The 47,137-nt window shown below is 27.3% G+C and carries 52 protein-coding genes, 1 tRNA gene and 1 pseudogene; 1 reads left to right on the top strand and 53 read right to left on the bottom strand.

The annotated features are described in order from the left end of the window. The 52 genes and pseudogenes from AB668_RS05150 to AB668_RS04905 all read right to left on the bottom strand — a co-directional run. A pseudogene (locus tag AB668_RS05150) lies at positions 1 to 399 on the bottom strand (IS1634 family transposase); the annotation flags it as partial. A 182-nt stretch (positions 400 to 581) separates the two neighbouring features. After that, positions 582 to 658, bottom strand: a tRNA-Ile gene (locus tag AB668_RS05145). 78 nt (positions 659 to 736) lie between these two features. Next, positions 737 to 3,778, bottom strand: coding sequence for a BspA family leucine-rich repeat surface protein (locus AB668_RS05140; RefSeq protein WP_050517910.1), 3,042 nt, complete (start codon positions 3,776 to 3,778; stop codon positions 737 to 739). Positions 3,779 to 3,803: 25 nt separating this feature from the next. Then, a complete protein-coding gene (locus AB668_RS05135; RefSeq protein WP_050517909.1) occupies positions 3,804 to 7,124 on the bottom strand; it encodes a BspA family leucine-rich repeat surface protein in 3,321 nt (1,106 codons plus the stop codon). A 193-nt stretch (positions 7,125 to 7,317) separates the two neighbouring features. Further along, positions 7,318 to 7,716, bottom strand: a complete 399-nt coding sequence (gene rpsI, locus AB668_RS05130; protein WP_442412968.1) for a 30S ribosomal protein S9 — start codon at positions 7,714 to 7,716, stop codon at positions 7,318 to 7,320. Beyond that, positions 7,713 to 8,168 (bottom strand): 50S ribosomal protein L13, encoded by a 456-nt coding sequence (gene rplM, locus AB668_RS05125; RefSeq protein WP_050517908.1) that lies wholly within the window; start codon positions 8,166 to 8,168, stop codon positions 7,713 to 7,715. Before rplM ends, rpsI begins: the two co-directional genes overlap by 4 nt. Before the next feature lie 235 nt (positions 8,169 to 8,403). Next, positions 8,404 to 9,348, bottom strand: coding sequence for a hypothetical protein (locus AB668_RS05120; protein WP_050517614.1), 945 nt, complete (start codon positions 9,346 to 9,348; stop codon positions 8,404 to 8,406). After that, the gene (locus AB668_RS05115) at positions 9,341 to 10,108 is read right to left on the bottom strand and encodes a hypothetical protein (RefSeq protein ID WP_050517907.1); all 768 of its coding nucleotides are present in this window, start codon (positions 10,106 to 10,108) and stop codon (positions 9,341 to 9,343) included. Before AB668_RS05115 ends, AB668_RS05120 begins: the two co-directional genes overlap by 8 nt. Before the next feature lie 781 nt (positions 10,109 to 10,889). After that, the gene (locus AB668_RS05385) at positions 10,890 to 12,719 is read right to left on the bottom strand and encodes a BspA family leucine-rich repeat surface protein (RefSeq protein WP_235443359.1); all 1,830 of its coding nucleotides are present in this window, start codon (positions 12,717 to 12,719) and stop codon (positions 10,890 to 10,892) included. Positions 12,720 to 12,901: 182 nt separating this feature from the next. Beyond that, positions 12,902 to 13,030: a hypothetical protein gene (locus AB668_RS06045; protein WP_268777951.1), complete on the bottom strand. Its 129-nt coding sequence runs from the start codon at positions 13,028 to 13,030 to the stop codon at positions 12,902 to 12,904. Between the two features lie 466 nt (positions 13,031 to 13,496). Beyond that, positions 13,497 to 13,622, bottom strand: a complete 126-nt coding sequence (locus AB668_RS06040; RefSeq protein ID WP_268777953.1) for a hypothetical protein — start codon at positions 13,620 to 13,622, stop codon at positions 13,497 to 13,499. Positions 13,623 to 13,754: 132 nt separating this feature from the next. Beyond that, positions 13,755 to 17,963 carry an ABC transporter permease gene (locus tag AB668_RS05105; protein WP_050517906.1) on the bottom strand — a complete coding sequence of 1,403 codons (4,209 nt, stop codon included), beginning with the start codon at positions 17,961 to 17,963 and terminating at the stop codon, positions 13,755 to 13,757. A gap of 23 nt (positions 17,964 to 17,986) precedes the next feature. After that, the gene (locus tag AB668_RS05100) at positions 17,987 to 18,706 is read right to left on the bottom strand and encodes a hypothetical protein (protein ID WP_050517905.1); all 720 of its coding nucleotides are present in this window, start codon (positions 18,704 to 18,706) and stop codon (positions 17,987 to 17,989) included. A gap of 216 nt (positions 18,707 to 18,922) precedes the next feature. Further along, positions 18,923 to 19,675 (bottom strand): tRNA pseudouridine synthase A, encoded by a 753-nt coding sequence (locus AB668_RS05095; RefSeq protein ID WP_050517904.1) that lies wholly within the window; start codon positions 19,673 to 19,675, stop codon positions 18,923 to 18,925. Between the two features lie 4 nt (positions 19,676 to 19,679). Further along, complete coding sequence (locus tag AB668_RS05090; protein ID WP_050517903.1) at positions 19,680 to 20,687, bottom strand: energy-coupling factor transporter transmembrane component T family protein; 1,008 nt, start codon at positions 20,685 to 20,687, stop codon at positions 19,680 to 19,682. A 5-nt stretch (positions 20,688 to 20,692) separates the two neighbouring features. Then, a complete protein-coding gene (locus AB668_RS05085) occupies positions 20,693 to 21,613 on the bottom strand; it encodes an energy-coupling factor transporter ATPase (RefSeq protein WP_050517902.1) in 921 nt (306 codons plus the stop codon). Further along, on the bottom strand, positions 21,601 to 22,818 hold the full coding sequence (locus tag AB668_RS05080) for an energy-coupling factor transporter ATPase (protein WP_050517901.1): 1,218 nt from the start codon (positions 22,816 to 22,818) through the stop codon (positions 21,601 to 21,603). The genes AB668_RS05085 and AB668_RS05080 overlap by 13 nt, the downstream gene beginning before the upstream one ends. Positions 22,819 to 22,994: 176 nt before the next feature. Continuing rightward, positions 22,995 to 23,213, bottom strand: coding sequence for a DUF2188 domain-containing protein (locus AB668_RS05075; RefSeq protein WP_050517900.1), 219 nt, complete (start codon positions 23,211 to 23,213; stop codon positions 22,995 to 22,997). Positions 23,214 to 23,302: 89 nt separating this feature from the next. Then, positions 23,303 to 23,662, bottom strand: coding sequence for a 50S ribosomal protein L17 (gene rplQ, locus AB668_RS05070; RefSeq protein ID WP_004429085.1), 360 nt, complete (start codon positions 23,660 to 23,662; stop codon positions 23,303 to 23,305). Between the two features lie 24 nt (positions 23,663 to 23,686). Further along, positions 23,687 to 24,637, bottom strand: a complete 951-nt coding sequence (locus tag AB668_RS05065) for a DNA-directed RNA polymerase subunit alpha (protein WP_050517899.1) — start codon at positions 24,635 to 24,637, stop codon at positions 23,687 to 23,689. Positions 24,638 to 24,641: 4 nt separating this feature from the next. Then, positions 24,642 to 25,031 carry a 30S ribosomal protein S11 gene (rpsK, locus tag AB668_RS05060; protein WP_004429083.1) on the bottom strand — a complete coding sequence of 130 codons (390 nt, stop codon included), beginning with the start codon at positions 25,029 to 25,031 and terminating at the stop codon, positions 24,642 to 24,644. A gap of 24 nt (positions 25,032 to 25,055) precedes the next feature. Beyond that, positions 25,056 to 25,421, bottom strand: coding sequence for a 30S ribosomal protein S13 (gene rpsM, locus AB668_RS05055; RefSeq protein ID WP_004429080.1), 366 nt, complete (start codon positions 25,419 to 25,421; stop codon positions 25,056 to 25,058). Positions 25,422 to 25,456: 35 nt separating this feature from the next. Continuing rightward, complete coding sequence (gene rpmJ, locus AB668_RS05380) at positions 25,457 to 25,570, bottom strand: 50S ribosomal protein L36 (RefSeq protein WP_004429078.1); 114 nt, start codon at positions 25,568 to 25,570, stop codon at positions 25,457 to 25,459. Between the two features lie 89 nt (positions 25,571 to 25,659). Continuing rightward, entirely contained in the window at positions 25,660 to 25,884 is a 225-nt protein-coding gene (infA, locus tag AB668_RS05050; RefSeq protein ID WP_004429060.1) for a translation initiation factor IF-1, read from the bottom strand. A 13-nt stretch (positions 25,885 to 25,897) separates the two neighbouring features. After that, a complete protein-coding gene (gene map, locus AB668_RS05045) occupies positions 25,898 to 26,647 on the bottom strand; it encodes a type I methionyl aminopeptidase (protein WP_050517898.1) in 750 nt (249 codons plus the stop codon). Position 26,648: 1 nt separating this feature from the next. Beyond that, a complete protein-coding gene (locus AB668_RS05040; RefSeq protein WP_050517897.1) occupies positions 26,649 to 27,287 on the bottom strand; it encodes an adenylate kinase in 639 nt (212 codons plus the stop codon). Positions 27,288 to 27,390: 103 nt separating this feature from the next. After that, positions 27,391 to 27,801: a cytidine deaminase gene (gene cdd, locus AB668_RS05035; RefSeq protein ID WP_050517896.1), complete on the bottom strand. Its 411-nt coding sequence runs from the start codon at positions 27,799 to 27,801 to the stop codon at positions 27,391 to 27,393. Positions 27,802 to 27,877: 76 nt separating this feature from the next. Next, positions 27,878 to 29,335, bottom strand: a complete 1,458-nt coding sequence (gene secY / locus AB668_RS05030; RefSeq protein ID WP_050517895.1) for a preprotein translocase subunit SecY — start codon at positions 29,333 to 29,335, stop codon at positions 27,878 to 27,880. A 2-nt stretch (positions 29,336 to 29,337) separates the two neighbouring features. Next, positions 29,338 to 29,775 (bottom strand): 50S ribosomal protein L15, encoded by a 438-nt coding sequence (gene rplO, locus AB668_RS05025; protein WP_050517894.1) that lies wholly within the window; start codon positions 29,773 to 29,775, stop codon positions 29,338 to 29,340. Between the two features lie 19 nt (positions 29,776 to 29,794). After that, positions 29,795 to 30,490, bottom strand: a complete 696-nt coding sequence (rpsE, locus tag AB668_RS06000; RefSeq protein WP_050517893.1) for a 30S ribosomal protein S5 — start codon at positions 30,488 to 30,490, stop codon at positions 29,795 to 29,797. A gap of 18 nt (positions 30,491 to 30,508) precedes the next feature. After that, positions 30,509 to 30,859: a 50S ribosomal protein L18 gene (gene rplR / locus AB668_RS05015; RefSeq protein WP_050517892.1), complete on the bottom strand. Its 351-nt coding sequence runs from the start codon at positions 30,857 to 30,859 to the stop codon at positions 30,509 to 30,511. A gap of 24 nt (positions 30,860 to 30,883) precedes the next feature. Continuing rightward, positions 30,884 to 31,426, bottom strand: a complete 543-nt coding sequence (gene rplF, locus AB668_RS05010; protein ID WP_050517891.1) for a 50S ribosomal protein L6 — start codon at positions 31,424 to 31,426, stop codon at positions 30,884 to 30,886. A gap of 16 nt (positions 31,427 to 31,442) precedes the next feature. After that, a complete protein-coding gene (gene rpsH, locus AB668_RS05005) occupies positions 31,443 to 31,832 on the bottom strand; it encodes a 30S ribosomal protein S8 (RefSeq protein ID WP_004429038.1) in 390 nt (129 codons plus the stop codon). Between the two features lie 25 nt (positions 31,833 to 31,857). Continuing rightward, complete coding sequence (locus AB668_RS05000; RefSeq protein WP_050517890.1) at positions 31,858 to 32,043, bottom strand: type Z 30S ribosomal protein S14; 186 nt, start codon at positions 32,041 to 32,043, stop codon at positions 31,858 to 31,860. A gap of 18 nt (positions 32,044 to 32,061) precedes the next feature. Continuing rightward, entirely contained in the window at positions 32,062 to 32,604 is a 543-nt protein-coding gene (rplE, locus tag AB668_RS04995) for a 50S ribosomal protein L5 (protein WP_004429036.1), read from the bottom strand. 21 nt (positions 32,605 to 32,625) lie between these two features. After that, positions 32,626 to 32,952, bottom strand: coding sequence for a 50S ribosomal protein L24 (gene rplX, locus AB668_RS04990; RefSeq protein ID WP_050517889.1), 327 nt, complete (start codon positions 32,950 to 32,952; stop codon positions 32,626 to 32,628). A 13-nt stretch (positions 32,953 to 32,965) separates the two neighbouring features. Further along, positions 32,966 to 33,334 carry a 50S ribosomal protein L14 gene (gene rplN, locus AB668_RS04985; RefSeq protein ID WP_004429034.1) on the bottom strand — a complete coding sequence of 123 codons (369 nt, stop codon included), beginning with the start codon at positions 33,332 to 33,334 and terminating at the stop codon, positions 32,966 to 32,968. Positions 33,335 to 33,350: 16 nt separating this feature from the next. Then, positions 33,351 to 33,608 (bottom strand): 30S ribosomal protein S17, encoded by a 258-nt coding sequence (gene rpsQ / locus AB668_RS04980; protein WP_050517888.1) that lies wholly within the window; start codon positions 33,606 to 33,608, stop codon positions 33,351 to 33,353. After that, positions 33,595 to 34,083, bottom strand: coding sequence for a 50S ribosomal protein L29 (rpmC, locus tag AB668_RS04975; protein WP_050517887.1), 489 nt, complete (start codon positions 34,081 to 34,083; stop codon positions 33,595 to 33,597). The genes rpsQ and rpmC overlap by 14 nt, the downstream gene beginning before the upstream one ends. Continuing rightward, positions 34,083 to 34,496 (bottom strand): 50S ribosomal protein L16, encoded by a 414-nt coding sequence (gene rplP / locus AB668_RS04970; RefSeq protein ID WP_050517886.1) that lies wholly within the window; start codon positions 34,494 to 34,496, stop codon positions 34,083 to 34,085. The genes rpmC and rplP overlap by 1 nt, the downstream gene beginning before the upstream one ends. Positions 34,497 to 34,498: 2 nt before the next feature. Further along, positions 34,499 to 35,206 (bottom strand): 30S ribosomal protein S3, encoded by a 708-nt coding sequence (gene rpsC, locus AB668_RS04965; protein WP_050517885.1) that lies wholly within the window; start codon positions 35,204 to 35,206, stop codon positions 34,499 to 34,501. Between the two features lie 16 nt (positions 35,207 to 35,222). Next, positions 35,223 to 35,558: a 50S ribosomal protein L22 gene (gene rplV, locus AB668_RS04960; protein WP_050517884.1), complete on the bottom strand. Its 336-nt coding sequence runs from the start codon at positions 35,556 to 35,558 to the stop codon at positions 35,223 to 35,225. Positions 35,559 to 35,579: 21 nt separating this feature from the next. Then, on the bottom strand, positions 35,580 to 35,852 hold the full coding sequence (gene rpsS / locus AB668_RS04955) for a 30S ribosomal protein S19 (RefSeq protein WP_050517883.1): 273 nt from the start codon (positions 35,850 to 35,852) through the stop codon (positions 35,580 to 35,582). Positions 35,853 to 35,874: 22 nt separating this feature from the next. After that, positions 35,875 to 36,717 (bottom strand): 50S ribosomal protein L2, encoded by an 843-nt coding sequence (gene rplB, locus AB668_RS04950; protein ID WP_004429021.1) that lies wholly within the window; start codon positions 36,715 to 36,717, stop codon positions 35,875 to 35,877. A gap of 64 nt (positions 36,718 to 36,781) precedes the next feature. Then, complete coding sequence (gene rplW / locus AB668_RS04945; protein ID WP_050517882.1) at positions 36,782 to 37,072, bottom strand: 50S ribosomal protein L23; 291 nt, start codon at positions 37,070 to 37,072, stop codon at positions 36,782 to 36,784. After that, on the bottom strand, positions 37,072 to 37,698 hold the full coding sequence (gene rplD / locus AB668_RS04940) for a 50S ribosomal protein L4 (RefSeq protein WP_050517881.1): 627 nt from the start codon (positions 37,696 to 37,698) through the stop codon (positions 37,072 to 37,074). Before rplD ends, rplW begins: the two co-directional genes overlap by 1 nt. A gap of 15 nt (positions 37,699 to 37,713) precedes the next feature. After that, positions 37,714 to 38,400, bottom strand: a complete 687-nt coding sequence (gene rplC / locus AB668_RS04935; protein WP_050517880.1) for a 50S ribosomal protein L3 — start codon at positions 38,398 to 38,400, stop codon at positions 37,714 to 37,716. Between the two features lie 80 nt (positions 38,401 to 38,480). Next, a complete protein-coding gene (gene rpsJ / locus AB668_RS04930) occupies positions 38,481 to 38,789 on the bottom strand; it encodes a 30S ribosomal protein S10 (protein ID WP_042733529.1) in 309 nt (102 codons plus the stop codon). A gap of 193 nt (positions 38,790 to 38,982) precedes the next feature. Beyond that, on the bottom strand, positions 38,983 to 42,063 hold the full coding sequence (gene potCD, locus AB668_RS04925; protein ID WP_050517879.1) for a spermidine/putrescine ABC transporter permease/substrate-binding protein: 3,081 nt from the start codon (positions 42,061 to 42,063) through the stop codon (positions 38,983 to 38,985). Continuing rightward, on the bottom strand, positions 42,041 to 43,036 hold the full coding sequence (gene potB / locus AB668_RS04920; RefSeq protein WP_050517878.1) for a spermidine/putrescine ABC transporter permease: 996 nt from the start codon (positions 43,034 to 43,036) through the stop codon (positions 42,041 to 42,043). The genes potCD and potB overlap by 23 nt, the downstream gene beginning before the upstream one ends. Positions 43,037 to 43,039: 3 nt before the next feature. Next, the gene (gene potA / locus AB668_RS04915; RefSeq protein WP_050517877.1) at positions 43,040 to 44,092 is read right to left on the bottom strand and encodes a spermidine/putrescine ABC transporter ATP-binding protein; all 1,053 of its coding nucleotides are present in this window, start codon (positions 44,090 to 44,092) and stop codon (positions 43,040 to 43,042) included. A 294-nt stretch (positions 44,093 to 44,386) separates the two neighbouring features. Then, on the bottom strand, positions 44,387 to 45,235 hold the full coding sequence (locus AB668_RS04905) for a Cof-type HAD-IIB family hydrolase (protein WP_050517875.1): 849 nt from the start codon (positions 45,233 to 45,235) through the stop codon (positions 44,387 to 44,389). A gap of 157 nt (positions 45,236 to 45,392) precedes the next feature. Here AB668_RS04905 and AB668_RS04900 point away from each other — a divergent pair, with 157 nt between their 5' ends. Next, a complete protein-coding gene (locus AB668_RS04900) occupies positions 45,393 to 46,544 on the top strand; it encodes an aminotransferase class I/II-fold pyridoxal phosphate-dependent enzyme (protein WP_235443358.1) in 1,152 nt (383 codons plus the stop codon). Here AB668_RS04900 and AB668_RS05780 read toward each other — a convergent pair. Then, positions 46,525 to 47,137 (bottom strand): IS1634 family transposase (locus AB668_RS05780; RefSeq protein WP_201342702.1); only part of this gene is annotated, 613 nt, incomplete at its 5' end. The genes AB668_RS04900 and AB668_RS05780 overlap by 20 nt on opposite strands.

The following is a 47,137-nucleotide window of genomic DNA, read 5'->3' as shown; positions in this document are numbered from 1 at the left end:
AATTAATTGCATAATAACATCTTTTAGTGTTGTTGATCTTGTAGTTGAACAATTATCAAAAATATCGAAATAATCAAAGAGTTTTTCAATAATCTCGTAACCTTTATACCTTTCTATAACCTCTTTTTTCAATGATTTTTTCTCTTTGAAAATTTCATCTAATTTTGTTTTAGCTTGTTCTTTTGTTCAAGATAGTGGGAAGTTTGCAATAATTGCTTTAATCACAGTTAGCGGATCATCGTGATATTCTTTCAATTCATGTAAATAACCATAACCGAATCTGAATTCAAACCCCTTGTTATCTCTTCTCGGCACCCCAATTGATAAATATTCACCCTTCTTAACTCTTGCTATTGATGTTCTTCATTGTCTTTTTGTATCTTTTCTTGACTTTTTCATATTTCTATTATATCATATTTAAGCATAAAAGTATAGATATTTATATTTTTTTATAAAAAATATAGCTACTAAAAACGTGCTGTTTTTGTAACTAAGTGGGAAACGTAGGATATTTTATTTCTTGTGGTAGTTAAAATATAGATAAAATAAAAAACACCTTGCGGTGTTACTTATTTTCTTAATGGTCGGAATAATTGGACTTGAACCAACGACCTCTCCGTTATCAGCAGAGTGCTCTAACCAGCTGAGCTATATTCCGAGAATAACAACATAATGATATATCTTTTTATTTTTAAAATCAATATGTTTTATGTTGTTTTTTTTCAAAAGTTGAGTTTTATTTTTTTCTTCTAAATCTAAATAAATATTTCACTTTATCTAAATGTTTAATACCAACATAAGCAGCAGCTCCACCAATTCCAGCTGATGTAGTAATTCCACCTACTACTCCACCAACTACTTTACCAGTATTACTTGTAGGTTTTTCAACTTCATAAGAAATAGTAATTGAACCTTGGTATTTATCAGAATCAGTTTTTGCTGAAATTGTGATTTGATTGTTTTGATTATTAATTGAAATTTCGACATGATTAATTAAGTCTGGATTGTTTTTAAATACATTGTGAGTTGATAAATGATTTGTAATAGTTGCTGAGTCAACATTTGTATTAGCTTGGAAATTAATTGTTTGAATTGAATTTAATAAGTCTTGAATGTTTGTTTTTTGATCTTCTTCTACAGTATAAGAAATAACTATTGAACCTTGGTATTTATCAGAATCGGTTTTTGCTGAAATTATGATTTGTTTGTTTTGATTATTAATTGAAATTTGAATATCATTAATTAAATCTGAATTATTTTTAAATACATCCAACTTTTCTAATTTCTTTTTAATGTTTGTTTCGTTCACTTCTTGTGCGTTTTTAAAAGTAATTTTAATTTCATCTTTTATGGTATCTTTAATACTTTCTTGAATAAGCCTTACACCTTCTTCTCTTACTAAATTAGTTACAGTAGTTGGTGGTGTTCCTGGAATTTCTTCTTTATATTTAATTAATTCATGATATTTCTTCTCTGGTTTTTCATATCAATTAGATTGTTCACTTTTAAAAACATCTTTATTTCCTATTGGGTGATATTCATCTCTTCAGTCGTTATCAATTCTTATCTCAAAATTTTTAGTTATTATTCCAACTCCAACGTTAAAATATTGTCTTTGTGATTGAACAATTCTTCTAAGATCTCATTTAGATAAATCTTGATCATAATGTTGGATTTGTAAAAACATATAACTTATTTTTTCAACACCGTTAATATCTCATTTTGAAATATTGCTATTAAAATGACTACATCTAGCGAACATTCCAGTTAAATCTTTAGCACTTTTTATTTGTCAATTACTAATGTCACCTTCAAAACGTGATCCATAAAACATTTCACTAAAGTTTATAACATTACTTACGTCTCAATTTAATAATGAAAAATCTTTATCAATTCCAGTAAATGCTTTAGTATTTTTAAACATACCACTCATATTTCTAACTTTACTTACGTTTCATTTTGAAAGTTTAGTATTAAAGTTATTATTAAAATTATTACTACTATCTGAACCGAACATTCCTTGCATATTAACTACATTAGAAACATTTCAATCAGAAATATTAGCATTAAAATGTTTAGTATTTCAAAATAGAAAACTCATATCAACAATATTTGAAACATCTCAATTATTTAATGAATTATTTACAGATTTACCATTTTCTAAATCAAGTACAGCTCCAAAATTAGTAGCACCCATAAACATTCTATTGATATTTCTAACATTAGACATATTTCAAGCTATATAAGATCCAATTTCATTTTGAATATTTTTAGTATCAATATTTTGATTGAAGCTATTGGCTTCAAAAAACATTTCTTTTGCACTTAAAAGTGAATCTGTATTTCATTTTGAAATATCTGAATTAAAATTAGAAGCATTTTTAAACATGTAATCCATTACTTTAATATTTTTAGTATTTCATTTACTAATTTGTTCACTAACTTTAACTCCGGTTACTTTTTCAAACATAGATTCAGTTGAAGTAATTTGATCTGATATATTGTCGCAAACTTTTTTGATTTGATTATTTAGTTTATGAGCTTTTATAACTGGTATTAATTCCATTCGTTTACTGATACCATCATAATGTTTAAATAAGTGACCACCAGAATATCCAATTTCTTTAATTTCTTCAAATACAAATTTTTTTTCTAACTCGATTTTCTCTTTATGTTGTCTCTCTAGATTAGGTTTTTCTCCTCTTGCTCTTGCTTCACTATTTTCTTGATCATGTTTTTCTCTTAAATCTTTTGATGCATTTGATGAGATTTTATTTATATAATCTTGAATATTTTCATCATTTACTTCAACTTCTGATCGATCAAATTTTCTAATGATTTTACTTGCTTTTTTATTAAATAAATCTTTTGTTGGTAATTCAACAATAGTCTTATTAATTTTTAATTTTAAATTTTGAGAATTTTTAATAAAATCTTCTTCATTTAAATTATTTAAAATTTTAAATTCGACAGTTCTATGTTTATGAACTTCTTTGAAATTATCTCTAAACAATGAAAATACATTTTTAATTTTTGTTTCATGATTTAAATGTTCTCTAATTTTATATCAAACTTTATAAGTTGAATCTAAAATTTCATTTCTAGATAATGTTCATTTTTTTAAAACACTAATTGGTCATTTTTTTACATCGTTGGCAATGTGTGTATTTAAAGATCAATTAGAATTGAAATTATTTTCTAATTTTTTTAAATTTCATCTACTTAGATCTTGATTAAAGTCTATAGCACCATTTAAAAAGTCATCCATTTGTTCAACATTAGAAACATCTCAATCTGAGATATCTCTATTAAATCAAGCGGCATTTTTAAACATATTAGTCATATCTTTGACGTTAGACGTGTCTCAGTTTTTAATATTCTCATGGTTAAATCTATAAGCATCTTCAAACATTGATCTAGTTGAAGTAATTTCTGATGGTATTTTATTTGGAACATCAACAACATCTTTTGGTAATCTTACAGCTCTATTTTCACCGAATTCATCCCTATAATATCCAATTTCTAGTACTATGAAATCTTTATCAGTAAAATGACTTAAATCAATTAAATCAGTATAGTGTTCTTGTCCATCGATACCTCTAAATTTAGTAGGTTTAATAGCTTTGACATTTTGTTTATTTAAATTAATTTCATTTAAAGTATTAGACAAATTATTGTTAAATGTTTTTTTATTTAACATATATTTATTATTTACAATAACAAAAGTCGAAACACTTAACATAGTAATTAAACTTAAAGTATTTAATAATTTTTTCATATGTATTTTCTTTCTAACTATTATTTTATTTTTTTCTTCTAAACATAGATTTAAATAAATATTTAACTTTATCTAAATGGTTAAGACCAACATAAACAGCAGCTCCACCAATTCCAGCTGTTGTAGCAATTCCACCTACTACTCCACCAACTACTTTGCCAGTATTACTTGTAGGTTTTTCAACTTCATATGAAATAGCAACTGATCCTTGGTATTTATTTGAATGTGGTATTGGTGAAATTATAAATTGATTGTTTTTTCTATCTATTTTTACATTTAATAAATTTGCATCTAAATTAGCTGATTGGTTTTTACTATTAATTAAATCTATTATTTTTTCTTTAGTTAAATTATTATCTTTAATTTTTCCTAAATCACGTACTGTGATAACTTGATCTAAATTAATACTATTTTGATTTTTTAACCTAAACTCAACAGAATTATAATAAGTATTCATATCTTTAGAACTAATAGTAAATTTATTATTTTGTCTATCAATATCAATCTTTAATTTAAAAATATTTAATTGTTGTGGATTAACAAGATAATTCAATACTTCTAGTATTTTTGATTCACTAGTATCTAAGTATAGTTCATTAAGATTTATATTTAAATTATTAAAAATGTTTTGTAAGTCTTTTCTAGGTGAGTTATTAATAGATGGTTTTTCACCACCAGGATGATTTGGAATGTTTTTAGGTCTTGGTAGCGTTCAAGAAATTGCACCTTTATCAATTTCAACTTTATAATTGTTTACTGTGTGATATAGATTTCAACTAGATAGATCTTGGTTGAATTTTTTAGCGTTTTTAAACATCTTTGAAAAAACATAATTTGGTCCTTGAGTTTGATCTAAATTGTGAGGCGTTATTATATTTCATTGTCCTATATTTTGATTAAATTCGTCTGTATTTGCAAACATACCAGTAAAATCAACACCTTTTGAAACGTTTCAATTTGAAATATCAGCATTAAATACTTTTGCTCCAGAAAAAGTTAATTCAAAATGTTTTACATTACTTACATCTCAAGATACATATCATGATCCATTCTTTTTATTTTGAACAAGTTTAGTTCTTAAGTTTTGATTAAATTTATATGCATTTTTAAACATATGACTCATATCAGTTACGTTTGAAGTGTTTCATGAAGAAATGTCTTGATTGAATTCGTGTGCACCATCAAAAACTCCAGCCATATTAGTAACATTTGAAGTATCTCAAGTTCCAATCTTACCATTAAATGAAGTTGCAGTTCTAAATAATCCATCCATTTTAACTAAACTTTGAGTATTTCATTTTTCTAGATCTTGATTAAATTGGTACGCTTTGTTAAACATATGACCTATGTTAGTTACTTTTGACATATCTCATTGTGAAATATTTTGGTTAAATTGATGAGCTTCTAAAAACATATACTCAGTTGAAATTAAACCTCTTGTATCTCATTGTGAAATGTCTTGATTAAATTTATGTGCATTTTTAAACATAGATTTAAATATTTTAATATTTGAAGTATTTCATTGTTTTATACTTTCATCATTAAAATTAGTTGCTTCAGCAAACATTTCTTCCAATGAAGTAATTTCTTGTGGTAAAGTAGGTGTAATTTTTTTAATTGTTTTAGGCATTTTATTTGCTCGAATAACAGTAATTGTTGTTGGGCTAAATGTTGGATCAACAAATTGAGTTTCTTTATAACCGATTTGTTTAACTTCAGTAATTCCACCATCAGGAATTTGTTGTAAAATAGCACTTTGTAATTCTTTTTCTCATCTATCTTTATTTTCTCTTCTAATTTTATTTTTTGTATTTTCTAAAAGTGTTACAGGTTTATTTTGCATTGCTTCATTTACAAGATTAATAAATTCATCTTCTTGAGCAGATCTAATTTCTTCAGTAACTTTATTTTTTATTCTTTGATTAACAACTTCTAAATTAGTTTCTGAAGTTTTTACTTCTATTTTAGTTATTGGGTCAATATAAATACTTTCAGTTTGAATTAAAATTTTTTCTATATCTAATTCAACACTTGTTAAGGTGTTTCTATCAGTAATAATAAATTCAATTTTAGAATTTGGAAGTATTTTAGTATTGATATTTTTTGGACTAACTTCAACTTTTCTAAATTTAGATTCTCCTCTAAAACGTTCTTGAAGTCTATTTGCTAATGTTTGAGCAGTATCTAATTGTGAAATATCATTTTTAATTAGTAATCATAAATTATTTGCATGTTTTTTTAACTCACTTGGGTTTAATTCTTCAAAAGGTTGTAATGAAATAGGTCATGCTTTTGGGTTATTTTCAATTTTAGTACCTAAATTTCAATTTTTAATAGCTAGATTTTGAGTATCTGTTTCAGAAGAAATAGAATTTAGATTTCAACGTTGTAAACTTTTATCAAATTCACTAGCCCCTTCTAACATAGATTGCATGTTAACTATATTTTTAACATTTCAGTCCGAAATATCAGCTTTAAATACTTTTGCACCTTTAAACATTTCTTTTACATTTCTTAAATTAGAAGTATTTCAACTACCAATATTTGGATGACCAAACTTTATACAATCTTTAAACATAGCTTCAGTTGAAGTGATTTCTCTTGGTAATACCATTGGAACTACTGTAGTTTTTTTAGGAAGTCTAATTGCTCTGATTTCTTCTCCATCATCATAATATCCAATTTCATATACTTCAAAATTATCATCTTCAAAATGAGACATATCTTTTGTATCTTTATCAGTAGTGTATTTGTTACCATCTGTTCCTTTAAAAGCAACTCCTTTTCACGCTGTTTCAACATTACCAAATTCAAATTTTTTATTAATTGAAATTGCTAGTTCTTTATCATCTTTGTTTTTTAAATGACTAATAACTACTACAAATTCAATTTCTTTATTATCTTGATCATTACCTTTTAAAAATTGATTAGCTGTTGGTCTTAGTTTTGCAAATATTTCAGAAGTTAAAGAAATTGCCATATTTTGCTTTTGTGTACGCCCATCTTTTGAAATATCGTTTTCTATAAGAAATGCTTTATTTATTTGTTGTGAAAAAATTTCTCTAATAACTTCATAAGTTTGAGCACTATTTAGTTTGTTTTTAAATTTTTCATTTCAAATTTTATCTAGTTCTTTTTCTTTTTGATCAACTTGAGCCATAATTACAGGATCTTTTCTTGGATCATATTTATCATCTGTTTTTTGTTTGATAACATTTGTTGATTTAAGGTTATTGTTTTGTTTTTGGATATTAAAATTAATTGTTTTATTATTGATTAATGTTGGTGTTAATAAAGTTGTACTTAACAATGTAATACTACTTATATAACCTAACAACTTCTTCATACTTATCATTCCTTTCAACATTTATTACATCAAATAATAAAAATAAAGTCGACTCTAAAATAAAAGGTTAATCTTAAAAGCACTATATAAAAATAAAAAGCACCTATAGTACTAGAACTGATCAATTGTTTAATAAAATAAAATTACTTTTACAAAATAAAAAAACAACAATAATGTTGTTTTTTGATACATATTAACGTTTTGAGAATTGAGGTGCTCTACGTGCTCCACGTAATCCATATTTTTTGCGTTCTTTAATACGTGCATCACGAGTTAATAATCCTTCATTTCTTAAAGCTTTTCTGTAATCTTCACTAGCTTGTAATAAAGCTCTAGCGATTCCTAATCTAGTTGCTCCAGCTTGACCAGTGAAGCCTCCACCGATAACTTTAACAGTAATGTCAAAGTCTTTTAAAGTTCCAGTAGCTACTAATGGTTGTTCTAAATCTTGCACTAATGTTGCGTAAGGGAAGAATTCTAAAGCAGGTTTCCCATTAACAATAACATTACCTGTTCCTGGAGTTAAGATAACTTGAGCGATTGAAGATTTTCTTCTTCCAGTTCCTCTATAAATAACTTTGTTGTTCATTATTTAATTTCTCCTTTTTTAGTTTGAATATTTAAAACTTCAGGTTTTTGTGCAACGTATGGGTGTTCTGATCCTTCAAATACATGTAATGCTCTGTACTGGTTAGCACCTTGAACATTTTTAGGTAACATTAGTCTGATAGCTCTTTCAAGAATTTTAGTTGCATTTAATTCTCTTTGAACTGCTACTGTTCTTCTTCTTAATCCACCTGGATGCATTGAGTGGTGGTAGTAAACTTTGTTAGATTCTTTTTTACCAGAAAAAATTGCTTTTTCAGCGTTAATAATAATAACGTGATCTCCGTTATTGATATGTGGAGTAAAGTCAACTTTGTGTTTTCCTCTTAAAACAAGAGCTACTTGAGTTGCTAATCTACCCACTGTTTGTCCTTCTGCATCAACGATATATCATTTTTTGTTAATATCTTTTGCAGAGATTAATGTAGTTTGTTTCATATTCGCTATTTTCCTTTACTTGACTTGTCCGGGGTCTATAAAGTGTTGTAAGCAAATAATATTATAATAAAACTTTTTATATTTATCAATTAAATATTTCAACATTCTGGAATAAGCGAATTGTAAGCAAATATTATTGATAAAAATTTTACAAGATTTAGGAAAATTTGTTTACCAGATTACGGAGAAAAACTTTACAATATTTAGGAAAATTTAATATTCATCATTATTTAATTTAGTTAAAATTGGTGGATGATTTATCATTTAAAAACTCATCTTTTAAAATTGATAACAAAATACAATTAAATTTTGTTTGTTTATATTCTTCAATTAAATCTGTTAATGAAAAACCAGGGGTTGAAGTATTTTTAAAAGACAATTTGTTTCAATCTAATTCTTTGAAATATATTTTAGCTTCAGGGTTTTTAATTTTGATAAAAATATATTGTCTATTTTTGGATAGTTTTTTAGGATCATAAATAATCTCATTATAGTCATAATAACCTTGTCTATGAACAGCAAAATCTCAATTATAAAGTTTTTTGTTGAAGTATTTTTCAGTTTTTACTGTGTTATTATGTAAAAAGACTTCAAAATCATCATGTTTTGTTTGTTTTCTTTTAATAATTCTCTTATTATTAACTACTGTTTCAATTCCTTTATTAATTCATATTTGAAAAACTGAATTAACATCATATTCTCTATTGTTAACTAAAAAAGAATTTGATTTTAACTCTAGTTCATAAACCAACTTTGCTGTTGGTTTTACTTTACTTTGTAAACTATATCTTTGAAAACATTTGGGCAAAATAAAAGCAACTATACCACTTTCATCCAATGATTTGTTTAAAAATTCTAAAGCTAAGTTTCCTTTTTTTCCAAAAGGTGGATTACCTATGGTTATTGTTTCTTTATCAAATGGTATTTTATATTGTAAATAGTTTGTTTCTATAATCTTTTCTTTATCAGAAAAATTAGAACCATCTATATCTATTGTGATTATATTTTGTTTATCAATTCCTTTTTTAACTAGTGAATTGTAGAAATTACCACTTCCAACAGATGGTTCAATGAATTTTTTGTTTTTTGAAGATGGAAATAATGAAAAAAGTTTATCTACTAGAAAGTCAGTTATTTTTGGATTTGTAAAAAATTGGTCTAACTGTTTTGTTTTATTCATCAGAATCATCTCCTTTTATTAATTTTATGACATTATTATGTCATTTTTTGTTCAATTCTTTTTCAAAAATATTAATATTTACATCTAGCGTACAAAATTCTTTTGAATATTGAAAAGCTTTTCTAACATAAGGATACAATCCAAAAATGTTGTTTTCTTCTTGTGTTTTAATTTTTTCTTTTAAAGATTTATAATCTAATTTCTTAGTTAAATCATCAAAAAAATTGTTTAAAGCAATTCTTACATCATTACTTAAAAAGTCCTCTCCCTTAAAGAAAGTTAGTCCTTCATTAGCAATGGCAAATATATAAATACACAAACTTTTTGGTAAGTTTGAATTTCAAGTTGGACGAGAATTTTTTGTTTTAGAGAATTTAATTTCAATAGGAAAAACCACTGACCCACAAAAAACAAGAATATCAGGAAAATTTTGAGAACCATAAGGTTCTACAATAAAATGATTTTTTAAGGTTTTGAAAGGATTTTTAATGATTTCAATATTATTTTTTGAGAGAACTTCTTGTTTCAAATCATCTCATTTTTTGTTTATAAGATTTTTATCTTGTTTTGATATGTTTTTTTGATTTGGAAATTCATATATTCGAATATCATTAATTGTTTCTTTTTTATTAATAGAATTTAGTTTTACAAAACTAGAAATATTTAGTAATTTTACAATTCTATCTTCAAATTCAGAACCTTTTTGAGCTTGTATAAAATTTGTGTAATTTTTATCTAAATATTCAAAAACATCTGCCAAGCTCTCTCTCTACAAGAGCATTATTTTTATTTGAACTATTACTCATTTTTTTATTCTTTCCTTTTTCTAAAATAATTATATCAATACATCTATTTTTATTTAAAATAATATTTTGTTGAAATAATATTTTATAACAAATATAGAGTTCGATTGTTATGGTAGATTTATGAACAATTTAGTCGGATTTCCGACCTTTTTGTCTTTATGATTAAACTAGTAATTTCCAGAAATAACGCTATATGAGAACAAAAATATAAAAAAGAAACACTAAAGAGTTTTAATGTTTGCATAATACCCCCTGTCCGGACATATGCAATTAGCAACATTTTTTAAGTTTTTGTCAGAAAAACAAATAAAAAAATGTCTACATTGTTCAAAATTCAACATTTTGTATAGTATTATGGGGTATAACTTTTATAATTTATTCCCATACAATCTTATCTCGGTTTTTTAACTTGCTTTATAAAGTCTGGAATCAATCCCATAGCGTTCTTCTTTCATATAGCGGTTAGATATAAATTATACTTTTTTAGGGTGTTTTTTCAAGCAAAAATTCCAAAAAAAAATATAAAAAAATGCTCAAATTTCTTCTGTTATTTATAGGAATATTGAACATTTTTTAAATAAATAAGATATTTTGGGGAGAAATCATTATTTCTTAATAAAAACCTATAGCGTTATTTCTGGAAATTACTATTAAACAAAACTTTACAAGATTTAGGTTGGGGTTGGTTGAGATTAAAAAAGAGAACTTGGTTCTCTTGCAATAAAAAGTGAAAGATTAGTTGAATTTTGGTTTGTGTTCAGTTTTTCAGTTAGAGTTTGAGTCTGATGAAAAGAAATCAGAATTTATGACTTGTGAAACATCTCATTTTGATATGTCTTGATTAAATTCTTCAGCACGACTGAACATAAAACTCATATCAGTTACATTTTCAGTATTTCAATTTGATAAAGGTTGGTTGAAGGGTTTTGCACGTTGGAACATTTCTTTCATGTCAGTCACATTTGAGGTATTTCAGGTGTTTAAAGGTTGGTTGAAGGATTTAGCATCAGCAAACATTCTTCACATACGAGTTACATTTGAAGTATCTCATTTGTTTAAAGGTTGGTTGAATTTTCTGGCGTTTTTAAACATAGAATTCATATTAGTTACATTTGAAGTGTTTCAGTTGTTTAAAGGTCGATTAAAAGCTAATGCCGCAAAAAACATACCACTCATATCAGTTACGTTAGATACATTCCAATTAGATATGTCTTGATTGAAAGATTTTGCTTCATAAAACATACCACTCATATCAACTACATTTGAAGTGTTTCAAGCAATATAAGTTGATCCGTCTTCTCTTGTGACTTTTTTTGTGTTGATGTTTTGGTTGAAGTTTTTTGACATTTCAAACATCTCACTCATATCAGTTACATTTGATGTGTTTCATTTAGAAATATCTTGGTTGAAATTGTAGGAATAAATAAACATTTTACTCATATTAGTTACATTTGATGTGTTTCACTTTTCTATTCCTTTGATTTCAGAATTTTTATTAGCTCGAAAAGCACCTTCTAGACTTGTGATGAATTTTGGTAGGTGAGTTGGAACAAATTTAGTTTCTGTATTAAATTGTTTTATTTTTCCATTTTCATCATAACCTATTTCAATACATTCATCATTTCTGTACTGAGCATTTTGTTTTTCTGGTCAAACTTTTTTAAATTTAAGTTCTAATTTAAATTGATTATTATTTTTGTATTTGATGTCAAAGGTTTTGTTGTTGTTTGTACCAACTATTGGTTTTGACTGTGAGTTACTTAAAGTTGAAGTCAGGTGGTTAAAGAAAGTATATTGTTTTCCTTTTTCTTTCAGCCTATTAAAGATGTCTTGATAAGTTCAACCCGCTCAAGTGTCACTAGCAATTTCATCATCTCAAACTTTGTTTACATATTTTGCAAACACTTCTTTTGCTTGAGAGATTTTTGTATTGATTTGTTGTTGGATTTGTTGAAGTTGTTGTATTTTTGCTTGTAGTTCTTGTTGAACACGTTGGATTTGTAGGTTTAAATTGCTTAATTCATCTACTAAATGATTAATATCTTGATTTAACTGATTGATTTGGTTAACAAGTTCTTCATTTTCTAGATAAGGTTCAAGATTGTCTAGTAATTCTTTTAGTTGACGTTCAGCTAGAACTAGTTTAATATATTTGTCTCCACCATTATCATTTTGTTGTTTAAGTTGAGTTATGTTAGTTAATAACATTCTAAGTTCATTGTTTTTTTGATTAGTGTCAACTTCGGTTGGTTTTGAAGTTGATAACAATGAAAAAGTTGTTGTTGGGTTGTTTTGATTGATTTCAGTATTGATTTCATCTAACAATTTTTGATTAAACTCAAGTTCTTTTTGAAGTTCTTGTAATTGTTTTGTAAGAGATTTCAGCTTGTTTTGTTGTTCAGCATGTGGATTTACAGGTGTAGTTGAATCAGGGTTAACATTATTTGGGTTTTCATCATTATTTGGGTTTTTAGGTTTGTTTTGAGTTGTTTTGCAAGATACGACACCAAAAGTCGCTGTTGATGATAATGTTAGTATTGAAAGTGTAGATAATAATTTTTTCATTTATAAGTATGCCCTTCTGTTTATTTTGTAAACAAGTTGTATAAGGTGTATAACTTTTTAAATTGTTTTAGCTAGATCCAATCTAGACAGTTGTTCCTGAAGACTTCTAATTTGTTGATCAAGTTGTTGTTTTTGAGAATTATATTGTTCTAAGTTAATTCTACCACTTTGTACGTTAGAATTTAATTGCTTTTTTTAGATTGTAATGATTGGATTTGTTGGGTTAATCTTAGTTTAGTTGCAAGTGTAGAGTCAACTTGATTTGAAAGAGAGTCTGCTTTTTGTCTTATTTGATTAATCACTTCTAACATTTGGTTATTTTTAGTTTCAATTTGTTCTAATCTTTATATTTTCTAGATAAATATCTCAAAGCTTCTTCTGGAAGTAAATAGTTTTCAGAATTTCTAATTTTGCTATAAATATAACAAAATTCTTTTCTAGTAGTAATTTCCAGAAATAACGCTATATAAGAACAAAAATATAAAAAAGAAACTCTCAATTTTAATGTTCAAAATGCGGCATTTTGTATAGTATTATGGGGTATAATTTTTATAATTTATTCGCATACAATCTTACCTCGGTTTTTTCTGGTCTTTTAACTTGTTTTATAAAGTCCGGAATCAATCCCATAGCGTTCTCCTTTCATATAGGGGTTAGGGTGTTTTTTTAATCAAAAATTCCAAAAAAATATAAAAAAATGCTCACTTCTTCTGTTTTTATAGGAATATTGAGCATTTTTTAAACAAATAAGATATTTTGGGGAGAAATCATTATTTTTTAGTAAAAGCTTATAGCGTTATTTCTGGAAATTGCTATTCTAGTAATATTTTGAGATAAATATTCTTTGTAGTACTTAAATACTTCTAATCACTCATTAACACTTAATTGTTTTTCTCTTTTCATAAATACTCCTTTTTCGAAAAAATAGACCCCCTAGGGGTCTATCCCTTAGGGAGTCTAATAATTTTGTCCTACTCTCACAATTCAATTTTACTTTTTTTTTTTGTAAAGCAATTGAGAGTCACGCTTAGATTATTAAATATCTACATCTTTTAATGTTAGAGTTGCATCAGTTTTAGATATTGAATTAAATCCAACTGCTATTGTAATTATATAAATTCCAATAACACCTAAAGCTACAGCAAATGGAAGCCAAACAGGAAACACTAATGGTAGTACTACTATTTGATATAAACTTTTTATAATTGTTGAAAATATAAATCATCCTGAAACAAATCCAACACCAAACATTGAAGCGATAACAATAAAATACATTCCTAATATATTTAAAGCAATATAATAATTAGAATATCCTAAAACTTTTAATGTTGAAATAAACCTATTGTTATCAGAAATAATAACTGAAGTTGTTAGTAAAATAATCACAAATGAAATAGCTAAAATTGCAATAATACCAAGTGCTAATAATAATATGATTAATGATGAAATTTGTTCTAAAATTGCTTGTGATATTTTAATTGGAACTATTGAGTTAATTGACCCTTGACCAATTCCATCATACACTTGGTGATCTTTAACGTGTGTTCCATTTAAAGTAACTGGATTATAATCACCTGTTTTTGAATAAGTTGAAACAGATTTACTTAAATCACCAATATCATCTTTTAAAGAATACTTATAGTTAAATATTGGAAAAGCATTATCAAATATTTTTAAAATATTTTCTGCAGCTTGTTTTTGTTTTTTATTTCCATTTTCTTTAATTAATTTATTTACAAAATCTTTATAACTATATTTTTGTAATGAATCATTACCAGATAAGTTTAATCCAGTATTTATTTGATCATCAACATAACCTTGTTTATCAAAAACCTTATTTCATTGTTTTTTAAATAATAGTTCTCATCAAACTTCTTTATTTTGTTTATAATTTAAAATTTCTTGAGCATCATCTTCTTTAATTCAAGCAGTACCTTGACCATAAGCTTCATGAATTCCAACAACTTTGAATTTATGTTGTTTATTTATTTTATTTACACGTGTATTACCTTGTAAAAATTCTTTATAAAATGGATTTGGATCAAGTGATTTGTCTTCCATTCCTGGGAAAGGAACACCATTTGTTAATTTTTCATAATTGTTATTAAAAGGATTTTTAACAGCCATATTTACTGTTGCAATATCACTTCTTTGAAGAAAGTCACTTGTTGGTGAATTAAATTCAGTTTTTCAATCAGAAAAATTATATGGTTTTATATTATTGCTATCTATTTTTTGTAATTCGTTTTGTAATACATTTAAATCAATTTCATCACCTTTATGTAAGTTTAATTTTTTTGAAATAGTTTGATTTATTATGATTGTATTTTTTTCAGAATTATAAAGTTTTGAAATTAGATTATTTTTACTAGTATCAAATAAGTTAATAAATTTATTATTGTTTTTTATTCCATAAATTTTAAAATGATTCTTTTTATTTAATGTTTCAATATTTAATAAAGTTCCTAATTGTTCTTTATCTTTTGTAAAAGGAATTAAGTTAAATCCTAATGTATATTGTTTATTATTATCATAAGCAATTTTTAAATTTTGTCTTACAAAATAAGGTGCTCTAGAATAAGCTGCTTGAATTATTCCTTGTTCCATTCTTGCTTTAAATAATACCGTTCATCAAACTCCTAGTTTTGCAACAAGATCTAGTAATTTATCTTTACTTTTTTGATCATTTGTAAAATTGTTTTCAGTTAATTTTAAAATATTATCTTCTAAAGAATTTGATTTATTTCAATCTTCATCTATTATATGATATTTACCCATTTTTGAACTTGATGAAGATAATTTAAAGTTTTTGATATAATCTTTAATTGCTTGTGTTTGTAATTGTTCTACAATAGGTAATGCAACTACTGAATTATCTGCAAATTTTAATAAAGCTTGTTGTTTTTTATCTATTGAATTAAATTTTTCAATTCTTTTTTCTTCACTTAAATTAATGTCAAATTTTTCATTTTCTGATAAGTAATAATCTCTATTAATTGATAATGAAATGCTATCTAAATAAATTGAATAAAAACGTTGTAAATGTTTGAATTGATTTAATAAAGTTTTAAAATCATCTTTTTTATCAGCCAATAATTCTGAAGTTAAATTTTTATAATCAAATCAGTTATTTAAAACTGCATCAGCCAAATATGGTTCAGCTTCAGATAATGATAATTTTGCTAGTTGTCTAAAATAAGACGTTGTTATTGATGTGTCTTGAGCTTGTAACATTCTTAAATTTGAAAAACCTAAAAAGAATGGATCAGCATCACCTGACTCATCTTGGGTCGGGATTGCTAAATTATAATATGAACTACCATAAGTTTGATTTAAATAGTCTTTTATTATTTGTTCTATATTATAAGAATTATTTTTAACCGGTAGTGAAGTTGAAGCAAAACTACCATCACCTTTTTTAATAACTTTATATTCATCATAATCATTTTCAGGATTAAATACTCTAGAAAATGAAAACGGATTATTATAACTCGGTTCAGAATATTCAACTACTTGTTTATAGTTAATTCCATTATATGTATATACTTGATTTCTTTTTAATAAATAAGGAGCAGAAAAAGAAATTGTAAACATAATAGTAGATAATAAAACAACAAATCCAACACCAAACATTTTAGGTCCAGCATCAATTAATAAAGCTGTTCTCATTTTTTTATTAAATGATTTATTTTCAACATTCTTTTTAACCATCATTGATCATTTAGATAGTTTTTTAGTTCGTTGAGCATAAATTAAATTTAATGCCCCAGTTTTCATAATTAAATATGCAATTAAAAATGATATAACTGTAATTAATATTCAAATGAAAATAAATGCAAATAGAAACCCTATTCAATCAAATGAGGCGACTCCATAAGATAGTGTGAAATAAGATTGTAACTTATTTAAAATTACAATAGAAACTCTAACTGTAACGACATATCCAATAATTCCACCAACAAATGAAGTTATTAAAGGAGTAATAACATAATTAAATACAATTTGTTGTTTTTTATACCCTAACGCTCTCATTGTTCCAATTTGAGAACGAGAATTTTGTATTTGTTTTTTGGTCATTAAACTTGTTGTATATAAAACAACACACAATATAGAAAATAATAGTATTGATGAAGTTATGTTATATATTCTAATTGTTTTATCAATTAGCGATGTTCTTTTACTAAAGATATAATTTTTATCTCCAATTTGATAAAAGAATGTTTTATCTGTATTATTTTTAATTAATTGTTTAAAATTAGTATTTAAAAAATCTAACATTTTATTATCTATAACATTGTTTTTTATTTTTAATGAATAAAATGATTCAATTTCATTATCTGAACCTACAACTAATTTACCAATTGTTTCATCATAATTATAAAAACTATTATTTTTTTTAATTAATCCAAATTGGAAAGGATCAACATAAATTAAACCTTGAGTATCTCGGTTAGGAATTGGTGCGTTTTGATTGATTATAGGAGCAATAAAATCAGCAGATTCTCCAAATCCTACAACTTGAAATCAAGAATAAGTTCCTGCGTATTTTAATTGATAAATTCCATTTTTATCATCTAAACCTTGTTGTTTTATCAATTCAATATCTCTATGTTGTTCAGTATTTGTATTAGCATTCTTATTTGAATTAACTAGTAATTGATCACCTAATTTATCTTGTTGAATTCTAATTATATCTTTTATTTTTATGTTATGTTTTTTAGCATAAATCGGATCTAAAACAACTTGATTAATAGAGTTGATATCATTTCCTTGATGAATTACAAGTTTATCAACTTGATTAGTTTTTGATGAAGTTTTTGCGATTGCTTTTAATGTTTGTAGATTATTATTTGAATAAACTTGACTGAATTCCCTTGCTTCGGTTCTGGATCATTCAAAACTTTGTTTATATTTTTCTTTATATTTATTATTTAATTGATCGATTCAATATTGTTGAGCTTCAACTAAATTACTAGGAGTGTTTTTTTCTGTATTTTCAACACTATCTTTAGGGTTTAATTTTAAGATTATATTATGTTGGTTAGATTGACTAACTAAAGAATCATACTTATTTAAAACATTACTATCAATTGAAGAAATTAATGACATAACAAGAGCCATTAAAGACACTAAAATAGTCAATCCAAATAATTGAGCTTTGTTTTTAAAAGAATTTTTAAAAGAGTTTTTAAGCATCAATAAAAATCAATTGTTAGATGAATATTTATTTTTATTTTCTTTCATACCTTTTTCCTTTCTATTTTAAATTAGAAAGAAATTAAAGGTGGAGTTGTTTGTTTTTTAACTTGTTTTAATTCTAAATATTTAAAATAACTAATTGTTAATAAAAATATGTCTAGATTAGCTTTAATTTTAAAATTATCTGATATCTTAATATCATCTAAACTAGATTGTTCTTCTGATTCTTCATCTAATTGTTTTTTAATGTTAATGAAATCTAAATTTATAAATAAACTTTTTTCATACTTAATAATTATTTTTTTAGTTTTAAACAATATAAAAAGAAAAACTAAAAATAATAGCATAATAGCTAATAAAATAGAATTTAATGATATTTGTAATATTAATAAGTTTCTAGCAAATTCGTTTTCAATATTAAAAGGTAATGTTGCTTTTTTATAATAAAAAAGATTAACTAATTTAAATGCTTTAGCTGAATCTATAATTTGAAAAATACTAATAGCTAAAATTATAAAAAAACTAATGATTTTTAATAAGCTTATGTTTAAAGTGTAATGCTTGATTTTTTTAAAAATAGATTTTTTATCTAGTTTAAAATTTAATGTTTTAATTAATTTAATAGTTTCAACAAATATAGTAGTGCTTAAAATAATATAGATAAAAACAAATATTATATTTTCAAATAAACTAAAGTTGTTAAAACCTAAAAAAGACTTTAAAAAAGAAGTAGAACTTAATAGGAAAACAAAACAAAGAATGTTAATAAAATTGTTTTTATTTTTCATTGTTTTACCTCCTATCAATTAATAGATTAATTATATCAAATAAGAAAAATCGTGCTTTTTTTTAGCACGATTATGTAGTGAAAATGATTGATTAAATATAGAATCTTCAACTTCATTCTTGGTATATGCAAAAGTTGACTAATTTATAAATATATCAATCTAAAAGTGACATTGTTTTAAATTTATATTTATCACTACACTTTTATTCTAATATATTTATTGATTAAATTCGATTTTTTCTAACACTAAACCTTTTGATTCTGCTATAAAAGGATTTTTATTACCATTTCCTTTAAGCATTTCTTTTATTTGTTCAACTGTTACTTTTTTATTCAAATAACAGTTTAAAGCGTTAGCTACAATCATTCTAATTTGATATCTAATAAAACCATAAGCTTTAAATTGAATTTGAACTCTATTTTCTTTGTTTCTAAACACTTTTATTGATTCAATTGTTCTTTTAGTATTTATACTTTCTAATTCATCATCTTTTAATCCAGAAAATAATTTAAACTCATGTTCACCGATAAATAAATCAAATATTTGTTGAAGTTTATCAATGTTAATTTGTCCGTGTTTTCAATAATATTCAAATCTTTGTTTAAATATATCAAATTCAGAATCATTAATATAATAACTATAAGTTTTTTGCTTTACTTCTCTTAAATTAAATGATGGTTGAACAAAACTAGCATTAAGTATTTGAACATCACTAGGCAATGCTTTATTTAAAGTTTTAATAAAAACTTCTAATATAGGTTTGAAATGAATAACGAGTAAAACTTTTTGATCTAAAGCGTGAACTCCAGAATCAGTTTTACTTGTTCCAATTGTTTTGAAATTTTTATTTTTTGTAACTCTTTTTACTGCACTTTCTAACACATCTTGAATAGCAACAGCATTATTTTGATGAATTCAACCATGATAATTAGATCCATCATAACATAAAGTTAATAAAATTCCGTACATACTATTAACGTCCTACTAATGAATCAATATGAGTAATGTGTCAGTTAGCAAACACTACAGGACTAGTTGCATAAACTATCATAAATGTTGCAAATGCTATACCTACTGAAAAAATCAGAATATCAATTCAGTTTAATTTAAATTGAATAAATCTTGTTCTTCTTGCATTTGGATCATATCCTCTAGCATCCATTGCATAAGCTAGATCTTCAGCCTTTTGGAATGAAGAAACTAATAAAGGAATAATTAGTGATGTTAAACTTTTTACCTTATCTTTAAATTTACCATTTTTAATATCAATACCACGACTAGATTGTGCTTTCATAATTCTTCCTGCTTCATCAATTAAAGTAGGAATCATACGTAGTGCAATAGAAATGATCATAGATAAAATATAAACTGGTAACTTAATAATTTTTAAAGGAGATAGTAAATCTTCAATTGCTAAGGTTAATTGTAATGAAGGTGTTGTTCCTGTTAAAATACAAGTTAATGTAATCATTAAATAAATTCTAAATGCCATAACGATTGCACTGTATAAAGCTTTTTCACTAAATCAGAATACCTTTCAATTAAAGAAATAACCGATAGGATCAATGCCTTTTAAGCCAGCATCTGCTCCATTAATTCCTTCTGCTGATAATCTTCCACTTCTAAAAGTTGAACTTACAAATCAAAGAAATCCAGATGGTAAATCATTTTTGTGATTATTATAATAATCAGTTATTTTGGTAATATCAGATTCTGATGGATGTATGAAAAAGAAGTTCATAATTAAAATAATTATAAAAATGAATGACACAGGGAATAATAATCTAACTAATAAATTTAAATTTAATTTTGATAAAAAGAATAAAGTTAAAATTCCTACTGCAATTATTAAATAACCAGTAAATTTAATTGGAAAGAAAATAGATACGATTAAAGTGATGACCATAAACATTTTAAGTCTTGGATCCATTTTATGAATCACAGAATTTTTTGGAATATATCTACCAAATGATATTCTCATGTTATCTACTTCCCTTCTACTTTTTTCAATTTAGCTAACTCAATAGCAAAATCTTCAATTGTTCTAATTTCTTTATTTAGTAAGTTAATTTTTTTATCTTTTAACTTGTACATTAATTGGTAAAGTTTTGGTGGGTCAATTTCAATTTTCTTTAGAAGCTCTATATTTGAAAAGATTTCAAAAGGTGTTCCAATATCAATAACTTTTCCATTATGCATAACAATTACTTCATCTGCAATTCTTAAAACGTGATCCATGTTATGAGTAACCATAATAATACGTTTATTGAATTCTTTATTTAATCTTTCAAATAAATTCATAAAGTCTTCTTCACCTTTTGGATCTAATCCTCCAGTAGGTTCATCTAAAACTAATGTACTTCCATCCATTGCTACAATTCCAGCAACAGCAACACGTCGTTTTTGTCCTCCTGATAATTCAAAAGGTGAACGTTCTGCATATTCAGTTGGTAGTTCAACTAATTTTAATAGATCAGGTATTCTTTTGTAAACTTCTTCTTTATTTTCTCCTAAATGAACTGGACCAAAAGCGATATCTTTTTTAACTGTTTCTTGGAATAATTGATATTCAGGGAATTGGAAAACTAAACCAATTTCTTTTCTTAATTTTTTAACTTCTTTAATTTTTTTAATTTTTGCAGGAATTGGATAATCCCCAACTATTGTCTGACCAGTTTCAGTAACAATTAATCCGTTAGTTAGCTGAATCATAGTAGATTTTCCACTACCTGTTGTTCCTATAACACAAGTTATTTTATTTTTTTTGAATGTCAAATTTGTATTTTCTAAAGCTTTGAGTTCGAATGGTGTTCCTTTTGCATAAGTGTAAGAAACATTTTCTAAAACAATATCTTTACTAAAATCATAATTTTGTTCATCTGCTTTTTTCTTTTTTAAACTTCACATATTTCATTCACCAACTCATCCATATTTTGAGTATTAGGAACAACTAATCCTTTTTTCTCTAATTCTTCTCTTACTAAAGCTACAAAAGGAATGTCTAATTGAATACTTCTTAAAAAATCTTTATCTCCAACTATTTCTAGTGGTTTACCAATTTTAACTAATTTACCATGATCTAGAACAACAACTTTATCAGCATTTAAAATTTCATCCATATCATGAGTAATTGAAATAATAGTTTTAGTCCCCCTTAACTGAACCATGATTTCTTTAATTTCACGCTTTCCTTTTGGATCCAACATACTTGTTGCTTCATCAAAAATCATAATATCAGGATCTAAAGCTAAAGTTGAAGCAATAGCAACACGTTGTTTTTGTCCACCACTTAAGTTTAGTGGTTCTTTTTTTAATGCGTCTTCCATTCCAACTTTTTTAGCAGATTCTAAAATGATCTCAGACATTTTGGTTGGATCAACTCTTTTATTTTCTAAACCAAAAGCAATATCAGCTTCAACTGTTGAACCAATAAATTGGTTATCAGGATTTTGAAAAACAATACCTAAAAATTTTCTAATTTGTTCAATATTACTGTCAGTAACTTTGTTTCCAAATATTTTAATTTCTCCTTCTTTAGCTGTTAAAATACCAATTAAAATTTTAGATAAAGTAGATTTTCCACTACCATTGTGACCAATAATAGTTACATACTCACCTTCATTAATTGTAAAGCTAACATCATCAACAGCTTTTGGAAAATTAACACCATATCTAAATGACAAATTCTTAATTTCTACAGCTATATTGTTTTCTTTTTTTAATTTAATCCCACGTCCTTGTTCATTAATAGCATCTTTAAATTCATTGAACATATATTGTGCGTGTTCATATTCTTTTTTAGCTCTTTTTATATCTTCTTGGTTGTTTGTTTTTTTAATTTGCTTTAATAGATTTTCAGATTTTTTTAAATTATCTTTAAAACTTTTAGTTGAGGCTAATTCACGGATTTCAACTTTTATTTTTTTAATCTCTTCTTTTAAAACTTTTTTTTTGCTTTTGTCAATTTCGTTTTGTCTTATTAAATTAATGTATCTATGACTTAATTCAGATAATTTTACATATAATTTATTTATTGAAATTTTAAAGTCGTTTAAGTTCTTTTCAGTAATTTTACTAGCATCAAATTCATCAAACATTTTTTTATTTTCCATCCAAAAAACCCCAATTCTATTTTTAGACATGTTTATATTAATTATAAATTAAACATATTAAAAATTAAACATAAAACACAATCAGAAAATATTTCTAACAAGTTTTAAAAAATATCAAAATTATAGTAAAAAAGTATCAGTTGATACTTTCGCATTCTGTTGATTTTTAGGTTAAGCTATTTCTTATTTTTATTACTAATACTATCTCTTACTCTACCACTTGGTCTGTGAATGATTACCGATCCAGAGCGTTTTTTGGTTAGTTCATTAGCATAAGCAATAGCTTCTTTTTGAGTATTAAATAGTTTGCTTGGTCTTGAATTTCCAACACCTTTAACTTGTCATTTTCCTTCATATGGTGTCACGTGATATACTGTAGCTAATTTGTCTGCCATAATTCTCATCTCTCTTTACTTTATTACTATTTTAAATATATTATATACAAATAAAAAAATAAGGTTTCGAAAACCTTATTTGTTTGAGACTAGACTAATTCAATAATAACCATAGGTGCATTATCACCTTTACGGTTATCTAATTTAAGAATTCTAGTGTATCCACCATTTCTTTTTTCGTATTTTTTTGCTAATTCATTAAATAATTTTTGTAATGCTGTTTCTTTTTTGTTAGCTTGAGTATCTCTTAATCAACTAGCAGCTTGACGTCTTGCGTGTAAATCACCACGTTTTGCTAATGTGATCATTTTATCAAAATGTCTTCTTAATTCTTTTGCTCTAGTTTCAGTAATTTCTAAACTTTCATTAACGATTAATTCAGTTGTTAAATTACGCATTAAGCTAGTTCTTCATGCTGTGTTTTGACCACGTTTTTGAATGTATGACATGTTTACCTCCTATTAATTAATATATTATTGTTTAAAAGTTAATCTTAATTGAGCAACTTTTTCTTTAATTTCTTTTAATGATTTACGACCTAGGTTTCTGATTGATCCAATTTCATCTTCATTTTTAGAAATTAATTCTCTTAAAGTATCGATTCCTGCACGTTTTAAGCAGTTTAAACTTCTTTGAGTTAAGTCTAACTCTTCAATAGTTTTATCTAATTCTTTTTCTTCATCGTTTTCTAAACCGATAATTTCAACATCACTAATTTCATGGTTTAAGTTAACAAAGAACTCTAAGTGAGCAACTAAAACTTTAGCTGCAATACTTACAGCTTCAACTGCTGTAATTGAACCGTCAGTTTCAACTTCTAATTCTAATTGTTCTAAATCGATTGATTTACCAATTTTTGTAGAATCAACAGCATAAGCAACTTTAACAATTGGTGAGTAATTTGAGTCAATTGTTATCATTCCTGGTTCAATATTTCTTTCGTTTTTGTTATCTTTGAATGATTTGTATCCACGTGAGTTTTTAGCATATAATACTAAGTCTAAAACTCCACCTTCACTAACAGTCGCTATTAATAAATCTTTACTTAAAATTTCTACACCAGCAGGAACTTCAAGATCAGAAGCATAAACTTCTCCTTCAACGTTAGTTTTGATTTTAATTTCAACACTTTCTTCATCTTTATACATTTCTGAATCAATTTTTAAAACTAATTGTTTAATGTTTAAGATAATTCTTGTAACGTTTTCAACTATTCCTGGAATTGATGTGAATTCATGAGCAGCACCAGCAATTCTAATTGCGTAAACACTAGCTCCTGGGGTTGCTGCTAATAAAGTTCTTCTAATAGCATTACCTAAAGTTGTACCAAATCCTCTTTCTAAAGGTGATACACTAAATTTTCCGTAATTTTTATCTTGCCCTTCTTTTAGAAGAGTGAATTCTGGTCTCATAAATCTTTTCATATTATTAACCTCTTGGGCGTTTTCTTGGACGCACTCCGTTGTGTGGTATTGGTGTTGTATCTTTGATTGAATTAATATCTAATCCTGCCATTTGTAATGCTCTAACAGCTGCATCACGACCTGGACCTGGACCTTTTACTTCAACTGCAACAGATTTAACTCCGTTATCCATAGCACCTTTAGCAGCAGCTTCAGAAATTAATTGAGCTGCATAAGGTGTAGATTTTTTAGAACCTTTAAATCCTAATGCTCCAGCACTTGATCAAGAAAGAACATTTCCTTTTTCATCACTAATAGTAACAATGGTATTGTTAAAAGTAGAATGAATGTGAGCAATACCTTTAGGAATATTTTTCTTAATTCTTTTTTTACCTTGTGGTTTTGGATTTGCCATTTTAACTTTCCTTCTTTCTACCTATTATTTTTTCTTATTAGCTACAGTTTTTCTTGGACCTTTTACTGTTCTTGCGTTAGTTTTTGATGATTGTCCTCTAACGGGTAATCCTTTACGGTGTCTTAAACCTCTGTAACTTCCAATTTCCATTAAACGTTTGATGTTTAATGATACTTCTCTACGTAATTCTCCTTCAGTTTTGTATTTTGAGATTTCTGCAGAGATATTTTTCATTTGTTCTTCTGTTAAATCTTTAACACGGATATCTTCAGAAATGTTTAATGCTTTTAAAACATTTTGAGATGTTGATAATCCAATTCCGTAAATGTATGTTAATGAAATAACAACTCTTTTATCATTTGGGATTTCTACTCCACTAATACGAGCCATATTAACGTATCCTTTCTAAAAAATTAATTAAACTATTAACCTTGTCTTTGTTTGTGTTTTGGTGTTACACAAATAATCATTACGCGGCCTTTACGTCTAATTACACGACATTTGTCGCAAATTTGTTTGACTGATGATCTAACTTTCATCTTTAAACCTCCGTACTTTTTATATATAAAATAAAGACAATAAATCAGTTTTCACTGATTTTAAAATAAATATTGCCTATATAAACTAATTACTTTGCAATTTTTCTATAAGTAATTCTTCCACGTGTCATATCGTATGGTGATATTACAATAGTTACTTTATCTCCAGGTAAAATGCGGATGTAGTGCATGCGGATTTTACCTGACACGTGGGCATTAATAACTATTCCATTTTCTAATTGCACTCTAAATTGAGCATTAGGAAGCACTTCAACAACAGTACCTTCAAATTCCATTTCAGTTTCTTTAGCCATTGGTTATACCTCCTTATAATTTTGTCAATACTTCGCAACCATCTTCAGTTACAAGTATTGTGTGCTCGAAATGTGCTGCCATACTGTGATCAGCTGAATATACTGTTCAATTATCAGCAGCTGTTTTAGTTTTATGAGTTCCGATTTGAACCATCGGTTCTATACAAATAATCATCCCTGCTTGTAATCTCATTCCAGTATTTTCTACACCAAAGTTAGGAATAAAAGGATCTTCATGTAATGATTGTCCTATTCCATGACCTGTGTAATCTCTTGGAAGACTAAAACCATGTGATTCAACATATTTTTGAATAGTGTTACCTATAGTTCCTAGTCTTGTTCCAGGTTTGACTTGCTCTATAGCAAGTTCTAGTGATTTTTCAGTGACCGATATAAGTATATCATTTTTTTTATCTTTTGCAATTCCACAAAGCATAGTAAATGCACTATCTGCGTGTCAACCCTCAAAAGTACATCCTGCATCGATGCTTACAATATCGCCATCTTGTAAAATTCTGTCTTGAGGTATCCCGTGAACTAATTGATCGTTAATTGAAATACAGATTGTTTTAGGAAAACCATGATATCCTTTAAAGTTTGATTTACAACCTTTAGAAATTATAAATTCTTCAAAAGCTTTATCTAAATCTAAACAGTTTACTCCAGGTTTAATCATTTTTTTTAATATATCTAAACCTTGAGCAAGAACTTTACAAGCAGTTCTAATTTTTTGAATTTGTTCTGGTGTTTTAATAGTTACCATTCTATTTTAATTCTCCTTTAATAGTGTCAAATACTTGATCAGCAGTTAAATCATCAGCTTGTATTTCAACGAATTTAGTTGCATCTCTATAATAACTAATTAATGGTAAAGTTTGAGTTGAATAAGTTTCTAATCTTACTTTAACTTTTTCTGGTTCGTCATCTGCACGTCTTACTAAAGTTGTATTATCAAAATCACATACATTATCAACTTTAGGTTTTCTAAATATAGTATTAAAACTTGCTTTACATTTAGGACAAACTAATCTTCCACTAATTCTTTTAATTAAAAGATCATCATTAACATCTATATAAAATACAACATTAATTTTTTTATTTAATTTTATTAACATTTCATCTAATGCTTTTGCTTGATCTAAAGTTCTAGGATAACCATCAAAAATTAATTTATCATTTGTTTTTTTTAAAAATTCTTCAACAATTGCATTTACAATGCTATCTGGTACATATTTACCAGCGTTCATATATGTTGCACACTCTTGACCTAATTTTGAATTATCAACAATTTCTTTTCTCATTAAATCTCCAGTTGATACTTGAATAAAACAAAGTTGGTTAACTAATTTTTCAGCTTGAGTTCCTTTTCCTGATCCTGGAGCTCCTAATAACATAATGTTCATATATTTCCTCTTTCTTACTTACTACAAAATTAATTTTATAACACTAGAAAATAATTAATTTAATTTAATTTAATTTAAAACCTATGAATAAATAGTTGTTAAATTAAGATTGAAGATTTTTATCACTAAAAGCATAAGGTAAAAAATCACTAACTAAATATTCTCCAATAAATCCATTTTGGTTAAACATATAAGTTTTTTGATCTGCATTTAAAAGTTCTGACATTGTTTGGCGACAAGTCCCACAAGGTGAACCAAATGTTTTACTGTCAGTGTATAATGCTAGTAATTCAACATCATCTTTACCATAACCTTGAGCATATAGTTGTGGTAGTGCACATCTTTCAGCACAAATACATGGATTATACGCTGCATTTTCAACATTAACACCAAGTATTTTTTCACCATTTTTTAAATAAACTATACATGAAACTCTAAAGTTTGAATATGGACAATAAGCTCTAGTAGCTAATTGTTTTAATTCTTCAAAAATAATCTCTTTGTCTAATTGCATAACTACTCCTAAATATAAGTATATTAATATTATTACAATTATATAAATTAAGCAATAAAAAAGGCATATAAGCCTTTTATCAAATGTGAGAAGTTTGTGAAGAAGATGATTCTTCAGTAAACTTTTCTTTTTTCTTTTCAATGAAATTTTGTTGAATAAGTCTTCCTTTTAGTTGTTGAGTAGTTTGAATTGCTACTGATATACAAATAATTAATCCAGTACCACCAATCGCTAAGTTAGATGGTAGGTTAGTTAATTTAGAAATAACATAAGGAAGAACAGAAACTATTGCTAAGAAAATTGATCCCACAACAGATAATCTATTAATTGTTGATGATAGATATTTTATTGTGTCATCTCCTGGTTTTATTCCAGGGATAAACGTTCCTGATTTTTGGAAGTTTTCAGATATTTTTTCAGGGTTAATTTGCACTTGTGAATATAAGAATGTAAATAATATAATCAATACACCAAATGTTGATATACCATATCAAGTGTCAAATCCTAAATAGTCTCTAGTAAAATGAACAAAACCACTTTCTGGATTAACCACTTCTATAATTTGAGAAATAGTAACCGGTGTTGAAATAATTGCTGATGCAAAGATTACCGGAATAACTCCTGCATTATTTATTTTTAATGGTAAGTAAGGAGTGTGTTCTTGAGAATCAGTTAATCCTGATCCAGTTTGTTGAATAGGAATTTTTCTTTCAGCTTCATTCATCAATACAACTGAAAAAATAACCAAGAAGAACACTCCAATATAAATTAAGAAGTTTAAGAATCCTGAAAAGAATATATTTGCTTCTTCTCCTGTATCTGAAATTCAGAAGTTGTATGTTGCAATTAAGTTAGAAGGCATTGAAACTACAATTCCTAAGAAAATAACTATAGAAATACCATTTCCAATTCCTTTAATAGTAATTTGATCAGATATTCATAACATTAAAAATGAACCTGCTAACATAATTAGCGGAACTAATACGTAATAAAATGCTGCACTAGCTAAAGCATTTGGATCATCTCAACCAGGTATTATTAAATCTCCACGACTTGATAGTGTAAAAATTGTTGCTTCTGCTTGCATAATTGCAAACGGTATCATAATAATTTTTGTTAACTTATCAAGTTTTTTTCTTCCTCTTTCTCCTGATTTATTTCATCTAGTTAAAACAGGAATTACATCAGTTGAAAGTAATTGAACAATAATTGATGCTGTAATATAAGGAGAAACTCCTAATGAAAGAATTGAGAATCTACCAATACTTCCCCCTCCTAGAGTAGAAAGTAATTGGAAGAATTGGATTCTTGCAGTTTCACTAGCAAAGTTAGAATTTAATTTAACTCCCGGAACAGTAATATACACTCCAATTCTAATTATTAAAAGTGCTAATAATGTAAAAACGATTCTATAAACCAAATCCTTGTTTTTAATGAAGAAATTTGTCTTTACAAAATCGTTTTTTTTGTTGAGTGATCTTAAAGCAAAATTTCTGTTTTGATTAGTTTTATCCTTAACAGTTTTTTTTGCCATAATTACATCACCTCTACTTTTCCTCCAAGTTTCTCAATTTCAGCATGTGCTGATTTTGAAACTTTATTAACTTTAACATCAACTTTTTTAGTTAATGATCCTTTACCTAATATTTTAACTAAAGTTTTGTTGTTTTTAATGATTTTAGCATCAATTAAAGTTTCATGATTGATTGCTGATAAATTTAATGCTTCTAAATCGCTTAGATTTAAAATTACGTATTCTTTTTGGTTAGGAGAAGTGAATCCAATTTTAGGTAATCTTCTAAATAATGGTGTTTGTCCTCCTTCAAATCCTGGACGAACTCCACCACCTGAACGTGAGTTTTGTCCTTTGTGACCTCTAGTAGCAGTTTTACCTTTTCCAGAAGCCATTCCTCTACCTACTCTAGTAGCTTCTTTTTTGCTACCTGGAGTGTATTTTAATTCATTTAATTTCATAATTTACGGCTCCTTTTTATTATTCAACTGTTTCTTCTGCTACTTTTTTAGCTGAAACTTTTACAGTTCTAACTGGTTTAACTGCTTTTTTTTCTGCAACTTCTTGATTAGCTTCTTTATCAACTTTACCATATCTTAATTCATGAACTCTTTTTAAAGTTTGCATTGATTGTAATCCTTGCATTGTAGCTCTAATCATGTTGATTGGGTTGTTGCTTCCTAAAGATTTAGCATAAACGTCTGAAATACCTGCTAATTCAATAACTGCACGTGCTGGTCCTCCGGCAATAACTCCAGTACCAACTTTAGCTGGCTTAATTAAAATCTTTCCAGCACCAAAAGTACCTAAAACTTCATGTGGAACTGTTCCATTTCTTAATGAAACAGCTATTAAGTTTTTCTTAGCTTCTTTAATTGCTTTTTTAATTGCTTCAGGAACTTCGTTAGCTTTTCCAGTTCCCATTCCAACTAGACCTTTTTTGTTTCCTACAACAACAACTGCTGCGAAACGGAAGTGACGTCCACCTTTAGTAACTTTAGTAACACGTCTAATTGTTACTACTTTTTCTTCAAAATCATCTTTTACAGTTCTAACTGGTTTATTATTTGACTTAGCTTTTCTATCAAATTTTTTGTTTTCTGGTTTTTGAGTAGAAGCTTTTTCAACATTAACGTTAGTTTCGTTTAATTCTACTGCGTTCATTTCTGCTGTCATTTTTTCTTCCACCCTTTCTTAGAATTTTAATCCTGCTTCTCTTGCTGCTTCAGCAAAAGCTTTTACTTTACCATGGTATAAATACCCACCACGGTCGAATACTACTTCATTGATATTTGCAGCTAAAGCCTTTTTAGCAATTTCTTGAGCAACCATTTGAGCTGCTTCTTTGTTTGCTTTGTTTTTTAAGTCCATTTTTAAAGTTGAAGCTGATACTAATGTAACTCCTTTAGTATCATCAATTATTTGAGCATAAAAGTTTGTGTTTGATTTAAATACGTTTAATCTTGGTCTTGCAGCTGTTCCGCTAACTTTTTGTCTTACTATAAAGTGTCTACGTTTTCTTGCTTCTGATTTAGTAAATTTCATGTCCTATAACCTTAAGCTCTGGTTCTATTTACCAGCTGCTTTCCCTTCTTTTCTAATAATAATTTCATCTTTGTATTTAATTCCTTTTCCTTTGTAAGGTTCAGGTTTTCTGTATGCTCTAATGTTTGCTGCAACTTCTCCAACTAATTGTTTGTCAATTCCAGTAATAACTAATTCAGTTGGTTTGGGTGCTTGAATAGTTACACCCTCTGGAATCATAAATTCAATTGGGTGAGAGTATCCTAAGCTTAAGTTTAATTTTTGTCCATTAATTGCAGCTTTATACCCAACCCCAGTAATTACTAATTCTTCTTTGAAACCTTCATTAACTCCAGTAATCATTCCTGAAAGTAATGAGTTAGTTGTTCCGTGTAATTGTTTTGTGTGTTTTTGTTCATTTGATCTTTTTGTAGCTACTTGATTATCAGCTACTTCGATTGAGATTAATGGTGAAAATTGTTTTGATAATGTTCCTTTTGATCCTTTAACTGTAACTGTATTGTCTGCTGATACTGTAATTTCAACTCCACTAGGGATAGCTAATATTCTGTTTCCTATACGTGACATATTTTCTATCTCCTTACTATCAAATAAATGCTAATACTTCTCCACCAGCGTTTGCTAGGCGAGCTTTTTTACCAGTCATAATTCCTTGTGATGTTGAAACGATTGAGATACCTAATCCGTTTAAAACTTGTGGGATTTCGTTAGCTTGTGCATAAACTCTTAAACCAGGTTTTGAAATTTTCTTTAATCCTTGAATTACTCTAGTTTTTCCTTGGTATTTTAATTCGATAGTGATAGTTTTTTTAACATCACCTTCAACAGTGAAGTTTGAAATGAATCCTTCTTCTTTTAAAATTCTTGCTATCTCTAATTTTACTTTACTTGATGGAACACTTACAGTTTTTAAGTATCTTTGATTAGCATTTCTAATTCGAGTTAACATATCTGCAATAACATCTGTAGTCATATCTAATTGATTCCTTTCTTAATTTCTATCATGAAGCTTTTCTAATACCAGGAATTTGTCCTTCATAAGCAAATTTTCTAAAGCAAACACGGCAAATTCCAAATTTTTTAAGCACAGCGTGTGGTCTACCACAGTTATTACAACGTGTGTAATTTCTAATAGCAAATTTTTGATGTTTTTGTTGTTTTACTTTTAATGATTTTTTAGCCATCTATACAGTCTCCCTTTATTATTTTTCGAATGGCATTCCCATTTTTTCTAATAATGCGAACGCTTCTTTGTTAGTTTTAGCAGAAGTTACAATTGTGATATCCATACCACGTAATCTTTGGACTTTATCATAATCAATTTCTGGGAAAATGATTTGTTCTTTTATACCTGTTGTATAATTTCCAAATCCATCAAATGAAGTTTTTGACACACCTCTAAAGTCACGAACACGTGGTAAAGCAACGTTGATTAATCTATCTAAGAAATCATACATTTTTTTACCTCTTAAAGTAACTTTAGTTCCGATTGGCATTCCTTCTCTTAATTTGAATACCGCTAATGATTTTTTAGCTTTTGTAATTAATGGTTTTTGACCAGATAATTTTTCTAATTCAGATACTGCTGCATCTAATTTTTTAGTATCAGTTGTAGCATCTCCGATTCCCATATTTATAACGATTTTTTCAATTTTTGGTACTTGCATTACTGATTTGTAGTTTAATTCTTTAAATAATTCAGGAACGATTTGTTCTTTGTATTTGATTTCTAATCTTGATTTCATAACTTATCTATTCCCTTCTAATTATCTAGCGCTTTTGATTTGTGATTTTGATTTTTTAGCAACACGAATTTTTTTACCATCAGTAATTTCAAATCCAACTCTTGTAGTAGCTTCTTTGTTTTTTGGATCTTGTAATGCTACGTTTGAAATATGGATTTTTGCTGGAATTTCTTTAATTCCACCTTCAGTATCTTGATTTGAAGGTTTAACGTGTTTTTTAACGTTAATTCCTTGAACTGATACTCATTGTTTGTCTTTTGATAATGAGATGATTGGTCCTAATTCACCTTTATGTGAACCAGCGATTACTTTAACCACGTCACCTTTTAAGATTTTTGATTTTGCCATTTGCTGGTTCCCCCTATAATACTTCTGGAGCTAGAGATGCAATTTTTGCAAATCCTGCTTCTTTAATTTCACGTGCGATTGGACCGAAAATACGAGTTCCACGTGGTGATTTATCATCTTTTACTAATACTGCTGCGTTTTCAGAAAATTTAATGTATGTTCCATCTTCTCTTCTTAATTCACGAGTAGTTCTAACAATAACAGCTTTAACAACTTGACCTTTTTTAACAACTGCACCTGGAGCTGCAGAAATAACTGAACAAACAATAATGTCACCAATACCTGAGAATTTTCTAACTGAACCACCTAAGTTACGAATAACACGAACTTCTTTAGCACCTGAGTTATCTGCTACTTTTAATTTAGATAATGTTTGAATCATATAATTTTATCTCCTATTATAAAGTTGCTCTTTCAATAACTTTAACTAATCTAAAGTTTTTAGTTTTTGATAAAGGACGTGTTTCCATAATTTCAACTTTATCACCCATTTGAGCGATTTGTTGTTCATCGTGTGCTTTATATTTTTTAGAATATTTAACACGTTTTTTGTAGATTGGGTGGTTTTTGTAAGTTTCAACTAACACAGTAATAGTTTTGTCCATTTTGTCAGAAACAACTTTACCGATTAATGTTCTTCTACTATTTCTTTGCATCGTCTTCGTTCTCCTTTGTTACTTTTTTTCTAGGACTTGGTTTTTTTGCTTCTTTTTTTTCTTCAGCTTTAACTTCAGCTTTTTCTTCTTGGCCTGCAGCCATTGCTTCAGTCATAGCTTGTTGCATGTCGCTTTCTTCTACTTCAGTTCCAAATTGTTGATTGTATTGTTCTTCGATCATTTTTCTTTGTTTTGCTCTAACTTCTTTTCCTGCTTTTTCTGCTTCAGCAACTGCTGCGTTGTAATCAGCTTTGATAACTTTATTAGTGTTTTCTCCGCTTAAACGTCTTTCAGCTAAAGTTAATTCAATTCTTGCAATTTCTTTTTTAATTTCTTTAATACGGTGAGTTTGTTCTAAACTTCCAACTGCTGCTTGGAATTTTAAAGCAAATAATTCAGCTCTTTTAGATTCACCAGCTTTGATTAATTCATCAACTGATAAATTTCTAATATTTGTCATTTTTGATTTAGCCATTAATTTTCACCTCTTTTAACAAATTTACAACGAATTGGAAGTTTGTGAGCAGCTAATCTTAAAGCTTCTCTTGCAACTTCTTCACTAACTTGAGCAACTTCAAACATAACTGTTCCTTTTTTAACAACTGCTACTCATTTTTCTGGGTTCCCTTTTCCTGATCCCATACGTACTTCTGCAGGTTTTTTAGACATTGACATATGTGGGAAAATTCTCATTCAGATTTTTCCATCACGTCTCATGTAACGAGTCATAGCAATACGTGCTGCTTCGATTTGGTGGTTGTCAATTCAAGCACCATCTAAAGCCATTAATCCAAATTCACCAAAGTTAATTTCTTTAGCTCCTTTAGCTTTTCCTTCATAACTAACTCTGTGAGGTTTACGATATTTAGTTCTTTTTGGCATTAACATAATTATCTCTTACCTCCTTTATTAGCTTTTGTTTTTTCCATAACTGATGAAGAGTTTTTAGAATTTTTCATGCTTCCTAAAACTTCACCATGGTTAATTCAAACTTTAACTCCGATTTGTCCATAAGTAGTTGGAGCTTCATATAAAGCGTAATCAACATTAGCTCTTAAAGTTGATAGAGGAACTGATCCTTCTAAGTAACCTTCAGTACGAGCCATTTCAACTCCACCTAAACGTCCACTTACAGCAGTTTTAATTCCTTTAACTCCTGCTTTTAAAGCTTTTCTAATTGCTAATTTTTGAACTGTTCTGAATGAAGCACGGTTTGTGATTTGTTCTCCAATTCATCTAGCAACTAAAGTTGCATCAGCATCAGGGTTTGAAATTTCAACAACTTTAACATTAACTTTTAAGTTTCTATTTTTAACTGTTTTTTTAACAGTTAAAGCGATGTTTTCAACATTTTTACCTTCTTGGCCTAAAACGATAGCTGGACGAGCAGTTTTAATGATTAAAGTTAAATCTTTAGTAGTTCTTTCGATATCAATTTTTGATACAGCAGCATCTTTTAATAATTTGAATACAGCATTACGAATTTTAATATCTTGATCTAATCATTTAACGTATTGAGTTTTTTCAGCATATCATCTGTTTTCTCAATCTCTAACAATTCCTAAACGTAAAACATTTGGTGATACTTTTTGTCCCATTTTCTACTTGTCCTTTCTATCTTTCGTCACTTACCACGATTACAACGTGGCTAGTTCTTTTTAGAATTTCATATGCTCTACCGTGAGCTCTTGGTCTAAAACGTTTTAATGTTGGTCCTTCGTTAACAAAAATTGTTTTAACGAATAATTTATCAGCATCCATACCGTTGTTGTTAACAGCATTAGCGATAGCTGAGTTTAATAATTTTAATACAGGTTCAACTGCATCTTTGTTTGTGTTTTGTAGAATTGCAATTGCATTTGCTACAGGCTTGTTTCTGATTGTATCTGCTACTAATCTAACTTTTCTAGGAGAGATACGAATCATAGATAATTTTGCTTTTGCTTCCATATTAATTCTTATCCCTTCCTATTATTTTTTCTTACCTTTTTTCTTATCGTCACCATGTCCACCGAATTTACGAGTTGGAGAAAATTCACCTAATTTGTTTCCAACCATATCTTCAGTAACATAAACTGGGATAAATTCTTTTCCGTTATAAACACCGAATGTTTTACCGATGAATTCAGGGAAAATAGTTGATCTACGTGATCAAGTTTTGATTACTTCTCCATCTTTAGCTGATTCAACTTTTTTAAATAAGCTTTCATCAACAAATGGTCCTTTTTTCAATGATCTTGCCATATTTATTTATTCTCCCTTTCTATTATTTTTTATTACGTCTTCTTACAATTAGTTTTTCTGAAGCTTTTCTTGTGTTTCTTGTTTTTACACCCAATGCTGGTTTTCCTCATGGAGTAACTGGAGATTTACGTCCAATTGGAGTACGTCCTTCTCCTCCTCCGTGTGGGTGGTCGTTAGGGTTCATTACAGATCCACGAACAGTTGGACGAATTCCTCTTCAACGATTACGTCCTGCTTTTCCTCAGTTAACTAAATTGTATTCTTCGTTTCCAACTTCACCGATTGTTGCATAACATTCAGCTAAAACTTTTCTAACTTCTCCAGATGATAAACGTAAAGTTACATATTTACCATCATCATCTTTTCCTAAAATTTGAACTGATGAACCGGCACTTCTTGCCATTTGTCCACCTTTTCCTGGTTTTAATTCAACATTGTGAATTAAAGTACCTTCAGGAATGTTTTTTAATGGTGCAGCATTACCAACTTTAATATCAGCGTTTTCTGATGCAACAATTTTCATTCCTACTTGCATTCCTTTAGCAAATAATACGTAACGTTTTTCTCCGTCTAAGTAGTTTACTAAACAGATGAATGCATTTCTGTTTGGATCATATTCGATTGATGCTATTGTTCCAACAACATCTCTTTTGTTTCTTTTGAAATCAATAACACGGTATTTTTGTTTGTGTCCCCCACCTTTATGGCGAGTAGTGATTAAACCGCGGTTATTTCTTCCGGCTTTAGAACTTTTTGAAACAACTAATGATTTTTCAGGTGTATCTGTTGTAAGAATTTTTGAATAATCAATTGTAGTCATATTTCTACGACCATTAGTTGTTGATTTATATTTCTTAATTGCCATGTTTTTCCCTTTCTATTTAATGCGCTTACAATAATTTATCCGGGTAGATCTATCTATAAGTCGCTTATTCTGCTAAGTCATTTAAGACTTCTAATTGTTCACCAGCTTTTAAAGTGATGATTGCTTTTTTGAATGAGTTTGTTTTTCCAACAAATCTTCCCACTCTTTTTTCTTTTCCGTCATAGTTCATAGTTCTAACTGATGATACTTTAACTTCAAAGATTTCTTCAAAAGTTTTTTTAATTTGAACTTTGTTAGCTTTTTTATCTACTAAGAATGTATACACACCATTTTGGTGTCCCATGTATGACTTTTCTGTTAACACAGGCTTTTTAATAACTTCTGTTAAGTGCATTATGCGTATACCCCCTCAACCGCTAAAACAGCTTCTTCTGTAATTAATAATTTAGTTGCATTTAGTAAGTCAAATACATTTAATTGGTTAGCAGCTAATGTTTTAATTTTACTAATGTTGTTTGCTGACTTTAATACTAACTCATCTTTTTCTTTAGTAACGATTAGTGTTTTTTGATCATCAATTTTTAAATCTTTCATTACTTCAACCATACCTTTTGTAGATGGTTTTGCAAATTCAAATTTGTCAACGATTACAAGATTGTTTTCTTTAGCTTTTAATGATAATACTGATCTGAAAGCTAAAGCTCTAACTTTTTTGTTAACACTTTTTGTGTAATTAATATCAGGTGTTGGACCAAAGACAACTCCCCCACCTCTTCATTGAGGTGCTCTAATAGATCCTTGACGAGCACGTCCAGTACCTTTTTGTTTTCAAGGTTTACGTCCTCCTCCAGAAACTTCAGCACGGGTTTTAACTTTTCTAGTTCCTTGTCTTAAAGCAGCTTGTTGAGCAACAACAGTGTCATAAATAGCTTGTTGGTGAGGTTCGATTCCTCATACGTTATCATTTAAAGTAATTTCTTTAACTTCATTACCTTTAATATTTAAAACTTGTATTTTCATCTGTTACCTCTCTAATTAAGCTTCTGTTGATTCTGCTTCAACTTTTGCATTTCTATTTAATAATTCTGCTGCTTGTTTGCTTTGTAGTCCTTTAACATTTTGTTTAATTTGAACAAATCCTTTTTTAGGTCCTGGAATTGATCCTTTAATTAACATTAAGTTGTTTGTTGAATCAATTGCAATGATTTCTAAGTTTTGGATAGTTCTTTTAGCGTGTCCCATGTGACCTGCCATTTTTTTAGATTTAAAGATACGGTTAATGATTGCTCCCATTGAACCTATTCCACGATGGTATCCTGATCCATGTGCCATTGGTCCACGTGAGTAATTATGTCTTTTAATTCCTCCAGCAAATCCTTTACCTTTAGTAATTCCTGTAACATCAACGTATTCACCAGAAACGAATACATCACTAGCAGTAATAACTTGACCTAGTTCATATCCAGTCATGTTTCTGATTTCTTTTACGAAGCGCTTAGGAGCTGAATTAGATTTTTTGAAGTGTCCTAATTCAGGTTTGTTTACTAAGTTAACTCTTTTATCAACAGTTCCTAATTGAACAGCTGTATATCCGTCAGTTTCTTGTGTTTTAACTTGTAAAACTGTGTTTGGTTGAACTTCAACTACTGTAACTGGTACTAATTGTCCTGCTTCAGTAAATACTTGAGTCATTCCCAATTTACGTCCTAAGATTCCTTTCATTGTTTTCCTCCTAATTGATAATCATGTATATTCGGGCAAATTTTTATATTTTGTATTTTCTAATGAATTTAAGAAGATTATTATAATTTAATTTCAATATCTACACCGCTAGGTAATTGAACTCTTTTTAGAACATCCATTGTAGCTGGTGTTGGGTTTAAAATTTCTAATAATCTTTTGTGTGTTCTCATTTCAAATTGTTCTCTTGAGTATTTGTAAACGTGAACAGATCTTAAAATAGTAATAATTTGTTTTTCTGTTGGTAATGGGATTGGTCCACGAACTTTAGCACCAGTACCTTCAGCAGCTTGAATTATTTTAGCGATGCTTTGATCAACAATAGCGTGATCATAGCCTTTTAATTTAATTCTCATTTTTTGTTCTGCCATGCTGACCTCCTGTTTTATAATTTTATCAACAACACTTACCAGTGTGTTGTAATAGAGCACACAAAATATACATGCAATTTATATTCTACACTATTTTATATAAAAATACTATACCTATTTTTTCATTATTTTCTAAAAGGTAAAAAGTTAGTAAAAACAATCTAAATAAAGATAAAAAAATAGTCTCGAAAGACTATCTTTTTCCTGCAACTATTTTTGTAAATCTATTAACTAAATAATTATCAACTTTTCCATTGTATGTATAAGCTAATTTTTCATTACCATTTAGTTTGAATTTATCACCTTGAGAAGTTATTGGAAGATATAGATTTTTAGATTCTCAGTAGAATCCTTCCTCATCTTTTTTATCACTTGTAATTTCTTCATCAACACTAACTAAAGGAGAGGCTTGACCTACATATTCAGAAACAGCAAAAGCGTTTTCATATATAAAGTTAATAAATTTATATGATAATTCTAAGTTTTTACAATCTTTTGAAATAACCATACTATCAGAATAGATATTTGTTGTTTCATATCTTATTTCTGTCTTATCACCAACTTTAATTTCATGTTTTTTATTTGGTCTACCGAAGATGTATCCCTTTGTTCCACCAATCGGATCCCCTTCTTCATCTCTAAGGGTGTTTGCAGTAGCAGCATCACCGTTATACATAAAAGCAAAATCAAATTTACCATCTGTTGCCTTATCAATTAAATCATCACCATTTAATGAAACGTTAGGATTTCTAACTAATTTTAAAATATGCTCCGCAGCTTTATCCACAAGTTCTTTGCTTTCTATATTAACTGTTTGACCAGCAAGTTGAGCACCAATCATAAAGATATTTTTTGGATCATTATTTAAAACAACATTTTTTCCAGCTTCAGCTGCTTTCAATAAAATATCTCAACTTAAAGTTGAATTTTTTATTTCAGTTTCGCTTCCTTCAATAAATTCAACTTTTTGTTTTTCTAAGAATTGTATGTTTTCAAGGGTTGGATTAACAACAATTGACATATCTCCTCATAAGTAAGGAGCTGCATAATCTATAATTGAACCAGTATCTAAGTATTTTCCTTCTAGATCTAGTTTATTGTTATTTTCACTTTCATTTATTTTCTGTTCAATAACTTTAACTTGAGATTTAACCATTGTTTCTAGTAATGGGGTTTGAATTTCAAAATATTTATCTTTTTGTTTATCTTTATTAATAGAAAATTCTTTTCCATCTGTACCTTTAAATGTAGCTCGAACATTTATTTTAGAATAGTCTAGTTTTTGAATTCTATTTTCATTAGCTAAACGTTGGATCATATAATCACTAGGAACCATAACATCATATCCAACAGTTTGAATTTTATTATATAAGTTCTCATTTGAATCATAAGTTTGATAACTTATTTTTACATTATTAAGTTCTTCAAATTTTTTTATTAGTTTAGTATCAATATACTCTCCTCAGTTAGCGACAATTAAATCATATCTATTATTTAAAACATAAGCAGTAGTTAATCCTGAAAATGCACCTGCTGTTATAATAACAACTGAAAAAGTTTTTCAAGTTCTAGTAACAAATGATTTTGCGTGATATTTTGATTGATTTTTAATTAACAATTTCTTTTGTAAATTAATTACGTGTTCACTTAGTTTGTTAAATTCTTTTTGTTTTTTATCAATTTTAATTTGATATTTAGTTTCAAAGTTTGAAATTAGTTTTTGTTTTTCTTCTTCTAATTGTTGAATTTGATCTTGATCATCACAATTTTGAATTTTTTCATCAATTTGATCTGTGATTAAAACTTTTGTATAAATTTGAGATAAAACTTCATCAATTTTATCTGTTAATTCATTAATTATATTTTTTCTAACATCTTGAAAATCACGTAATTTTTCAACAACCATTCTTAACTTGTAATGATCTTTTCCTTCTTCAAGTTCTATGATTCATTCTTCAAGATAATTAATTTTATTTTTATATCATTCAACAAGTTTTTTAGATGGATCTTTTTCTTGTTTTAATTCTTTTTTTAGAGTTCTAATTTTAGCTTTAATTTTTTTAATTTTTAAACTAGCAGTTTTTTCACGTTCTTTAATAACTTCTATCTTATCTTCTAAAAACTCAATTTTTTCTTCTAGGTTTTGAATTTGTAAAGTTAATTTAGCCGCTTTTTTAACATCAGTTGTTTTTATTAATTGTATGTCTAGTTGACTTAGCTTTTTATTAGCTTTTTTTAATCTAGATTCATAACGTTTTTCTTTACCTATTTTTGATTTTAATTTATACTGTTTTCACTCAAGTTTAGAAATCTTTTTATCATAGTTATTAGTTTTAAAAATAAATAATTTAAATTTTAAACTAAAGTATTTAAACCATAAACTTAACCTAAAAGAAGTTTTAATTATAGTTTTATTATTTAAAATATCTTTTAAGTTTTCTAATTCTTTATTTAATTTAGATAATTCTTTTAATTTATAAGTGTTGTTTTGTATTTTTTGTTTTGTTTCAGTTTTGTATTGTTTATAAATAACAATTGCATTTCAAGTAATAATACAAATAGCGATTATTGCAACTAAACCAGTACCAAAAGCAAATACAAAAGGTTTAATTTTTTTAGCTGTATAAATAAATGTAGAAATATTTGTTTGATCTCCACCAGTAAAATAAGAAATAATAAAATCATCAAAACTCATCGCAAAAGCTATTGCACTTGCTGTAATAATAGCTGGTTTTAAAATAGGAATTATTACTTTAAACATAACTTGGTGGTTCTTAGCACCTAAATCATAACTAGCATCAATTAAGCTTGGATCGATTTTTCTTAATCTAGGCATAACTGTAATTAATACGTAAGGAACGTTAAATGAAATGTGAGCCATAATCAATGTTATGATTCCAAATTTTAATCCACTTAATAAAAATACAATCATTAATGAAACTGCAGTCACAACATCAGCATTAATTAAAGGAATATTAGCAATTGAATATCATTTATTTCTTGTTGCTCTTTTTGTTTTACTTAAACCAATAGCAGCAAGAGTTCCAATAATTACTGAAACAATTGTTGAAATAACTGCAACAAATATTGAAGTAAAAATAGATTTTAAAAATGGTGAATCAGAAAACATTCTTGAATATCATCTAAATGAAAATCCTTCTCATCCTAAAGTAGTTTCTCCACCATTAAACGAAAGTACAACCATCGCAGCAATTGGTGCATAAATAAAGGCGATAATTATTGCAAAGTAGCTATTTTTTAAGAATCTTTTCATTTTTCTTACCACCCCTTACTTCAAATTTATTACTTAATAATTTCATAATTATAATAATAGCAAATACCATGATTGCTAAAACAACTGAAATAGCTGCACCGAATCCAAAATCACTTCCTTGGAAGAAGTATGATTCAATAGCTTGAGCAATTAAGTTAATTTTTCCATCACCCATATAGTGAACAACTATCAGACTAGTTGCTGCTTGAACTAAAACTAAACTAAATCCAGTTAAGACTCCTGGCATTGATGAACGTAATGTTATAGTTCAAAAAGTTTTAAACGGTGAACAACCTAAATCTTGAGCAGCATGCTCTAAATCTCTAGGTCTTGATTCTAATGAATCATAAATTGGAGCTATTGCAAAAGGTAAGAACATATAAGTCATACCAATAACCATAGCAATAGGTGTACCTATTGATGATGCTGCAAATAAATAAAATAAAGATCTAAGTCCTAAAACTTTTAAAAGCATAGAAATTCACATAGGCATTGTGACAATTACTCACATATTTCTTGCTAGTATTTTTGATCTCATTTTAGACATAATTAACGCAATAGGATAACCCATTAAAACACACATAAATCCAGAAACAAATGCATAAGCGATTGAAAGCAATAATGAAATCATAAGATCATTATCAGTAAATAAAGTTATAAATTTTTCAATAGATATTCTAAATAATTTGATACCATCAGCTGGTTGAACGATTGCATAAATAACAATCAAAATTAAAGGAAGCACAACTAAAAATGACATTACTACAAAAAATGGTAATAATATCGGTCATACTTTTCCTTTTGCAAAATTAAATATTTTAGTTTTTGAAAGTCGGTTATTAATTTCTTTTATTTTTACTCTGAAATTTTCACGTTTTATTTGTACTTTTTGATCATCGATAGCTTCTTCAAGTTCTTCTTGATTAAAACCACTTACGCTAATTTGAATGTCTTTTATATTTTTATCTTTCATAAACTATTCAACTTCTTTTCACATAACGTGAATACTTTCATATTTTCATTTAATAGAAACTTTTTGCCCGACTTTATATTCATCAATTGTATCAATAATTCATTCTCTACCTTTTGATGTTTTAACAATGATTTCTCAAAGATTTCCTTTAAAAGTAGTATTTATAACTGTTACATTGAAAAATCCTTTATCTACTTTATCGATAATTATGTCTTCTGGTCTTATTACGATATCAATATTTTTTTCTTTTTCACCGAAGTTTGTATCCATACATACAAATTCTTTACCATCAAATTTAACTAGATTATCTTTTACAAAAGTTCCATCAGTTATGATATTTGAACTACCAATAAAGTTAGCTACTCATGCATTTTCTGGTTCATTATAGATTTCTTCAGGTGTTCCGATTTGTTGAATAATTCCATCATTCATAACAACAACACGATCACTCATACTTAATGCTTCTTCTTGATCGTGACTTACCATAATAAATGTAATTCCAATTTCACGTTGTAGACGTTTTAATTCTTCTTGCATTGTTTTTCTTAATTTAACATCTAATGCAGCCATAGGTTCATCTAATAATAAAACTTTAGGTTTCATAACAAGTGCCCTAGCAATTGCAACACGTTGTTTTTGTCCACCACTTAATTCACTAACTTTTTTTTCTTCATATCCTTCTAAACCAACTTGACGAATTTGTTTAGCAACTTCACGTTCGATCATGTCTTGTTTAGTTTTTTTAACTCTTAACCCAAAAGCAATATTTTCAAAAACATTTAAATGTGGAAATAATGCATATGATTGAAAAATAGTGTTGAATTGGCGTTTATTAATTGGAATAGGTAATAAGTTTTTATCTTCAAATAAAATTTCACCACTATTTGGTTTTTCAAATCCACCTATGATTTTTAATGTTGTAGTTTTACCACATCCACTAGGTCCTAGAAAAGTGATGAATTCCCCTTCTTTAATATTGAAACTAATACCTTTTAAAATAACTCTACCATCGAATTCTTTTGTAACGTTTCTTAATTCTAATATATTATTTTTCACAATTCTCCTCCTATATTCATTGTATTGAATATTAATAAATTTAAATACAATAACAGAAGTCTAAAAAGACTCCTACTTAAGGAGAGACTTTCGGTTTCTAAAGTTATTTCTTTAATTTGAGAATGAGAAAAAATAACATCTAGTCATTCAACAATTATGTAATTAATTTGTTTTAACATTTTCTCATCTCTTTTCTATAAATAATTTTATTTTTAAATATAATACTTTTAATTGTAAATTGTTTTAAAAAAAATACAAATAAAATATTTTTTATAATTTTATTTGTTATTAATATTAATTTTTAGGGATCGGTTCTTTTAAAACATGTTTGTAAATATAATGTCCAACTCCACCATCATCACAACTTAATTCAGTTATATCATTCGCTGCTTTTCTAACATTATCACGATAGTAATTTTTCATTACAACTCCAGTTCCAGCAAATTTTAACGCTTCAATATCATTTTCTCCATCACCAAAGAAAATAATTTCTTCCGGTTTAATATTTAATTCATTAGCAATATATTCTAATGCATAACCTTTATTAATTGATTTGGGGTTGATTTCAACATTTTCTTTAGCATTAGTAATGTAACTAAATGAATAAATACTATAACCTTTTTCTTCAATTTCTTTTCTTAAAGCTCTCATATTTTGACGTTTACCAAAACAAATATATTTTGTTATGATTGCATCTGGATCTTTTTTAGGGTCATAAGTTTTAACAACTCTTTTAACTCTTCTTTTCATTCATAAAGCAAATATTGAAAATCCTTTACTTTTATAAGCTGTATTTTCATCTAATCCATAAGCAAAAACGTGAGCTTTATGTTTCATAGCTAATTCAAAAATTTCTTTACTTTCTTCTTTTGTAAAATGTTTAGTATATCTAACTTTAACACTACCATCAGTTTCATAACTAAAAACTTGTCCACCATTTAAACTAACAAATGGAATTCCTGTATTCATTAAGTCTAATTGTTCAGCTGCAACTCTTGTTGTGTTAATATTTCTTCCTGTTGCGATTACGATTTTAATACCTTTTTCTTGTGCTCTTTTTATTGCTTGTTTAGTTAATTTATTAATACCGCATTTGTGTGATAAAACCGTTCCGTCCAAGTCAATTGCAATCATTTTATACATAGTAAAACACTCCTTTTAAAATAATTATAACAAGTTAATCTTTATAGGATATCTAATAAATTTTCATACTAAACAATATTTCTCACAATAATTTTTACATAAAAGACTGTTTTAAAAAATTATAATAAAGATAAGAAGTAAAAAGGGAGGACTTTGAATGAAAGATCAATCAAATTGCTCGGAAAACTTTAATTGTTTAGATAAACTAAAAATTGATTTAAGAAAGCAAACAAAAGAAAGAAGATGAGATGAAACTTTCTTAAAAGCCAATTATCAATTAGATGATTATAGTAAAGTGTTAAATTGTTCTATAGCTGATACTGATTTTGGAACACCAACATTTATATCAGATGAAATAATAGCTAGAGCTAATAAAAGAAGTTATAGTTATACTTACATATTTGACGAATCGGCAAAAGCAGTAATTGAATGATATAAAAAATTTCATAATATTTCATTAGAAGAAAAATGAATAAGACTAGGTAATGGTACAGTTAATGCGATGCACCAAGCTATTATTGCTATGACTAATGAAAATGATTCAGTTTTAATTCAATCCCCATTGTATAAACCATTTGGAAAAAGTATACTGTCAAACAATAGAAAAGTGGTTGAAAATAAACTTATTTTTGACCAACAAGCTAAAACATATAAAATTGATTTTGATGATTTTGAAAATAAAATCAAAACTAATAATGTAAAAATGTTTATGTTCTGTAATCCTCATAATCCAGGTGGAATCAGATGAAACAAAGAAGATATCAATAAAATAATTAAAATTTGTGAAGAAAATAATGTTTTTATATTTTCTGATGAAGTTCATGGTGATTTAGTTTTAAATAATAAACAACACTTATCGCTACTTAGGTTTGATGTTAAAAATGATTTCTTTGTTGTAGCAACTTCACCAAGTAAATTATTTAACTTATCAGGTTTACAAGGTTCATTCATAATTACAAAAAATGCTGAAGTTTATGCAAAAATAAATGAAGCTTATACAAAAAGCGGATTATCTTTACCAAATGTATTTTCTCAACAAGCGATGATTGCTGCTTATACAAAAGATGAAACTTTAAGTTGGGTTGAGAAATTTAAAACACATATAATGCAAAACTTTGATTATGTAAAGCAAAATTTATTAGACAAATATAGCGATGTATTAAAATATGTAGAAATGGAATGTTCATATGTTGTTTGAGTTCAATTTAATTCAGTAACACCTGAAGAATTTAAACAAAATCTTTCGAGAGAGAATTTAGTTGTAACCTGAACTTTTCACGTGCGTGTGACTAGTTTAGGTTTTTATTAATATCTTTTGTGCATTGATTTACATCTTTTTCGGTTATTTTTAATGCAGATAAAATTATCTTTTGAGTCTTGCTTAAACCATAAGAACTTACATATGTTTTATTGAATTTTGCTAACTCCATTTTTGATAATTCACTAAACAATGTGTTCACTGTATGATGACCATTTTCAGCTAAAAATTCTTTCATACAATAACTGAAATATGATCTAACAATCAATGCTAAAAATGAAATAAACATTTTTGATTCTAAAACCAATCTATCTTGAACATTAAATTTATTTAAATCAAAAGTGGTCTTAACAGTTGAAAATGCTTTTTCAACAAGATCTCTTTTCTTGTATTGAGTAAGTATAAATTCTAAATCAGAATCAACGTTTGAAACTATTATTGAGAACCCTGCATTTTTGTGAACTTTTTCAAAAACATTTTCTTTTAAAAAAACAACTTTTTGATTATTTTCATCAACATTAATATCAAAAAAGTTTTTGTATTCTTTTTTTAAAACTTCAATATCTAATTTTGAATCTAAAATAGTTTGTTTAGCTTTTTGCATTTTTCTAAAGAAAGCTTTTTTCTTGTTTTCAGCTAATTCT

The organism is Mycoplasma sp. HU2014, assembly GCF_001199495.1.
Classification (GTDB): domain Bacteria; phylum Bacillota_I; class Bacilli_A; order Mycoplasmatales; family Mycoplasmataceae; genus Mycoplasma.
The sequence above is the reverse complement of the archived record's forward strand: the minus strand, read 5'-3'. Positions and strand labels throughout refer to the sequence as shown.